Genomic DNA, 57,671 nt, shown 5'->3' on the forward strand with positions numbered 1-57,671 from the left:
CGCCTTTGCCGAAGAGGTCGGGCGGCTTAATCTGGGCAAGGACACTTGCGTCCTGCCAAAACCTTTCAAGGTCGATATCCTCATCGACTGCATCGAAAAGGCAACGCAGCCGGCAACCTGAACACTCAAGGAAGCAGCGCATGTGCACGCATCATAACTTCATCAGAAAAGTAACGCCGAAGACCCGCGGTTGCGAGGAATGTCTGGAGCTTGGCATGACCTGGGTTCATCTGAGGCTATGCCGCGAATGCGGCCATGTGGGCTGCTGTGACCAATCGGAAGGCAAGCATGCGACAGCCCATTTCAGGCACACGCGCCACCCGATCATCGAAGGCTACGATCCGCCGGAAGGCTGGGGATGGTGCTATATCGACGAAGAGATCGTCGATCTGCCCGACCAGACACCGCAGGTCGGCCCGATCCCGCGTTACGTCTGAAAATTTCAAAAGAGAGAGCAGCGGTTCAATGAGCCGCTGCGAGGTATTGATGGATCGCGGCGACGACAACCGATCCCTCACCCACGGCCGATGCCACGCGCTTGACGGAACCGGCCCGCACGTCACCCACGGCAAAAATGCCCGGCTTGCTGGCGGCATAGGGATGCCGTGTCATGTCGTCCGACGACAGACCGGTACAGACGAAGCCTTGCCGGTCGAGTTCCAGGCATCCGTCGAGCCAGTCGGTATTGGGGTCCGCCCCGATCATCACGAACAGGTTGGAGGCATTGCAGCGTGACGTCTCCCCACTCGTGCGATCGATCCAGGTCACGGCTTCCAACCCGTGTTCTCCGGCGAGCTCGGTAATCTCGCATCCCTCGCAAAGGGTGATGTGCGGCGAGCTCTTGATACGTTGCACGAGATAGTCGGACATGGTCGCGGAAATTCTGCTGCGCACCAGCATATGCACGTGACGCGCAGTTCGGGAAAGAAACACCGCCGCCTGCCCTGCCGAATTGCCGCCGCCGACAATGACGACTTCCTGACCCGAGCAAATCTGGCCTTCCATCGCGGTTGCCGCATACTGGATGCCGCGGCCTTCGAACCTTGCATAATCGGGAATATCGAGCTTGCGATAACGCGCGCCGGTCGCAACCACGACAGTCTTCGTGCTGACCGAACGGCCATCGCTCAGGCCCACCGCATAAGGCGAGTTTGAGCAATCGAGTGATGCGGCACTTCGTGACACGCAAAGCCGTGCGCCAAATTTCTGCGCCTGGATATGGGCGCGCCCCGCAAGCGCCAGCCCGGAAATACCGGTCGGGAACCCGAGATAATTCTCGATCTTCGACGACGTGCCGGCCTGGCCGCCCGGCGCCATGGTTTCGATGACCAGTGTCTTCAGCCCTTCCGATGCGGCATAGACCGCCGATGCAAGCCCGGCCGGTCCTGCACCAAGAACCACGACGTCATAAAGCGCATCATCTTCCGGCGGTTCGAAAAGCCCCAGTTCGTCGGCCAGTATCTCATTCGACGGCTGCTTGAGAACGCCGTGATCCGGCGTGATCAGGGCCGGAAGATCATTCGCGCCGATCCCGAACCGCTGCATTACGGAGGGTGCATCCGCATCATTCACGCCCATGATCGTGACGGGATAGAGATTGCGGATGAGGAACCGCTGGACGCCCAACAGATCGCCGCTTTCCCTATGCCCGATGAGAATGCCGCCACCGGTCGCGTGGCGCACGAAACCGGCGCGGCGAAGGATATAGGAGCGGATGATCGTCTCGCCGATATCGGGCTCTCCGGTGATCAGCGCACGGAACCTCTCGTGGCAGACACGGATAACCCGCGAGCCGGCGAGACAAAGACCCGACAGCAGAATGCTGCGGTGGGTGAACATGTTCTGTTCACCGCTGAACTGGCCTCGTTTGTAGCTATAGAGATGATGCCGCCCCTGGATCGGATCGTCGGCGAACATCTGCAATTCACCATCCAGAACCAGAAGGAAATCGATCGAATGATCGCCTCGGCGGAAGACATAGGTATCTTCCGCAACAAGCTGCTCCGTGCCGTAAGGACGGATGCGTTCGATCATCTCGTCGGTCAGTGAAGGAAAGGTCTGGGCCGGGCGTATCCACGGGTCGGTGGGATCGACAGGAAGATCAGGCATGCAAAGCTCCCCGTCACGACATCAACCGATAATCGCGGATTTTATCAACGAAAGGCCGGCATCCGCAATACGGATGCCGGCGAATGGCATGTTACTTGTTGGTGTCGCGCAGTATCTCGAACAGGAACCAGGCGCGCTTTTCGGACTCGTCGATCCAGTTTTCCAAGAGGCTGGCTGTGCCGACATCGTTATGTTCGTCACAAACATCATGCAGTTCGCGCATGCTGGCGATGAGAGCCGCATTGTCTTCACGCAGTTCCGCCAGCATTTCATGCGGGTGGACGAAATCGGCGTCGTTATCCTCAATCCGCTGCTTGCGGGAAATGTCGCCGATCGAGCGCAGCGTGTTGCCGCCGATCTTGCGGACGCGCTCGGCCAGCGGGTCGGTCATCGCCAGCAACTCATCGCCATGGTCGTCCAGCATCAGGTGGAAATCGCGGAAATGCACACCCGACATATGCCAATGGAAATTCTTGGTCTTGAGGTAAAGCGCAAAGACATCGGCGAGCAGCGCGTTGGCACCGCCGGAAATGTCCTTGGTTGCCTCGGCGCCAAGACCTGTCGGGGTCTTGAGATCTGCCGAGCGGCGAGATTTGACGGACTGTTCCATGATCATATCCTTCATTGAGATTTGAATTATGCGGTTCTGAACGACGCCGGCGGATCGCTTGCGGGAAACGTCTCGCGCAACGCCTCGTCGACATCCTCATCGGTCTCGACATGGGCCGCGGGCGCTCTCGCAATGACGAGATCGAGCGGTTCGGGCAGGCTTTCGAGACCGTCACGCAGAACGTCTTCCGCGTCTTGACGCTTGTTCGTCATGTCATGCCTCCAATTTTGCTGCGAACACCCACGCCGCCACTCTGACAAATGAGGTTACGATGTTTGTGTTCCACGGGTGAGACAATATCGCCCTGCCCTGCGCGCGACTTGGACAAAACCATCTGCGCGAGCAGTGCAGCCTGCATTTCGACGGCAACCCAAACGAGCCGGTTGGGTAATTTTGGACAATTCAGGATTATTTCAGAGAAGCATATCATGCAATTCTCCGATAGTCTGTCGCAAGAATGGGGCAATAACGATCAGGCACGAATTGTCGATCAAGGGGATTGGGCTTGCAGGGCGACATGACGAATTGGATGCGGCAATCCGGGAACCGGCCAGGTATGGCAGCCGGCAACAGATATCGCGTAGCTTTCGGTATCGCTTCCGGGCTCGCCATATTCGCCATAGACACGTTCACGACGCTGGCAAGTGCGGTTGCCGTGCTCTACGTGCTTGTGATCGTGCTGGCAGGTGACCTTGGCAGCAAAAAAGCTATTCGCAGAACTTCCACAATCTGCGCAATCCTCACCCTCATAAGCTTCGCCGCTTCACATGCGCATAATCTGGAATCCCAAGCGACATTGCGGCTCCTCTTCAGCCTCGCCGCGAACATCGTGACGACGCTTCTCCTTCTGCGCCGCGTTGGAGACGAGGCAGCCCTTAAGGAGAGCGAGCACCGCTACCGTACGATTTTCGAAACGCTGGCCGTTGCAATCTGGGAGAACGATTTCCGCTTGGTGAAGGCCGAGCTCGAAAAGCTGCGCCAACGTGGAATCGTCGATATACGACCGTATCTCGCAGACAATCACGATTTTGTCGTCAGAATGCGCAAGGCAGTTCGGATCACCGACGTCAACCAGACCGCGCTGAAGCTGATGGACGTTCCCTCCAAGGATGAGTTCTTCCGCACACTCGACGATTTTCTTCCCGACAACGATGGCGGTTTCGCGCATTTTCTCGCGGGCATTTTCGAAGGCCAGACCGAATTCCAGTCGGAAACCACCGTACGCAGACGGGACGGCAGACTGATCCCGATCCTTGTCGCCCTCAGCTTTCCGAAGGACGGTTCCGGCCTCGACCGCATACAGGCCAGCATCGTCGACATGACCGAGCGGCACCAGTTCCAGGAAGCGCTGGAGACGTCGCGGCAGGAACTGGAACAGGCGTCCCGCGCCGCGATGATCGGTGAAATCTCGGCCTCGATTGCGCATGAGGTCAACCAGCCGCTTTCGGCTATCATGACCTTCGTGCAGGCCGGCACCCGCTGGCTGAATCGGCAGCCGCCGGATATCGATGAGGCGAAGCTAGCCCTGCAGGATGCCGTTGCAGCAACCGAACATGCTGCCCAGGTGGTCAAGCGCGTGCGGATGCTGCTTGGCAAGTCGAAATCGGAAAACGCTGAGGTCACGGTCGATGCCGCCATCGCCGATGCGGTGCAGCTGAAGCAGAAGGAACTTGCAGCCGATGGCGTGCTGGTGAACCTGTCGCTGATGGCGCAAGGTGGGACGGTTCGTGGCGACCGGGTTCTCCTGCAGCAGGTTTTCCTGAACGTGATATCCAACGCCATGCATGCGATGGAAACGACAGCCCCTCGCACACTCACGATCCAGAGCCGCCTTGCTGAAGACGGTATCAACATACGTTTTGCCGATAGCGGCGCAGGCCTTGGATCATCGGCGCCGGAAACCCTGTTCAAGCCATTTAATACGACCAAGCCGAACGGCATGGGGCTCGGCCTTGCCATGTGCCGGTCGATCATGATGGCGCATAGCGGCACGATCTCGATCCGAGACCGGACAGACGGACAAGGCGCGATCGTAGAGGTCAGGCTGCCGCTCGCCATGGACGAAGAGGAAGCGGTGCCGCTGACCGCGTGATAACGGCAGCTAGACCTTCGAAGCCGGCAGCTTTGCTACGGCCGCTTTCAGCGCCACGCCGCTGACGCGGGTCTTCATCATGTCTCTGACCAGCGCGGCAATGGCCTCTGCAGCTTCACGGATCGGCAGACCGCCATCGCGGATATTGGAGACGCAGTTGCGGCCGGAATCCGGGTTCCCCGACTTCGGACCATAGGTGATATAGGCCCCGAGACTGTCTGCGGCGGAAAGCCCCGGACGTTCCCCGACAAGCACGATCGTCAGTTTTGCGCCGAGCGCTTCGCCGGCGGGATCGCCGAGCGCGACCCTTGCCTGATTGGCCATCACGATCGGCGCCGCCGAAAGGTTCAAACCCGCAAGCTTCGGCACCAGCGCCTCGATCAGCGGCACGGCATTGAGATCCACCGCACTGGACGACAGGCCGTCGGCCACCACGATCGCCACGTCATAGCCCTTGGCCGTCCCTGCCTGTTTCAGCCGTTCGGTCGATTCCGGAGCGAGCAGCCGCCCGAGATCCGGCCGCCGGACATAGATGCTGCGGTCAGGAGCCATGCTGTCGACGCCGATCACCGCAAGGCCGATGCGGTTGAGGCGATCGATCAGCGAGGCCCGATCAACGCTCGTCCAAACCGCTTCGCGCGCCCGCGCATGATCGAGCAGGAAGGAGAGCTGCGCCTGTGTCGGAAGCCCCGCGCCATGGCGGCCGAGCGAAACGCGCGCATCAGTCATTTCCTTCAGATCCAGCGTCTTGTCGGCAACGGAGGGTTCGATCACCTTTGCCATGTCAGGCTCCGATCAATGCGCTGCTGCGGACATAGTTGGAGAGGGCGGCCGGCTCTCCGATCAGCGCGCCGTCGCGATCCGTCAGCCCGATCTCGGAAAGCCATTGTTCAAACTCCGGTGCCGGCGGCCGTTTCAGCGTCTCGCGGCAATAGACGGCATCGTGATGCGACAGCGACTGGTAGTTCAGCATGATGTCGTCGGCACCGGGAACGGTGATGACGAAATTGACATTGGCCGCGCAGAGCAAAGTCAGCAGCGTATCCATGTCTTCCTGATCGGCATCCGCGTGGTTGGTGTAACAGACGTCGACGCCCATCGGCAGGCCGAGCAGCTTGCCGCAGAAATGGTCCTCGATCCCGGCGCGGATGATCTGCTTGCCGTTGAACAGATATTCCGGGCCGATGAAACCGACGACGGTGTTGACAAGCAGCGGATCGAACTCGCGGGCAACCGCATAGGCGCGCACTTCCATCGTCTGCTGGTCAACGCCGAAATGCGCATCGGCGGAAAGTGCAGCACCCTGCCCCGTCTCGAAATACATCACGTTCGCACCCGGCATGCCGCGCCCCAGCGATCGCCCCGCCTCATGCGCTTCTTTCAACAGTGCAAGGTCGACGCCGAAACCGCGATTGGCCTTTTCCGATCCGGCCACCGACTGGAACACGAGATCGACCGGCGCGCCCTTCTCGATCGCCTGGATCGCCGTCGTCACATGGCCGAGGCAGCAGGTCTGGGTCGGGATCGCAAGCTTTTCACGCAATTCGTCGAGCAGCGAGACGATGCGGATATAGTCATCTGTCGCATCGGTCGCCGGATTGACGCCGATCACGGCATCGCCCGATCCCATCAGCAACCCGTCGATGGCCGACGCGATGATGCCCCGGCTGTCGTCTGTCGGATGGTTCGGCTGATTACGGGTGGAAAGCCGCCCCGCAAGCCCGATCGTGTTGCGGAAACGGGTGACGACGCGGCGTTTGGCGGAAACCGCAATCATGTCCTGCAGCCGCATGATCTTCGAAACGGCCGCAACCATTTCCGGCGTCAGGCCCCAGGTAACGGCTTCGAGCCGGTCATGGGTCGTCTCGGGTTTGAGCAGCCACTCGCGAAACTCGCCGACGGTGAGCGAGGACACTGCGGAAAAGGCTGCCGGCTCATGCCGCGCAGCGATCAGCCGGGAAACCTCGTCATCATCAGACGAGATCAGTTCCTCACCGAGAAACGCCTTCAACGGCAGATCGGCCAGCGTCATCTGCGCCGCCAGTCGCTCGACCGGACCTTCAGCGGCAATGCCCGCCAGCTGGTCACCGGAGCGTTCCGGCGTCGCCTTCGCCAGAAGCGTCTTCAGGTCATCGAAGCGAAAGACAGTCTGCTCGATCGTCGTCTTGTAGGCCATGAAGGTTCAACCCATTGAAAAAGCGCGTGCAGTCAGCCTCCCTGGAAAACACGGCTTCCCCCAAAGCGCTGTCTCCCACTCCGATTAAGCACGACAAACACTTCGCTTTTCAAGGTCAAACTTGATCCATCGCAACGGAGACGTGCTTGACCTCCGGGCGCGGTCCAATATCTACGCCGCATGGATTCTCAAGGCACCCCAGACACGTCCCGTTTCGATATCGCTTCACTGCGGGAAACCATCCGCCGCATAGCCAGGGGCCGCGATACCTGGGCCTTGCGGTGGCAGGCGCTGCTTGCCTTCGTGGATATCTGCATCCTCGCCTTTTTCCTGCTCGGCCCCTATCTACGCGACGGGCCGTCCTATCTGATCATCGACTACATGATCGCCGTCTGGGTGGGGGCCGAACTGGCCGCCCGCTCGCTTGCGGCACCGTCTCTCGGCCGTTTCCTGAAAATGCCGATGACCTGGGTCGACCTTTTCATCCTCGCGACCCTCTTGTTTCCCGACACGCTCTTCAACTTCGCCTTTCTGCGCGTCATGCGGATCTGGGCGATCGGCAGAAGCCCGCTTCTGAAAGAAGTCATGCGACGCTTCGGCTGCCTGCATCTGGAAGACGTGACACGCGCCTGCCTGAATTTCATCGTTTTCCTCTTCATGGTGACGGGCTTCGTCTACACGAGCTTCTTCTACAACCGCCCCGGCGGCGAAGGTTTCGTCGACGCGCTTTATTTCACCGTCGCAACCATCACCACCACCGGCTTCGGCGACATCACGCTTCCCGGCACGCTCGGCAAGCTGACATCCGTATTCACAATGATCATCGGCATTTCGCTGTTTGTGCGGCTGGCGCAGGCGATCATCCGACCGCCCAAGGTGCGCTTCCCCTGCCCCGAATGCGGGCTGCAGCGGCACGATACCGACGCGGTGCATTGCAAGGCCTGCGGCCATCTTCTGAACATTCCCGATGAAGGTGATTGATCGGGTTGACGCGGTTTGATCCGATGGCGTGATGATCATCCTTCCGTGTCGTATATCGACTGGGCCGGGCCTCGAACTGTCGCTAATCTCCCCCGCAGAGTCAGGAGACGGCAATGGCAGAATTTCCATCGAAGGCAAAAGTGGTCATCATCGGTCTGGGCGGCATCGTCGGCGCTTCGATCGCCCACCATCTGGTGGAACGCGGCTGGGACAACATCGTCGGCATCGACAAGTCCGGCATCCCGACCGATATCGGCTCGACCGCCCATGCCTCGGATTTCTGCTACACGACCAGCCACGACTATCTCTCGGTCTGGACCACGCAATATTCGATCGATTTCTACGAGAAGATGGGCCACTACGCCCGCATCGGCGGACTGGAAGTGGCCCGCACCGGCGATGACCTTTGGATGGAGGAGATCAAGCGCAAGCTGACCTCCGCCAAGGCTTTCGGCACCCGCGCCCATTACGTCTCCCCCGCCGAGATCAAGGAAATGTTCCCGCTGATCGAGGAGGATCAGGTCCAGGGCGGCATGTTCGATCCCGATGCTGGCCTCGTCATTCCTCGCAGCCAAACGGTTGCCGGCAAGCTGGTCGATGCCGCCGAAAAGGCCGGCAAGCTGAAGGTGTTCGGCAATACGCCGGCAACCTCGCTGATCGTCGAGAACGGCCGCATCATGGGCGTCGTTACCCATCGCGGCACGATCATGGCCGATCATGTCATCGTCTGCGCCGGCATCTGGGGCCGGCTGATCGCCGAAATGGTGGGAGAGGATTTGCCGGTCATGCCGGTCGATCATCCGCTGACCTTCTTCGGCCCGTTCAACGAGTTTGCCGGCACGGCTAAGGAGATCGGTTATCCGCTGCTGCGCGACCAGGGCAATTCCGCCTATATGCGCGACACCGGCGACCCGAACACGACCGAGGGCGGCCAGATCGAGTGGGGTTATTACGAGACCGACAACCCACGCCTCTGCCATCCGCGCGACATCCTCGAAAAACATGAGGCCCGCCTGTCGCCCTCGCAGCGTGATCTCGACATGGAACAGATCCTGACGCCGCTTGAGCGTGCCATGGAACTGACGCCGATCCTCGGCGAACTAGGCTATAATGAAGGCCATTCCTTCAATGGCCTGCTGCAGGTTTCCGCCGCCGGCGGCCCGTCCTGCGGCGAAAGCCAGAAGGTGCGCGGCCTCTGGTACTGCGTCGCCATCTGGGTCAAGGACGGCCCCGGCTACGGCAAGCTGATCGCCGACTGGATGACCGATGGCCGCACTGAGGTCGACCACAACTCGATCGACTATTCCCGCTTCTACCCGCATCAACTGACCGAAGACTTCATCGAGGGCCGCACCCGCGAGGCCGCGCAAAAGATCTATTTCCCCGCCGTCCACCCGCGCGAACCCTACGCGACCGGCCGCGGCGCCAAGAAGTCTCCTTTCCACGAGCGCGAGAAGGAACTCGGCGGTTACTTCATGGAGCTTGGCGGATGGGAACGGGCCCATGGCTATGCCGCCAACGACCATCTTCTGGAGAAATACGGCAACCGGGTGCCGGTACGCGAGAACGAATGGGACAACCGCCATTTCTGGCGCGTGTCGAACGCCGAGCATCTGGCGATGAGCGAGGATTGCGGCATCGTCAATCTTTCCCATTTCCATATGGTCGACATCGAAGGCCCGGACCATGTCGAGCTGCTGGAATGGCTCTGCGCCGCAAAGATCGGTGGTGACGCCAATATCGGCAAGGGTATCTATACCCACTTCCTCGACGACGAAGGCATGGTGCGCGCCGATTTCACGGTGTTCCGCATGGAGGACAGCTGCCGCCTCGTCAACGGCGCCGATGCCGGCCCGCGCGATTTTCACTACATGAAGCGCATCGCCGAAGACCGCGGCCTTGATGTCACCATTACCGACGTCTCGGAAAAATTCATCACCATCGGCATCTGGGGGCCGAATGCCCGCGATACGCTGAAAAAGGTGGTGGCGGATCCCGCCGGTCTCGACATCGAGAACTTCGCCTTCGCCGCCATCAAGCCGATCGAGATCGCCGGCAAGCCAGTAACCGCCTTCCGCATTTCCTATGTCGGCGAACAGGGCTGGGAACTGCATATGAAATACGAGGACGGCCTCGCCGTCTGGGACGCCCTGCGCGCAACCGGCGTCATGGCCTTCGGCGTCGAGACCTATGCCAATTCCCGCCGCATGGAAAAATCGCTTCGCCTGCAGAACGGCGATCTTCTGACCCAGTACAATCTGATTGAGGCCGATCTCGCACGTCCCAAGGTCAAGGAAGCCGATTTCCGCGGCAAGGCCAAGCACCTGGAATACAAGGCCCGCGCCAATCAGCCGGCCATGCTCTGCACGCTGGTGATGACCGACAACACCGATGCGAGCGGCGTCAAGCGCTACCCGGTGGGCTCGATGCCGGTGATGGATTTGGAGACGGGCAAGACGCTGGTCGACGAACTCGGCCGCATCTCCTACACGACGTCGGTCGCCTATGGCCCAACCATCGGCAAGAACATCGCGCTCGCCTATCTGCCCTGGGATTATTGCCACGTCGGGCGCAAGCTGACCGTGAACTATTTCAACGAGGATTTCCCGGTCGAGGTGGCGGCGGTGGGTTACAAACCGCTTTATGACCCGGAGAATTTGAAGCCTCGGACGTAATTGGACGCTCCCTCATCCCTGTGCTTATCACAGGGATCCAGCCGACGCGCGTCTGCGCGGCGAGAGGAGTCTTTTCAGCTCAAGGACTTGGGCTGGCTGGATTCCTGTGACAAGCACAGGAATGAGGGTTGAGAGAGGCGCGCGGCTCCCCGCCAACCTCAGGCGCTCTGCCGGCGCCCCACCTCGGCACCGCCCGCCAACTCCCCGGCGATCTCCTCCGCAACCTTCTTCGCCTGGTTGCGGATATCCGGCACGGCGGTGATCTCCCAGAATTGCCCCGCGGTCAGCGCGCCGACGGCATAGAGCCTCTGCCGCACGGTTCCATCCGGGCAACAGATACGCGAGCGGGCATCGACGCTGACGCCAAGACCCAGCCTGTCCATGCCGATCACGGATGTCTCCAGCATCTGCTGCAACAGCGGCGAATGGGCGATGCCGGCGCGTTCCATGCCCGTGCAATTGACGATCCAGTCGACGGCTATCTCATGCATCTCGGATGTTCCGCGTTTGCGAAAGCGGATGCCGATACGGCCATCGCTCTCCCTGATCTCGCGAATGAAACCGGCATGCACCGTCACCGTACCGGCGTCGATCAGCGGCTTGAAGCGCGACCAGACCGGTGGGGCCAGCCGGTGCCGGTGGATATTCCACCAAGCGAGCGCATGCCGCATGAAACGGGATCGTTGCGCATCATTCAGTTCCTGCCAGAGATGCTGCGTACGATGCCGCAAGCCGTCCATCAGCCCACGCCAATCAGCTCCTTCGCGCACCTGCGCCCGAAAGCCGGCGAGGATTTCGCTGATCTCGCGGCTTGTCGCAGGCAGCCGGGGTTCGACCGGTTCTGGCTTGATCGTGCTGTGCGGGTGCGGAACGAGCCCACGGCGCGAGATCACATGGATCTTGCCGCGATGTCCGTGGGATCGAAGCGACAGGACCTGATCGACCATCGTCAGTCCGGAGCCCAGAATGCAGATATCGTCATCGGGTTTGACCGAAGAGAGCCAGCCGAGCCGCCATGGGTTCTGCACGATGCGGCGCTGCATCTTTTCCGGAACGAGATCGGACGCGATCGGCATTTCCGCGTTGCCGACACCGAGGCAGAGGGCAACGTGCCTTGCCCGCAGCACCGTGTCATTGTCGAGATGGAATTCGACATCCGCCTCACCGGGCATCATGCAGGCGGTCGCCTTCGCCTTGATGAAATCGACGGCGACGCGATCATCCCGGCGGCGCAGCAGCGAGGCGAGCCTGTCCCTGAGATAAAGCCCGTAATCCCCGCGCGCGGCAAAATAATCACCGACCGGTTTGCGCCCCTTTTCCTTCAGCCAGTTGAGGAAATCGTCAGGTTCATCCGGAAAGGCGCTCATCCGCGCGGCCGGTACATTGAGCCGGTGCAGGTAGAATTCGCTACGATAGGCAGTACCACGACCAAAACCCGGATCATCGCCGATAATGGCAATCGACCGCTCCGGGCCGAGCTGGCGCAGAAGATTGATCGTCAGCGCAATGGCTGAAAAACCGGAACCGACAACAGCGACGTCATAGATCAAGGGCCAACTCCTGCTCTATTTCGGAAAGCCGGTCGCCGTCCCCACGGCGTCCGATATCACTACCAACCTAGTCGGGATTGAACGTCTGTAAAGCCCTCGTTTACGTCAGCCACAGCTGATGCTCGGTTGCATAAACGAAAAAAGCCGCAACATGTTTCCATGCCGCGGCTCCAATTTCGATGCAGTTCGGATCAATTAATCCGGCAGAGCGTAGGCGATCACATAGTCGCCGCGATCGGGCGACTGGCGGGCGCCGCCAGCCGAAATGACGACATACTGCTTGCCGGTCTTCGGCGACTTGTAGGTCATCGGAGTACCCTGGCTGCCAACCGGCATGCGGGCCTTCCAGATTTCCTTGCCCGTGGCCGAGTCGAAGGCACGCAGGTAATAGTCCTGGGTGGCTGCGAAGAACACGAGGCCGCCCTGGGTGGCAAGCGAACCGCCGATGGTCGGCATACCGATCGGCATCGGAATGCCCATCTTGATGCCGAACGGGCCGGTATCCTGCACGGTGCCGAGCGGAACCTGCCACTTGATCTTCTGCGTCTTCATGTCGATGGCGGTGAGCGAGCCGAAAGGCGGCTCCTGGCACGGAATGCCAAGTGCCGACAAGAAACGGTTCTTGTTCACCGCATAGGGCGTGCCCTTCATCGGCACCACGCCCATACCGGTATTGACCGCTTCGCCGCCGTTGGAAACGGCATTGGTCGGTGCTGCTTCCGTCATCTGCACCCAGAGACCCAGGCGCATGTCGTTGAGGAAGATGGTGTTGGTGGTCGGATCGGTGGAGATACCGCCCCAGTTCAGGCCCCCGAGCGAACCCGGGAAGTTGAGGGCCAGATCGGTGCCCGGCGCGGTAAACACGCCGTCATAACGCATGCCCTTGAAGGCGATGCGGCATAGGAGCTGGTCGAACGGGGTTGCACCCCACATGTCGCTTTCGGTCAGAGTCTGGGCGCCGATCTGCGGCATGCCGACCGACATCGGCTGGGTCGGAGAGTATTTTTCGCTCGGAATATTGGCCGGCTTGACCGGAACCTCATCCACCTGCGTCAACGGCTTGCCGGTGGCGCGATCGAGCACGTAGACCTGCCCTGCCTTGGTGCCGAACACCAGAGCCGGAACAGTCGTGCCATCCGCCTTCGAAAAATCGATGAAGGACGGCTGCATCGGCACGTCGAAATCCTGCAGGTCGTTATGAACGGTCTGGTAGACCCATTTTTCACGACCAGTCGTGGCGTCGAGCGCCAGCATGGAGGCACCATACTTGTGGTCGAGATCGCTGCGGGTCTTGCCATAAAGGTCCACCGACGGGCTGCCGACCGGCATGAACACGGTGTTGGAAAGAGCGTCATAGGACATCGCAGCCCAGACGTTTGGCGTCGAGCGCGTATAGGTCTGGCCTTCCGGCGGCAGGCCGGTAATCGCAGGATTGCCCGGATCGAAAGCCCAGCGCAGCTGGCCGGTGATGACGTCGAAACCGCGCATGACGCCGCCCGGCATGTCCACCTGAACGTTGTCGGCGATACGACCGCCAACCACGACGGTGGTGCCTGCAAGCGTCGGCGCAGATGTCAGGACATAGCTCGGATCCGGGGCATCGCCCAGGCCGACCTTAAGGTCGACGCGGCCGTTGGTGCCGAAATCCGGGCAGAATGCGCCGGTATCGGCATCGAGCGCGATCAGCTCGGCCGTGATCGTGTTCATCAGGATACGGCGCTGGCAAAGCGCGCCTTCGGCAACAGTCGCGGCAGTAACCGGCGTAGAGCCGTCAGCCGTCGGCTGTACGAGCGGACGGGTCGCATCGAAATAGGCAAGACCGCGGCAACGCATCCATACGGACGACTTGGCGTTGATCTCGTTCTTCCAGATTTCCTTGCCCGTATCGGCATCGATGGCGATGACGTTGTTATGCGGCGTGCACAGGAACACGCGGTCGCCGACCTGCAGCGGCGTCAGTTGATCTTCCGCGCCGTTGCCGCCGGGGCTGATCGGGGTGTCGCCAGTATTGTAGGTCCAGGCAACCGTCAGGTCCTTGACGTTGTCGCGGGTGATCTGATCGAGCGCGGCAAAGCGCGAGCCGCCAGACGTATTGCCATAGGCTTCCCAGTTCTTCTGTTCCTTGGCCGGATCGACCGGTGTAAGCGCTGCCGGCGTGCCGGAGAAAGCGACGGTCGGGTGCGGCACCATCATGCCGGCGAAACCGGCGACCGCGGCGACGGCCAGAATGGCGGCAACAGCGAAGGACGGCAGATAGGCCGGTGTCTTGCCGGCGGCCTTGCGCAGCAGCGGGAAGCTCAGTGCGATAACCGTTGCCCCCACACCGAAGGCAAGCAGGCGCGAGATCAGCGGCCAGAAATCAAGACCCGCATCCCACAGCGCCCAGAGCACGGTGGCAATTGTGACGAGACCGAACAGCAGCGCGCCGGCAGGCTTGCGAAGAATGACGAGCGCACCGGCGATAACGATTGCAATGCCGGCAAGCAGAAAATACCAGCTGCCGCCGAGCATGACGAGCTTGCCGCCGGCAATGGCAAAAAACAGGCCCGCAAGGGCCAGAACGGCACCGAGCACGAAAAGCCAGGTTTTGGCTATCGCGGACAGGGCGCCCTTTGAGGTTTCCATGTGTGTCTCCAGCTCCAGTTGTGGATTCGACAGTGTCGACAGTCAAAGGCCACAGCAGTGCCGTCAGGAGCGGGGAACAGGATCAAGAACGCACCGTACTTCTGTCGAAGAAACGCAAACGTCAAGCCGAGTGATAGGCAATCGGCGGGTCGGAGGCGTCCCTTTCGAGGACTTCGAGGTCACTTGCCACGCCCTCCCCGCGCGCCAGCGGCAGGCATGCATGCCCGCATCTGCGGTATAACGCCGCCTGCGGCAAAATGGCAAGAAAATGTATGTACTATTCCGTACATAATCTGTTCAACGATTTCGAACGATCTTCAACGTGTTGATATCAGGCGAATTTTGCGCTCGATTGGGGATGAGCCTCACAAGTGGAAGCCTGCAAATATCCGGCCATCCCGGTATCCACTACGGACGCTCGATGACGTAGAAGCTGCGCAGGGTCCGTGCCTCCCTCTTCACGATACGGAGCGGCCCGCCTGTTGCGACCAGAGCGTTGAGTTCTCTCAGCACCAGCGCATGCGCAACCCCGAGAAGCCGGGCAAAGGAGCGACTGTCGAGGGCGATCCCCACTTCGGCGGCAACGATGAGCGCGGCTTGCAGCGATGTCAGCCGCGGATCCTTCGCCTGAAGCTCCGTGACAAGCGAGAGAAACCGCTCGGGCTGGTCGCGATCCTCGTTCACGCCGCCTCGCGTCTGCGGAACGACACCATGATCGACTTAGAGGTCGGCGTGTCGCTTTCCTCTCCGGCACTGCCCAGCGGCACGAGCACGTTCAGCTCGGGATAATAACCGGCAATGCTGCCGCGCGGGATGTCGTAGGGCACGAAGCGGAAATCCTGAGCGACACGGGAGATCCCGTCATCGTAGTCGGTCACGACATCCATCCGGTCACCGGCTTCAGCGCCGATATCCTTCAGGTCTTCGGGATGAATGAAGATCACCTGGCGCTCGCCGTATACACCGCGATAGCGGTCATCGAGACCGTAAACGGTGGTATTGTACTGGTCATGCGAACGGAAGGTCTGCAAGGCGAAACGCCCGCCGCCCTTGCGGGCACGCTGGTGCACCGTCTCCTGCGGCAGCGCGACGGCAGAAAAAGACGCCTTGCCCGCCGGCGTGCTCCATTCGCGATGGGACGCCGTATTGCGCAGATGAAAACCTCGCGGCTTGCGGACACGGGCATTGAAATTCTCGAAGCCCGGAATGGTTGCTCCGATATGATCGCGGATGAGATCGTAATCGTCGGCAAGCGCGGCCCATCGCACGACATCCGTGCCGACTGTCGCTTCGGCAATGCCGGCGATGATGCCGACTTCGGACAGAAGATGCGGTGAGGCGGGACGATTGATGCCGGCTGAGCCATGCACCATGCTCATCGAATCCTCGACAGTGACGAGCTGCGAATTGCCGAGCGAATTGAGATCCATCTCGGTACGGCCAAGGCAGGGCAGGATGTAAGAAACTTCGCCCGGCATCAGATGCGAATGGTTCGGCTTCGTGGCGATATTGACCGTGAGCTTCATCCTTCGCATCGCAGTCTCGACCAGCGCGCTATCGGGCGTCGCACGGGCGAAATTGCCGCCAAGCCCGATAAAGGCCTGTGCGGAACCATCCAGCATCGCACCGATCGCAGCCAGCACGTTATGCCCATCGGCACGCGGCGCGCGGAAACCGAAATGTTTTTCCAGCGCATCGAGAAACGCGGCAGGCGGTTTTTCGTTGATGCCGACCGTGCGGTCCCCCTGCACGTTGGAATGGCCACGCACAGGGCACAGGCCCGCACCCGGCTTGCCGATATTGCCGCGCAGGAACATGAAATTCGAGATTTCGCGGATCGTCGCAACGGAATGCAGGTGCTGCGTAACCCCCATTGCCCAGGTGCAGATCACCTTCTCGGCACGCATGTAAACGGCGGCAGCCCGTTCGATCTCGTCACGGCTCAGGCCCGATTGGTCCTCGATTTCGGCCCAGCTCGTTGCATCGACAGCGGACCTGTAATCGGTAAGGCCAACGCAATGCTCGCTGAGGAATTCATGGTCGAGAACGGATGGCAAGCCGGCAGCAATCGCTGCATCCTCTGCCGCAAACACGGCCTTGGCCATGCCGCGTACCGCCGCCATGTCACCGCCGAGACGCGGCTGGTAATACTGGCTGGCGATCTCCGTCGAGCCGCCGCGCAGCATCTCGATCTTGTCCTGCGGGTCTGAAAAACGCTCCAGCCCCTTTTCGCGAACCGGATTGAACACGACAACATCGGCGCCACGCATGGCGGCACGGCGCAAGTCGCCCAGCATGCGCGGATGATTGGTGCCGGGATTCTGGCCGATGACGAAAATCGCATCCGCCTTTTCGAAATCCTCAAGCAGCACCGTGCCCTTGCCGACGCCGATCGCCTGTTTCAACGCGACACCGCTCGCCTCGTGGCACATGTTCGAGCAATCGGGAAAATTGTTGGTGCCATAGACGCGCACGAACAGCTGGTAGAGATAGGCCGCCTCATTGCTGGCGCGACCGGACGTGTAGAACTCCGCCCGGTCAGGACTGTCGAGGCCCTTGAGAATGCCGCCGATTTCGGCAAAGGCATCCTCCCAGGCGACGGGAAGATACCGGTCGCTCGCCGCGTCATAGCGCATGGGATGGCTGAGACGACCGTTTAGCTCCAGCTCGTAGTCGCTCAGCTTGCGCAGTTCAGAGACAGTATTGGCCGCGAAGAATGCAGGTGTGGCGCGCTTTTCCGTCGCCTCCCAGGAAACGGCTTTCACCCCGTTTTCACAGAACTCAAAGGACGATCCATGTTCGGGATCACCCCAGGCGCAACCCGGACAATCGAAGCCATCCGGCTGGTTTGCCTTCAACATGGTGCGGGCACCAGTGAGCGGTGATCCACTTTCAAGCAGCCGTTTGCCGCAGCTCTTCAACGCACCCCAACCGCCAGCGGCCGAGGACTTCTTACCAATAAACGATCCAGTCATGACAGGTGCTATTGACGATCGTCAAAAGCACTTCAAGCCGACTGTTCGTATGACTCGATAGACAAAGCCTATCAACTCTCCTCGTCACCGCACCCGTGGAATGGTACAGGCCTCTCCACCACCGAAAATGCGCGAGCGGCTGAGAAACCGCTTTTCCCTGCCGTTATCGAGCGAAAACATACCGCCCCTGCCCGGCACGACATCAATGATTAACTGCGTGTGTTTCCACGCCTCGAACTGGCTGCCGCTGATATAGACCGGCACGCCGCCGATCTCACCCAGCTTCACGTCATGGTCACCGATAATGAAATCATCCGCCGGGTAACACATCGGCGATGACCCGTCGCAGCAGCCGCCGGACTGGTGGAAAAGAATTTCCGGGTAGTCCTGTCTTATCTCGGTGATGAGATCGAGCGCCGCATCGGTGGCGGTGACGCGCGGCTCCCCGTTGACATGGGTATTCATGGTCTCTCCTCCCAAAGAGCTTTTGATGCTCAGGTGATGAGCTGAATGAAGTCTATCACGATCGCCATGAAAACACCCGAGACAGTCATCGCCAGGCCGCAGAGAAACACTTTGCTTGCCTTGTCATATACCCGCCGCTGCAGTGAATCGTGCCGCAGAAAGATCACGAGAGAACTCCCCTGCGTGATGATCCCGGCGGAGAGCAGAAGCATCGTCGGCAGGTCGACAAGGGTCCATGGGATCGGATTTTGAGCCCATTGGCTGAGAAATGTCAGCGAGAACGAAAGAATGATCCCGACAACGGTCAGCGTGCCGTTGCGGAAAAGCATCTCGACCAGCGGTTCGTTTTCATTCGACATCGCGGAATATCTCGACTGCCGGATTCTGACTGCCTATCGAATGATCCTTTCGCGAGAATTTCAAGGCCGGTTGATAGGCACGAGAGCCGGGCAGGAGCTCCTGCCCGGCTCTGGCTTGGATCAGAAGAAGCCGAGTTTCTTCGGGCTGTAGCTCACAAGCATGTTCTTGGTCTGCTGATAGTGGTCCAGCATCATCTTGTGCGTCTCGCGACCGATGCCGGACTGCTTGTAGCCGCCGAAAGCCGCATGAGCCGGATAGGCGTGATAGCAATTGGTCCAGACGCGGCCGGCCTGGATCTCGCGGCCGAAGCGATAGGCGCGGTTGCCGTCACGCGTCCAGACCCCGGCACCAAGACCGTAAAGCGTGTCGTTGGCGATCGAGAGCGCCTCGTCCTCATCCTTGAACGTGGTGACCGAAACCACCGGTCCGAAGATTTCCTCCTGGAACACACGCATCTTGTTGTGGCCCTTGAAGATCGTCGGCTTGATGTAATAGCCGTTCGCCAGCTCTCCGCCGAGATCGTTGCGATCGCCGCCGGTCAACACTTCGGCACCTTCCTGCTTGCCGATATCGAGATAGGAGAGGATCTTCTCCATCTGCTCGCTGGATGCCTGCGCACCTATCATCGTGGCGCTGTCGAGCGGGTTACCCTGCACGATCGCTTCCACCCGCTTGACGGCTCGTTCCATGAAGCGGTCGTAGATGCTCTCATGGACCAGCGCGCGGCTCGGGCATGTGCAGACCTCACCCTGGTTGAGCGCGAACATCGCGAACCCTTCCAGCGCCTTGTCGAGGAAGTCGTCGTCTTCGTTCGCCACATCGGCGAAGAAGATGTTCGGCGACTTGCCGCCGAGTTCCAGCGTCACCGGAATGAGGTTCTGGCTGGCATATTGCATGATAAGCCGGCCTGTCGTCGTCTCGCCGGTAAAGGCGATCTTGGCGATGCGCGGGCTCGATGCCAGCGGCTTGCCGGCTTCGAGGCCAAAACCGTTGACGATGTTGAGCACGCCCGGAGGCAGGAGATCGCCGATGATTTCCGCCCAGACCAGCAGCGAGGCCGGCGTCTGTTCGGCCGGCTTGATGACGACGCAATTGCCGGCGGCAAGCGCAGGCGCCAGCTTCCAGGCGGCCATCAGGATCGGAAAATTCCACGGAATGATCTGGCCGACGACGCCGAGCGGCTCATGGAAATGATAGGCGACGGTATCGTTGTCGATCTGGCCGATCGAACCTTCCTGCGCGCGAATGCAGGAAGCGAAATAGCGGAAATGGTCGATGGCGAGCGGAATGTCGGCCGCCATGGTTTCGCGGATCGGCTTGCCGTTGTCCCAGGTTTCGGCCTGGGCCAGCACTTCCAGCTTGTCCTCCATCCGCTGGGCGATCTTCATCAGGATGTTGGAACGCTCGGCCGGTGCAGTGCGGCCCCACTTGTCCTTTGCGGCATGCGCGGCATCGAGCGCGGCGTTGATGTCCTTCTCGTCCGAACGCGGAATTTCACACAACTTGCCGCCGGTGACCGGCGTGATGTTGTCGAAATACTTGCCGCCGATCGGCTCCCTCCACTCGCCGCCGATATAGTTGCCGTATTTCAGCTTGAACGGCGATTCGACGATTTTCTGGTGCAGCATGTCATCCTCCCATGATGAGCTGGCTTCCCGGTTCGGGACCGGGCTGGAAGGAAATCTGCGTCGTCCCAGTCTTGACGAAAAGCAGGCTGCGACCATATGGCGGCGCACACTGTCGCACCCTTGCGACAGTGGAACGCCGCAAACCATGCGGCACCGCAACAGAATTCGATTTACCTCAGTGGAGACCGAAACGGTTCATCTTGCGGTGAAGCGTTGCCCGGCTCATGCCGAGCGCAATAGCCGCCTGCGAGACATTGCCGTTGGCGCGCGACAGGGCGCGCATCAACGCCGCCCGTTCCGCTTCGACCAGATCCTGGCGATCGCCTGCCCGGTTCTCATCGAGAGCATCCGCAGCCGGGATGCCGGCGGCGATACGGCTGTCGTCCAGCGCAAGAGCCAAGCGCGCCGCACGCGTCGCGCCGATGACCAGATCGTTGCGATCGACCGCAAGAAGTGCCGCCGCCGCATGTGCGGCCTGCGGCACCATCAGGAAACGGGCGCCAGGAAAGGCGGATCGGAACAGGTTAAGTTCAATCCTGAGCGCCGCATCGCGCACCGTTTGGGAAAGAATCGAGAGCATCATTTCATTGACGTCGTCCCGACATGTGGAAATATCGAGCGCCGCCGCCACTTCACCGCGATGATCGCGGATAGGTGCGGTAGTGCAGCTCAATCCCGTATTGGACGAAAAGAAATGCTGGTCGCGAAAGATCGAAACCGCTCGTTCGTCCGCCAGTGCCGTACCGATACCGTTGGTTCCGATACTCGCCTCGGTCCAGATCGCCGCCGTCCAAAGGCCGAGATCGTGGAAGTCCCGGTCATCCCCCGCCGTGCCGCGCCGTTCCAGCGCGACACCGTTTCGGTCGGTCAGCAACAGACAGCAGCCCGACCTGCCGACGGTCGAAAACAGCTTGTCCATTTCCTCGCGCGCCTCGACGATCAGACGCTCCGAAGCCTGCCGCGTCTGGCGGAATTCGCTCTCTGTAAGGCGTTCGGGTGCGCGTTCCTGCTCGGGCGCAAGATGGTGCATAACCATGCAGCGCCGCCACGAAGCAACGACAGGTGAGCTTGCGGCAGCGGACTGGGCCGAGGCGTAGACCTCGTCCGCATGCAGGGAAACGGGATGCATGGGCTCCTCCCGGGCCAATTCTTGCATCAAGTTTCGCTAAAAAGCCGGTGCTTTGCAATCGTCAAGCAGACGCCCCACGAACTATTTATCGAAATACCACAGGCGGCCTCAAGGCGGGCCAATCACGCAGCCTCTCGCGTCAACGGCTCGCATCTGGCAAAAGGCGCAAAGGCATGCCGTACGCGCAGGATCGTTTCCGGTTCGGCATCCACCAGTGGCAAGCGGACTTCAGCCGGTGACTGATGGAGGAAGAACTGCGCCTCCTTCAGCGCGGCAACGTCATCCCCACCAACAGCCGCCGAAGAGACGGACATGGCCTGCAGCAGAGAATGGCAGCCGCTACCACGCTCCGCCATGGCCACCATGGTCTGCACCGGAGATGGGATGATATTGGCCAACGCCGACAAAGCGCCGTGCCCACCCAAATCCAGGAATTCCATCAGCTTCCTGTCATCTCTCGAAAGATGCATGAACCGGTCCCTGAGCGATGCCGGCAAGGCTGCGAAATGTTCGAGACGCCCGGCGCCATGGCATATGCCGACGACAGGATCGATTTCGGCAAGCGCATCCACCAGCGCCGAGCCGTAGTCCTTTGCCGTGCGCCCCGGATCGTCATCCACAATAACCGGGATACCGACTGCAGCAGTGATTTCACGAAAATGATTGATCACTCCCTTGAGCGTCGGTTTCGAATAATACGGCACCGTCACCAGCAAGGCATCGGCACCGAGTTCTTCGGCGCGGCGGCATCGCTCCACGGTCTTTGCCGTGCAGTTTGTGCCGGTCGCAGCTATCACGCTCAGATGTGGCCGGCCGTGCGAAACAGCGGTTTTCAGCAGGCTCTGGTGTTCATCCGAGCCGAGCACCGGCCCCTCGCCGATAACGTCGCAAACAACAATTCCATCCACTTCGGCGATGATCTGCCGATCGATCGCCGCTTCGAATTCCGAAAGATCGATCCGGCCATCGTTGAAGGGGCTCAAAAGGGGTGTGTAAGTTTGACGCCTTGCACGAAGTAAGGGTGTCATGGTTTGGCTCCTGTTTTACAGAAACCAACATCGCTCCTGCCGCATAGGATTTCGATATGTGGGGCGAGACTATGACATCAAAGTCTTATATGCATCCATTTGCCTTGACCGCGGCGATGCACCATATTCCGCGCCAGACATATACATCGAACGACACCTTGGCCCTGCGCCTGGAGACTTTATGACCGCATCGCATGCCGCCGCTTCCGATACCACTTCGGAAACCCGCAAATTTCTTGTGCTGCTGCTAGGGTCGATCGGGGTCGTATATGGCGACATCGGCACGAGCCCGCTTTATGCATTCCGCGAGGCGTTGCGCCCGTTTGCGGCCAACGGTATTCGTGACGAGCACGTAATAGGCCTGATCTCGCTGATGGTCTGGACACTGACCATCATAGTAACGTTCAAATACGTTCTGTTTCTTCTGCGTGCAGACAATGACGGTGAAGGCGGCACGCTTTCGCTCCTGGCGCTTCTGATGAAGAAGACCGGAAGCTACATGCCGGTGCTCTTCTTTGCCGGCCTGATCGGTTCGGCGCTGTTCATCGGCGATGCAATGATTACCCCGGCGCTCTCTGTCATGTCGGCGCTCGAAGGCATGAAGCTTATCACGCCTGCTTTCTCCGGTTACGTCCTGCCACTCTCCGCTGCCATCATGATCTGTCTGTTCATGGTCCAGTCCAAGGGCACCGCGGCCGTCATGAAATTCTTCGGGCCGATCACCGTCGTGTGGTTCCTTGCCATGGCCTGGGGCGGCCTCATCCATATCGGTGACGACTGGACGATCCTGCAGGCCCTCAACCCGATCAACGCTCTCTGGTTCATCACCCATGCTGGCTGGGCCGGACTGATCGTGCTCGGCGCCGTATTCCTGACCGTCACCGGTGCCGAAGCGCTTTATGCGGACCTCGGGCATTTCGGCAGGAAGCCGATCAGCGTCGCCTGGTTCATCCTCGTCTTCCCGGCGCTTGGCCTGAACTATCTCGGCCAGGGCGCGCTCGTGCTTGCCGATCCAACGAAGATTTCCAATCCGTTCTATCTGCTTTATCCCGATTGGGCGCTGTTGCCGATGGTGATTCTTGCCACAATGGCGACGATCATCGCCAGCCAGGCGGTCATTACCGGGGCCTTTTCGCTGGCACGCCAGGCCGTCCATCTCGGCTTCCTGCCGCGCCTCGCGATCAAGTTCACCTCCGAAACCAATACCGGGCAGATCTATGTGCCCGCCGTCAACATGGTTCTCTGCATCGGCGTTCTGGTATTGATCTTCTCCTTCGGAGATTCGGAATCGCTTGCCACCGCCTATGGCATCTCGGTCACCGGCGCGATGGTGGTCACGACGCTGATGTCCTTCCAGTTCCTGCGCGCCGTATGGGGTTACAAGGCCATAACGGCTGCGATCATTCTCGGGCCGCTTTTCGTCATCGAGGCGATATTCCTCGCCGCCAACCTTCTCAAGGTACATGACGGCGGCTGGGTGCCGGTCATGCTGGCGCTGGTCATAATGCTGACCATGTGGACATGGACGAAGGGATCGAAATACCTGAAGGAAAAGACGGCCAAGAACGACATTCCGCTGGAAACCTTCATCACCTCGATTGAAAGCTCCATCGAGCGGGAAACCGCCAGCGCACCTGTGACCGTGCCCGGAACCGCGGTCTTCCTGACCAGCGTGCCAGATCGCACCCCCGCCGTTCTGTTGCACAATCTGAAGCACAACCACGTCCTGCACGAACAGAACGTTATCCTGACCATCTGGACCCAGGACAAGCCCTATGTGCCGCAGGAGGAACGTGTCGAGATGACAAGACTGTCGAAGCGCTTCATCCGCCTCGACATCACATTCGGCTACATGGATGAGCCCAACGTCGCCAAGGCTCTGACCGTCTGCAAGAAAAAGGGCTTCAAGTTTGAAATCATGCAGACCTCTTTCTATCTCGGCCGCCGCAATCTGATCGAAACGCCGAATACCGGCCTGCCGCGCTGGCAGGAAAAGCTCTATATCATGCTCGCCGATTTCGGCATCGATCCTTCAGCCTATTTCAAGCTGCCGCCGAACCGCGTGGTGGAACTGGGTGAGCAGGTCGCGATTTAAAGCAATTCCAGCAAAAGTGGACACCGGTTTACGGCCGGAATTGCCTTTAAACAAAGAGATAGAGCGCCATGACCGTCGTCGCCTCCTATGTATACACGAACGGAAAGCGCGGGCGTCCTCTCCCGATAGACGAACCGTGCCCGGCGCTGACTGGTGACGAATTCGCCTGGATCGGACTGCACGAGCCGACCGAAGACGAGCTGAAAACGCTCGCCAGAACCTACGGCCTACACGAACTGGCGGTCGAGGATGCGCTGCATGCCCATCAGATCCCCAAGGTGGAAGCCTATGGCGAACAGCTCTTCGTTGTTGCCAAGACCGCACATCTGGAAGGCGACAAGATCTGCTACGGTGAGACCGCGATCTTTGTCGGGCGCCACCACATCATTACCGTGCGGCACGGCTCGTTGCGCAATCATATCGGCGTCCGCGCCCAGCTCGAAGCCTCCCCCCGCCTCCTGGCGCAAGGCCCGGATTATGTCCTGCACGGCATTCTCGACTTTATCGTCGACGGCTATCTGCCGACTGTTCAGACGATCGAGGACCGGGTTCTGGAAATGGAACAGAGGATGCTCGCCAACTTCCTCGAACGTGACCAGATCCGCCGTCTGTTCAGACTGAGGCGCCAGCTGATCCTGTTCGGCCGCATTCTCGGCCCGATGTCGGAACTGGTGGGCAAGCTGGTCAATCTCGACCTGCCCTGCCTCGACAAGCATGCCAAACCCTATTTTCGCGATGTGCTGGATCACACCAGACGGGTGGAAAGCATGGTCGGCGGCTTGCGCGAAGTCATCACCTCGGTCTTCGAGGCCTCGAACCTTCTGGAACAGCAGCGCCAGGGCGTCATCACCAGGCAGCTCGCCTCATGGGCTGCAATTCTGGCCGTACCGACCGCCGTCGCCGGTATTTACGGCATGAACTTCGAGAACATGCCGGAGCTGAAGACCGAATACGGCTATTTCGTCGTGCTCGGTGCAATCTCCATACTCTGCGGTCTGCTTTATTATCGCTTCAAGAAGGTCGGCTGGCTTTAACCTCGGATCAATCCGGCGCGGCCAGACGATAGCCGACGCCGGTCTCCGTCAGGATATATCGCGGCTGGTCGGGCGTGGCCTCGATCTTCTGCCTGAGCTGGCGCACATAGACGCGCAGATATTGCACGTCGGTCAACCCATCCCAGACATGCTCCAGCAGGAACCGGTGGGTCAGCACCTTGCCGGCATGCTGGACGAGAATGCGCAGGATGTCGTATTCCTTCGGCGACAGCTTCACGTCGCGGCCTGCCACCTTAACGATCCGCTTGACCAGATCGACCGACAGCTCACCGGTCTGGAAAACCGGCTTTTCGCCCTGCGCTTGCAGCCGGTGGCGAAGCGCCACGCGGATGCGCGCGCCGAGCTCGCTCATCCCGAAGGGTTTCGTCACATAGTCGTCGGCCCCAAGTTCCAGCGCCTTGACGATGCCCGCCTCGTCGGTGCGGCTCGACAGGATGACGATCGGCAGCGTCATTCCCTCGCCGCGCCATTTTGCCAGGAGATCGTGGCCGGACATATCGGGAAGGCCGAGATCGAGGATGATAAGATCCGGCTTGTCGCTGACCGCCAGCTCCATGGCCACCTTCGCATTCATCGCCTCGCTTACGGCATAGGCCTGCGCGCTCAAACCCACGCGCAACAGCTTGCGGATCGGCGGCTCGTCATCAACGATCAGAATGCGCACGGCGTTTTCAGTCATTTTCGTCTCCCAAGATCGGCACGTCCACGGGAACCGGCATCCTGATGGTAAAGATCGCACCCGAACGGTCGGACCGGTTATGCGCCTGGATCGTGCCGCCCATCGCTTCGACGAAACCGCGGCAGATGGCAAGCCCGAGCCCGGTTCCCGCCCTCACCTGATCGCTTTTGCGCACCCGATAGAAACTGTCGAAGATCCGCTCCAGGTCCTCCGGCGGCACGCCGGGTCCTTCGTCCATCACGGAGAGGAGGACGGCATTGCCATCCTTCTGTCCCCTGATCTCGATCACCGTGCCCTCCGGCGCATATTTGGCGGCGTTGTCGATCAGGTTGAACAGGACCTGTTCGAACAGCACGGGATCGACTTTCAGCATCGGCAGATCGGCCGGAATGCCGACTTCCACCGTGTGGCCCGATGCGATCTTCGCCGCCCGGCCAAGCGCCGTGCCCACCATGTCACCGGCGAAATGCAGGGCGTAGTTCGGCTGCATTGCGCCGGAACCGAGCCGCGTCATGTCAAGCAGGTTGACGATAAAGCGGTTGAGCCGCTCGGATTCATCGATGACGGTCGACAAAAGCTCCGCCCGCGTTTCTTCCGGCAATTGCGGTCCCAGATCCTTCAACATGTCGGCCGAACCCATGATCGCCGCAAGCGGTGTCTTCAGGTCATGGCTGATCGAGGTGAGAAGCGCTGTGCGCAGCCGGTCGGTTTCTGCCGCAAGCCTTGCCTTGTCGACATCCGACACCAATTGCACCCGCTCGATCGCGAGAGCCGCCTGATCTGCCAGCGCATCGAACAGCCGCTGCTGTTCGGGCGTAAGAAGCGGCCCCTGCCTGTCATTGTCGAGACCTATGACGCCGACCGCCTCACGACCGGTTCGAAGCGGCAGGTAAAGGCGCTTGGCGCCGGGCAGCGTATCGGCGGCGCGGCCGGCGGGGCGATTGTGCTCCCAGGCCCATCTGGCGGCAGCGATATCGGCATCGACCAGCGTATCGTCTGGCGGATAGCCTGCTTTCACCGCGATCGTTCCATTCTCCGGCAAGAGGATGACAACCCTTACCTTCAACATCGAGGCGATCTGGAAGGCGGTAACCCACAGCACATCGTCCAGCGTACCGGTGCTCGCAAGCTTCTTGGAGAAGAGATAGAGATCTTCCGTCGTCCGCGCCCTTTGACGGGCAGAAACCGCTTGCCGCTGCACCGCCGCCGTGAGGTTGGAGGCGACGACCGCCACGCCGAGATAGAAGAGCAGCGCGATCACGCTTTCCGGATCGCGGATCGTGAATGTGTAGCGCGGTTCGAGAAAGAAGAAGTTGAAGGCAACGGCCCCGAGAAGCGAGGCAAACAATCCCGGCCCCAGCCCGCCCCGGACCGCCGAAGCAAGAACCGCCATCAGGAAGACCAGCGCCAGATTACGCACGTCGAATGTCTGGTCGAGCGCAACGCCTGCGGCGATTGCCAGCGCAACGAAGACCGTGCTTTGCAGATAGTGTTTTACCCGGAAAGGTCTTGGCGCCTGCGCGACCTTCACACCGCGGTCTGCCTCACCATCCTTCTGATCACCGGAAATCACATGGACGCTGATATGACCGGCATGGCGGATCAGGTCATGAGTGACGGAGGCTTGCCAGAACTGCAGCCAGCGCGGTTTTGCGGGCCGGCCGACAACGATATGGGTGAAATTGTTGGCATTGGCGTAGGCGATGATTTCGCGTGACGGAGAACGCCCCGGCAGCGTCACAGCCTCTGCCCCGAGCTGCTGCGCCAGCCGCATGTTGGCCGCCAACCGGTCCTTGTCCTCCTCCGAAAGCGCGGCATCCTGCGGGGTGTCTAGGTGCAATACTACCCAGGGCGCTCTAAGCCGATCCGCCTGCCTTCGGGCATAACGCACCAGGCTTGCTCCGTTGCGGCCATGATCCAGGCAGACGAGCAGTCTGTCGCCCGCCGCCCACGGGCCGGAAATCGCATTCGCCTGCATGTGGTTGAGCAATTGCTCGTCGACGCGCTGGGCGGTACGCCGCAAAGCCAGTTCGCGCAGCGCCGTCAGGTTGCCCGGCGAAAAGTAGTTCTCGATCGCCCGACGCGCCGTCTTCGGCATATAGACCTTGCCGTCGTTGAGACGCTTGATCAGGTCGTCGGGGGTGATGTCGATGATCTCGACATCATCGGCCCGGTCGATGATCAGGTCCGGCACCGTTTCGCGCACCCGGATGCGGGTGATCTGCGCCACGACATCATTGAGGCTCTCGACATGCTGGATATTGAGGGTCGAATAGACGTCGATGCCCTGCGCCAGCAGTTCCTGCACATCCATGTAACGTTTCGGATGGCGGCTGCCGCTCGCATTCGTATGTGCCAGTTCATCCACCAGAACCAGCGCTGGACGGCGGGCGAGGATGGCATCGAGATCCATTTCCTCGAGGTTCTGGCCGCGATAATCGATCTGTCTGCGGCCAACGATCTCGAACCCTTCGGTGAGCGCCTCGGTTTCCTTGCGGCCATGGGTCTCCACCACGCCGATCACCACATCGACCCCGTCTGCCTGCGCGGCACGGCCGGACATCAGCATTTCATAGGTCTTGCCGACGCCGGGGGCGGCCCCGAGAAAGATCTTCAGCCGCCCACGCCCCTCCCGCTCCGCCGCGCGCAAAAGCGCATCCGGTGAAGGGCGGGTCTCGGTGTCTCGGCCGTTCCCAGGATTGGCGTCGGGCATGATTTACCTGTTCAAGGACTAATGGCGTCTGCCCCTCACCCGGCCTCCGCTGCGCTCGGCCATCCTCTCCCCGCAAGCGGGGCGAGGAGAAGCGGAGAGCTTGCGGCTTGTCTCCTTCTTCGCGTATCGACGGGGAGAAGGTGCCGGCAGGCGGATGAGGGGCAAATGCCTGCATTCGCTACGTCTTAGAGCCATCCAGCGCCATGTTCAACGCCAGCACATTGACCACCGGTTCGCCGAGGAAGCCGAGTTCACGGCCCTCGACATGTGCATCGACCAGAGCTTTCACCTTGGCCTCATCCATAGCCCGTGCCTTGGCGACACGCGCCACCTGGAAATAGGCAGCTTCCGGCGAGATATGCGGATCAAGCCCGCTGCCCGATGCCGTGACGAGATCGATCGGCACCTCGACATCCGGATTGGAGGCTTTGGCGGCCTCGTAATCGGCCGTCACCCGGTCGATCAGTTTCTGGCTGGTCGGGCCGAGGTTGGAGCCGGAGGATGAAGCCGCATTGTAACCGTCACCGGCAGCCGAAGGGCGGCCGTGGAAATACTGCTCGCCGGTGAACGACTGGCCGATCAGCGCAGACCCGATTACCTGGCCATCCTTTTCGATCAGGCTGCCATTCGCCTGCGACGGAAACACCGCCTGCGCGATACCGGTCATGGCGAAGGGATAGATCAGGCCGGTAATGGCCGTGGTGGCGACGATCATGACGATGGCCGGACGAAGTTGTTTCAACATTATCGTGTTTCCTTAAGCGAGGCCGAGCGCGGTGATGACCACGTCGATCGCCTTGATGCCGATGAACGGGACGACGATGCCGCCGAGGCCGTAGATCAGAAGATTGCGGGACAGAAGCGCACCAGCGCCGACGGCGCGGTATTTGACGCCCTTGAGCGACAGCGGGATCAGCGCGATGATGATCAGCGCATTGAAGATGATCGCTGACAGGATGGCACTCTGCGGCGTGGCGAGCCCCATGATGTTCAGCACGCCGAGCTGCGGATAGAAGGCCAGGAACATCGCCGGGATGATGGCGAAATATTTGGCGATGTCATTGGCGATCGAAAACGTCGTCAGTGCCCCGCGGGTCATCAGCAACTGCTTGCCGATCTCGACTATTTCGATGAGCTTCGTCGGGTCGCTGTCGAGATCGACCATGTTGCCGGCTTCGCGGGCCGCCACCGTGCCGGTATTCATCGCCACACCGACATCGGCCTGGGCCAGCGCCGGAGCATCGTTGGTGCCGTCGCCGCACATGGCGACGAGCTTGCCCTTGGCCTGTTCTTCCCGAATGAGCGACAGCTTGTTCTCCGGCGTCGCCTGGGCGAGAAAGTCGTCGACGCCCGCTTCGGCAGCGATGGCTGCGGCCGTCATCGGGTTGTCGCCGGTAATCATCACCGTACGGATACCCATCTTTCTGAGCTCGGCAAACCGATCGCGAATACCGCCCTTGACGATGTCCTTAAGGTGGATGACGCCAAGAAGCTTTCCGTCGCGGGCAACCGCAAGCGGCGTACCGCCGGCCTTGGCGATCTCTTCGGCGATTGACTGCAACTCGCGCACCGTCTGCGACTGCGGGCTGGCGGCGAGAGCCGTGTTACCCGCAACCGGCAACGTGCCGCCGCTAACATGGGCGAGCACCGCTTCGACCGCCCCCTTGCGGATCTGGCTGCCGTCGAGATCGACGCCGCTCATCCGTGTCTGGGCGGTAAACGGCACGAAGGTCGCCTTCAGGCTTGCCATATCGCGGCCGCGGATCGCATATTTCTCCTTGGCCAGCACGACGATCGAACGGCCCTCCGGCGTTTCGTCGGCAAGCGAGGCGAGCTGTGCCGCATCGGCAAGCTCCTGTTCCGAGACGCCGCGGACCGGACGGAATTCGGTTGCCTGACGGTTGCCGAGCGTGATCGTGCCAGTCTTGTCGAGCAGAAGCGTATCGACGTCGCCTGCCGCTTCCACGGCACGGCCGGACATGGCCAGCACGTTGAAGCGGACGAGACGATCCATGCCGGCAATGCCGATCGCCGACAGAAGCGCACCGATCGTCGTCGGGATCAGTGTGACGAACAGAGCGACCAGTACAATGACCGGAATGGAGCCACCGGCATAGGACGCAAAGCTCGGGATCGTTGCGGTAGCCAGCACGAAGATCAGCGTCATCCCGGCAAGCAGGATATTGAGCGCGATCTCGTTCGGCGTCTTCCGGTGCTGGGCGCCTTCGACGAGCGAGATCATCCGGTCGATGAAGGTCGAACCGGCAGCGGCCGTAATCCGTACCCGGATGACATCGGAGAGAACCTGTGTGCCGCCGGTGACGGCCGAACGGTCGCCGCCCGATTCACGGATGACCGGAGCGCTTTCGCCGGTAATCGCCGCCTCGTTGACGGAAGCAACGCCTTCGATCACCTCGCCATCGGAGGGAATGATATCGCCGGCCTCGACCAGCACGATATCACCCACCTTGAGCGAGGTACCGGCAACCATTTTATAATCGCGGCCATTGCCGCTGGTGAGAAGCTTGGCCTGGGTTTCGGTCCGCGCCTTGCGCAAACTGTCCGCCTGCGCCTTGCCGCGGCCTTCCGCCACTGCCTCGGCGAAATTGGCGAATAGCACGGTAAACCAGAGCCAGAGATTGAGCTGGAAGGAAAAGCCGAGATTGTCGCCGCCGACGATAAGATCGCGCAGGAAGAGAACGGTCGTCAGGACCGACACCGTGGCCACGACGAACATGACCGGGTTCTTGGCAAGCGTGCGCGGATTAAGCTTGGTGAAAGCGGCGCCGATCGCGGGAATGAGAATGCGGCTATCGAGGATAGACGCGGATTTTGCCTGGCTCATGAAGAGGCTCCAGCTTTGATGAGGCGACCTGTGGCCCTGACAGATCAGGGCCACACAGTCAGCCGCGGAGGATTTCGACGACGCAGACGACGGCGAGAATGGCCGCCATCATTGCGAGAATGGCATTGGAACCGCACCATCTCTGGCGCTCCCGGGAATTGCCCTGGACGTTCCCCTTGCCCCGCATCGGCGAGGCAAGGTCTGATTGTCTGCGAAGGGCGTGACGAATGCTCATGTCGGATCTCCTTAGAACGCCTGGCCGGCGATCATCGCCAGATGTTCGACGATCGGACCGAGTGCCAAAGCGGGGAAGAAGGTCAGGCCGCCGACGATCAGGATCGTGCCGACGAGAAGGCCGACGAACAGCCCGCCATCGGTGGGGAAAGTGCCGACAGAAGCCGGAACCGTCTTCTTGGCGATCAGCGAGCCGGCAATCGCAAGCGCCGGGATGATCACCAGGAACCGCCCCATCAGCATGCCGAGGCCAAGCGTGATGTTGTACCAGGGCGTATTGGCCGTCAGGCCGCCGAATGCCGAACCGTTATTGGCTGCGGCAGACGTATAGGCGTAGATGATTTCCGAGAACCCGTGCGGGCCGCCGGTGCCGACCGATGCCACCGCCGAGGGCATGACGCTCGAGATCGCGGTAAACACCAGCATGGCGAGCGGCAGGCAGAGAATGGCGAGTACGGCCATCTTCATCTCCTTCGCCTCGATCTTCTTGCCGAGATATTCCGGCGTGCGACCGACCATCAGGCCTGCCACGAAAATGGCGATGATGATGAAGAGAACGATGCCGTAGAAACCCGCGCCGACACCGCCGACGATGACTTCGCCGAGCTGCATGTTGATGAGCGGAATGAGGCCGCCGAGTGCCGTGAATGAACCATGCATGGCGTTGACCGCCCCGCAGGATGCGGCTGTGGTGATGACGGCAAACAGCGAGGACATGACGATGCCGAAGCGGACTTCCTTGCCTTCCATGTTGCCGCCGGAAAGGCCCATCGCATGCATGATCGGGTTACCCGAAGCTTCCGCCCAATAGACAACGGTGACGCCGATGATGAACAGGATGCCCATTGCGCCGAGGATCGCCCAGCCCTGGCGCTGGTTGCCGACCATGCGTCCGAAGACATTGGTGAACGCAGCGCCGATCGCAAAGATCGACAGCATCTGGATCATGTTCGAGATGTTGTCGGGATTTTCGAACGGATGTGCCGAATTGGCATTGAAGAAACCGCCGCCATTGGTGCCGAGCATCTTGATGGCGAGCTGCGAGGCGACGGGGCCGACAGCGATCGTCTGTTTTACGCCCTCAAGCGTGGTGGCCTCGATGTAAGGACCGAACGTCTGCGGCACGCCAAGCCAGACATAGACGAGCGTCAGCACGATGCAGATCGGCAGCAGGATGTAGAGGACGGCGCGGGTCATATCGACCCAGAAATTGCCGATCGCTTTTCCCGAGGCGCGCGAAAAGGCGCGGATCAGACCGATGGCGATCGCCATGCCGGTTGCGGCGGAAACGAAGTTCTGCACGGCCAAGCCCGCCATCTGGCTGAGATAGGACATGGTGCTTTCGCCGCCATAGCTTTGCCAATTGGTGTTGGCGACAAAGCTGATCGCTGTGTTGAAGGAGAGGTCAGGCCCGACAGCGGGCATGCCGGCCGGATTGAGCGGCAGCACGTCCTGCAGGCGCAGGAGAAAATAGAGAACCAGCGTGCCGGCGAGATTGAACATCAGCAGCGCGAACGCATAGGTCGTCCAGTGATGCTCTTCGCGTTCACTGGTGCCGGCCAGCGTATAAAGTCCCCGTTCGATCGGAACAAGAACCGGTGAAAGCAATGTGCGTTCGCCGGAGAACACCCGCGTCATATAGGCGCCGAGCGGTTTGACGAGCACGATCAGGATCCCGCAGAAGACGAGGATCTGTAACCATCCATTGAGGGTCATGTGAGGAAACTTTCAGTTCCCGAAGGCTTCGTCAGAAGCGTTCGGGGCGGATGAGAGCATAGGTGAGGTAAAGTGTGAGAATGACGGTGACCGCACCGCCGAGCACGTAGTCGAGTATCATCGCGCTCTCCCCTTCAAAGCCTGTCGCAGGCACGGGTGTAGGCGAAGCACAGGCCGAAGAAGACGACCGCCGTGCCGATTAAGATGAGGTCCAGCATGATCCGGGTTCCTTTGAACTGATCGAGACCAGACAAGCGGAATGGCGCCGTCCGGAAAGACGGCACCTCATGAGTGTCTGGCAGGGAGAGGATCTTTCGATCTCCCGGGACCGAATATGGCGCCGGAGCGCATAGGGGTTCGAGACGGACGGGAGAGCAAAGATATAGGAATTTTATAGGAGTTTTTCGGGGCACCGGAGCATGAGTTGCCGCGGGAACCGCCTCGCCGTTTCGCGTTTGCCCCTTACCATCCCCCTCTCCGGTCTACGGGGAGAGGGCGATGGCAGGCGGATAAAGGGTATCGCCGCGAACGTGCGAAGCCACTCAGAACAAAACTATTTCGATCACACCAGCGACCGCGACAACAGCAAGCATCACGGCCATTATGCCAAGGATGGCATCCGAGCCGCGCAACTGCCCGGCACCGGCCAAACACAGCATCTGGCTACGAGGATAGATATGCCCCCGTAGATATCCGAACATGTGAAACATGACACGTCGCTCACGCCCGGCCCGCAACACGGCTGGCCGCAGACAGCCCGCGCGCATCAAAAGCTTCGCCCTGCGTCAGCGTCACATGCTCCGGCAGGCACCAGACGGCGCCGGGAATGTGGTCACTTTCGAACATGGCGAAATGCACCGCCGAAGCGCGATCGGTGAAAAGCCCGCCGACCTTGCCTTGCGCGTCACTGACGATCCAGCGGCCACTCTTGTCACGACCGACAGTGAAACGGATACCTGTCGCGGGAGGCTCCCGGTCGTTCATTGAAAACTTGCCCATATCATTTCTCCTCATCCGACCATCACCGCGAGTGCCGCAATAGCGCAGAAACCGACGCCCAGGACGCCGATAAGGCGCAGGGCGATCGCAAGGCTCATGCCGGCAGCAGCGCCACCGGCGCGGCATGTGTCCGGATAAGCATGTGCCAGGCGGCGGCGCTGTGCCTCGGCCTCAGTAAGGTGGAGAAGATGGATACTGCCCAGACGACCATACATGGGTCACTCCTTGTCGATCGAAGTTCCGCGTCAAAGCGTGCGGAACGGACACCGAATGCGGTGCCTGATCGAAAGGTAGCGACTGCCTCATAGGCATTCGATTGGTGTGGAGACACGAAGAAATAGGGAAGTCATAAAGCCGCCGCGACCGGATCGGACCGGCGCGGCGGGCAAATTGGAAGGCTCAGGCGTAGCGCGAGACGGCGAGATCGGTCGCGTCGATTTCCGGCTTCTTGCCGCTGACGATGGAACTGATGACCTTGGCCGAGCCGCAGCTCATCGTCCAGCCGAGCGTGCCATGGCCTGTATTGAGGAACAGGCCCTTGACCTTGGTCGCGCCGATCACCGGCGTACCATCCGGCGTCATCGGGCGCAGGCCGGACCAGAAATCCGCCTTGGAAACATCGCCACCCGGAAAGAGATCGGTGACGGAATGTTCCAGCGTCGCGCGCCTTTTCTGTCCGAGGTCGTTGGTATAGCCGGAAATTTCCGCCATGCCGCCGACGCGGATACGGTCGCCAAGCCGTGTGATGGCGATCTTGTAGGTCTCGTCCATCACCGTCGATTCAGGCGCACGCGAAGCATCGACGATCGGGATTGTCAGGGAATAGCCCTTGACCGGGTAGACCGGCAGCTTGATGCCGAACTGCTTGACCAGCATCGGCGAATAGCTGCCGAGCGCCACGACGACGGCATCACCGCGCAGCGTCTCGCGATCGGTCACAACACCCTTGATGGCGCCACCTTCGACATCGAGGGCCTTGATATTGGTGCCGTAGACGAATTTCACCCCCATAGCAGCCGCTTTCAGCGCCAGCGCATTGGTGAACTTGAAACAGTCGCCCGTCTCGTCCTTCGGCGTCAGAAGTCCGCCGACCATCTTCTGTCGCACATGTTTCAGCGCCGGTTCGACGCGGATGCAGCCGTCAGGATCGAGCACTTCGTAGGGAACTCCGTCCGCTGCCAGCGCCTTGACGTCCTTCGCCGACGCATCAAGCTGCTGCTGGGTGCGGAAGAGCTGAAGGGTACCCTGCATGCGTTCATCGTAGGCGATGCCGGTTTCATCACGGACTTCAGCAAGGGAGATACGCGCATAATCGGCGATCCGAAGCATGCGGCTCTTGTTGATCGCGTAACGCTCGGACGTGCAGTTCATCAGCATCTGAGTCATCCAGGAGAGCATGGCTGCATCCATCTTCGGGCGCAGGATCAGCGGAGCATGCTGCATGAACAGCCATTTCATCGCCTTCAGCGGGATACCGGGCGCCGCCCAGGGGGAGCAGTAACCGAAGGAAACCTCACCTGCATTGGCAAAGCTGGTTTCTAGCGCCGGACCTTCCTGCCGGTCGATGACCGTTACCTCATGGCCGGCCTTAGCCAGTTGATAGGCGGATGTAACGCCGACAACGCCGGCTCCGAGAACGATGACTTTCATGGAATTCCCCGTTTTTTATCTGATAAATGGCTAAAGATATTGGCGCTCGTAGCGCTGGCCGAGGCTGGTCAGCACCTCATAGGAAATCGTTCCGGCTGCCTGCGCAAGATCGTCCAGCGTCTGGTGAGACCCGATCATCTCGACAAGGCTGCCGAGTGTTACTGCACCCACTGGCAGGCTGCTGATATCAACGGTCATGCTGTCCATCGAAACGCGGCCGATGATCGGCAGGCGCTGATCACCGAAATAGACCGCACCCCGATCACTGAGGCTGCGCGGCAAACCGTCGGCGTAACCGGCAGCAATCGTCGCGAGCCGCATTTCATGCGGTGCCACGAACGTAGCCCCGTAACCGACCTTTGTTCCGGCAGGTATGGTTCGCGTCTGGATCACCGCAATCTTCAGGCCAACGACGGTTTCCATCGGATTTGTCTGCGACGCCGTCGGATTGCCGCCGTAAAGCGCAATGCCAGGACGCGCCATATTGCCGTGATAGCTTTGCCCGAGAAAAATGCCGTTGGAGTTGGCAAAGCAGACAGGCAGGCCGGGAAATTCGTGGGCGATCCGCTGCATCTCCGCCTGCTGCTGATCATTCTGCTCACTCTCCGCTTCATCGGCAGAAGCGAGATGGCTCATGATGAAGCGGATATCGACCAGCTCGTGATCGGCAAGTTCCGATTTCAGTTGTACCTGTTCGGTCGGCGAAAACCCGAGCCGCGACATGCCAGTGTCGAATTGCAGGGCGGCGGGCAGACGCTTGCCCAGCCCATGCGCGGCAGCAGACCAGCGCCGCAACTGGTCAAGTGAGTTCAGCACCGGAACGACACCTGCTGCTGCGCAGGCCAGTTCATTGCCCGGCTGCAGGCCATTGAGGACGTAAAGAACAGCGTCATCGGGAAGCACAGGCTTCAAGGCTGCGACTTCCAAAAAATGCGCAACGAAAAAGTCTCGGCATCCGGCATTGTAAAGCGCTTCCGTAACCGGACGGGCGCCGAGCCCGTAGGCGTCGGCCTTGACGACGGCAGCCGCTTTCGCCGGCGCAAGCGCCTCGGCAAGCTTCAGATAATTCCGGCTGATCGCACCAAGATCGATAGTCAAATATCCGCAGGCCGCAGCGGCAATTTCCTGCGCCGCCGGCATGCTCATTCGCTCGTTCATTCACGCCCCTCTTTTTAAGACGAGCATAATGAAATGATCGTTGAATTTCCTGCGGATCGGTGGCAGGAAATTTCTCAGTTGCAAATTCCTTGAAACTATCTTCGACGTTTTGGAATAATCTTCATGGCCACCATGGACCAGATCGACCGTAACCTTCTGCGCCTGCTGCGGCTCAATGCCCGCATGAGCAATGCAGCCCTGGCTGCGGAAGTCGGCCTCTCGCCCTCCGCCTGTCTTCGTCGCATCCGGCTGCTGGAGGAAGCAGGCGTCATCCGCGGCTATACGGCACTCGTAGATAACGATCAGAACGGCATCGCCGTCATCATTAACATCACGCTGGAAAGGCAGACGGAAGAATATCTCAACCGCTTCGAGGCGGCCGTTCGCAAATATCCGGAAATACGGGAATGTTTTCTGATGACTGGCGGCTCCGACTATCTGTTGCGTGTCGAAGTCGCCAATGCCGGCGAGTTCGAGCGCATCCACAAGGAGATCCTGTCGGCACTTCCGGGCGTGCTGCGTATTCATTCCAGCTTTTCGATCCGCAACGTGCTGATGACCCGGAGTCGGAAAAGCCGCTGATCTGCGCCCAAACGCGAAAACGCCGCCCGTGCTATGCACGAACGGCGTTTCGATTATCGAGCATCAGGCGCTAAAAGCGCCCGACCGATCAGGGCTGCTTGCCGATATAGGCGAGGATGCCGCCATCGACGTACAGAACGTGACCGTTGACGAAGTCGGATGCCGACGAAGCGAGGAAGACGGCCGGTCCCTTCAGGTCCTGCGTCGTGCCCCAACGGTTTGCCGGCGTCTTGGCCAGGATGAAGGAGTTGAACGGATGGCCCGGTTCGCGCAGCGGCGCGGTCTGCGGGGTTTCGATATAGCCCGGGCCGATACCGTTGCACTGAATGTTCTGCGAACCGTATTCGGAAGCGATGTTGCGGGTCAGCATCTTCAGGCCGCCCTTGGCAGCTGCGTAAGCCGAAACGGTCTCGCGGCCGAGTTCGCTCATCATCGAGCAGATGTTGATGATCTTGCCGCCACCGCGCTTGATCATGCCCGGAATGACGGCCTTGGCGAGAATGAACGGAGCGGTCAAGTCGATATCGATGACCTGACGGAAGTCCTTGACGTCCATTTCATGCATCGGCACGCGCTTGATGATACCGGCATTGTTGACGAGGATATCGACCGAACCGAGGTCCTTTTCGATCTCGGCGATCATCTTCTGCACGCCCGGCTCATCGGTCACGTCGCAGATGTAACCCTTGGCATCGATGCCGGCAGCCTTGTAGGCCTCAAGGCCCTTGGCAAGGAAATCTTCGTTGATGTCGTTGAAGGCGATCGTGGCGCCGGCTTCAGCGAGCGCGCTGGCCAGTGCGAAACCGATACCGTAGGAAGCACCGGTAACCAGCGCGACCTTGCCCTTGAGCGAAAAGCTATCTGCGTAACTCAATATCTTAAATCCTTGTCTATATTGAAAGAAATCGGAGCGGCATATACTCGCCGCTCCGGAGTAGACCGACTTAGCGCAGGTCGCTGATGGCGATATGGTCCATGTCGTCGAAGGTCAGGTTTTCGCCGCACATTGCCCAGATGAAAGTGTAGTTGGCAGTACCGCAACCGGCGTGGATTGACCACGACGGAGAAATGACGGCCTGATCGTTCTGCACGAGGATGTGACGGGTCTCGTCGCCTTCACCCATCATGTGGAAGACCGCCTGATTTTCGGCGATGTTGAAGTAGTAGTAGATTTCCGAGCGGCGTTCATGGGTATGAGCCGGCATCGTGTTCCAGACATTGCCCGGATCGAGTTCGGTCAGGCCCATCGAAAGCTGGCAGGTTTCCAGAACGTCCGGGTGGATGAACTGGTTGATGACGCGCTTGTTGGCCGTAGAATTGTCGCCAACCGGCTTCTTCTGTGCATCAGCGATCGACAGGAAGGTCGTCTTGCAGACCTTATGGGCCGGAGCGGAGATCATGTAGAACTTGGCCGGGTTGGCCTTGTCCTTGCTCTTGAAAACAACCGACTTGTGGCCCTTGGTGACATAGAGGCAATCCTTGAAGGCGAGATTGTAGGTCTCACCATCGACCTCGACGGAACCTTCGCCGCCAAGGTTGAAGATGCCGAGTTCGCGGCGTTCCAGCACGTAGTTCGTGCCGAAGTTCTTCATGCAGTCGATGCCCTTGTCGAGCGGAACGGCTTCATTGACCGGCTTGCAGCCGAACACGACCATACGGTCGACGTGGCTGTAAGTGGCGACGATCTCGTCATCGGCGAAAACCTTTTCGATCAGGAACTCAGCGCGTGTTTCCTCGGTCGTGTAGCGCTTGAAGTCCTTCTGGTTGGCCGAATAGCGGATGTCCATGATATTACTCCTCTAAGTATGATGGGATATGTACGGTGCAGGTCTATCAGGCCAGAAGCTTGATGACGACCTTGCGCACCTTACCAGGCGCCTCGGCGGCACAGCCGGGACGATGAATGTCGGTGGGATAGAACACGGCATATGCGCCGGCTCCGAGAAGAAGATCGGTTTCGTCGGTGACCTTGGAGTAGAACTTGACGTCCTTGCTCTCGAAGAGGTCTTCCTCGACTGTGTAATCGGCAGCAAGCGGTGCATAACCGATGACTTCGCGACCGCTGAAGACGAACTGGATGTCGATGTAGCGGGCGTGGGATTCCGGACGCTTCTCTGCCTTGGGGGCGGTGTCGTAGTCCTGGATCAGGGCGAAGATGGTATCGCCTTCGATATCGACACGTCCGGCGGGCAATGCAGCGATATCCGTTTCGGCCAGGAACTTGAGGCCTTTCTGGATGTTCACGGGGAGAGTTGCGGCGTCTCGGTCGAGCGTGGCGAGATTGCTGAGATACATGACGTTATTCCTTAAATGAACTGGATGGGGCCAGTGGCAAAGCACTGGCCCCGCTCAGAGCTTAATGGGCAACCTTTAGCTCGTCACCAGCCTCCGGCGCATCGGCCGCGGCGGTTTCGACAACACCGCCCCGCTTCTTCATGTACTTGGCGTACATTCCGGTCAGGATCGGAACCAGGATAGCGGTGGTCAGGCATGCTGCAGCGACCAGCGAAGTAGCGGCGGCGGCGGCAGGCTTAAACTGCGGAGCCATTTCAGCGATGATCATCGGGTTGGCGACGGCAGCGCCGGCAGCCGACGAAGCTGCGAGACCGGCAGTACCATTACCGCCACCGATGAACTTGTCGGCAAGCATCAGCGGGATACCGGTGACGACGATGACGATGACGCCGAGCAGGATACCGCCAAGACCGGTCTGAGCGATGACGTGCAGGTCGATGCCGTTACCCAGAGCAAAACCGAAGAACGGGATCAGGGTGGTGACGCCGCCCTTGAAGAAGGCGCGCAGGTCCTTGTCGAGGTTGCCGAGGATGAAGCCGATCAGGAAGGGCAAGACGGCGCCGACGAACAGATGCGGTTCGAAGGTTGCAACGCCTGCTGCACCGAGGATCAGCATCGAGACCAGCGGACCCGATTCAATCGACATCAGGACGAAGGCACCCGATTCTTCCTTGGTGCCGTATTGCTGCATGATCGCGGCGTAGAGACCACCGTTGGTCATGTCCATTGCGGCGCAGATGGCCAGAGCCGAGAAGCCCATGAACAGGCCCGACTGCACGCCTTCGAGCGGCAGGAACTGGGCTGCGATGTAGGTGGCGCCCCAGGCGACGAGCGTCTTGACGACGACGAGGTTACCCGACTTGCGCAGAACCGTACCGGTTGCGCGAAGGTCGATAGAGGTACCCATGCAGAAGAACCATACGGCCAGGATCGGCACGGTGCCGGCGATCAAACCATTGGTAAACGAACCGAAATAGCTACCGGCCCAGGGGAAGAAAGTCTTGCAAAGTGCGCCCAGAATGAGCGGCACGAGCATTAGTCCGCCGGGGACTTTATCAATTGCCTTTTTAATATTCATTTTTGTATTCCTCCTTAATAATGAGTTCGCTATTCCGCCGCGGTGATTAAATTGCCGCGGCTGGCGATCTCAGTTTCGAAGACGTCGGGTGTGGCGTCTTTCGGTATGATTGCACCATGGTGCTGTACGACCGCGCCTGCGACGACGTGGGCACGACGTGCTGCCTCCGCGGGTTCAATACCAAGGTTGCGGCCTAGAATATAGGTTGCTGAAAAACTGTCGCCGGCAGCAGTAGTGTCGACAACTTTCTCGACTTTGGTGGCTGGTACGGTTTCGACCTTACCGCCATGGATGAGCGTTGCAACGCCCGGCCCGTCCTTGATCACTACTTCCAGCTGCGGCATTTTTGCAAAATATTCAATGCCTGCTTCCATGGTCTGGGTAACCCCAAACACTTCGAGCTCCTCGATGGTTACGAGAACGCGGGTAGAAAATGCAATGACGCGTTCATAGGCCGCACGTGCATTTTCGATACCGCCCCAAAGCAGCGGACGATAGTTGCCATCGAAATCGACGGCGATACCGGCACGTGCAAGTTCTTCCAGCTTCACGAGCAGACGCTCGCGGCTTTCCGGTTTCAACACGGCCAGACTGATGCCGGAGATGTAGACGCTCGTAAATCCTTCGAGTGCGGCAAGAAGTTCATCAGAACCTTCACCCTGGAAAGTTTCACGGGCGGCAGCCTCACCGCGCCAATAAAAGAAGCGACGCTCGCCGGTAGGGTCCGTCTTGATAAAATAAAGACCGGGCCGCTGGCCCTTTCTGCGCAACACGAAATGATCGTCGACACCCTGGGAATTCCAGAACGCCGCCATGTCTTCGCTGAAAGGATCATCACCGATGGCGGTTATGTATGAGACGAATGATCCCAGACCCGCACCCAACCGCGCCATGTAGGCAGCGGTGTTGAAAGTATCACCTCCGAAAGCTTGCGTAATCGAGCCGTCCGGCTTGCGTTGCAATTCGACCATGCATTCGCCGATCGAAGCTACGCGTATTTCCAGTGGCATTTTGCCTCCCTTCCGCCCCCAAGGCGTGACGCTGTCCTGTAAAACTGGGGCGTGGATTAAGATTTCGTCCAGCGCTGGGCCGGACCATATTCACACTCATCAATTCCTACGTTGATCGGGATCAAACTTTGATGTCCACTACATTGGTAAGTTGCAGATGGAAGCCGCGGTCCTCTCAGGCTCTGTCTTAATGGGACCACGGTTGGGAGGGCGCTTCACCAAATGCCGAAAGGCAAAGAAAGAGGAAGAAGACTAATGGGCATCCTTTCCCAAACAATCGTCCCCGCCGACGCTTGGGCCGGTTTTAAGGGCGACAAGTGGCGCGACGCCGTTGACGTCCGCGACTTCATCCAGAACAACTACAAGCCCTACGAGGCAGACGGCGCATTTCTTGCCGGCCCAACGCCACGCACCTTGAAGGTCTGGGAAACACTCGGAGTGCTCCTCGCTGAGGAACGCAAGAAGGGTGTTCTCGACGTATCGGCCGATCGCGCCTCGACGATCACTGCACATGATGCAGGTTATATCGCCAAGGACATCGAGTTGATCGTTGGCCTGCAGACAGACGCGCCGCTGAAGCGTGCGATCATGCCGAATGGCGGTCTGCGCATGGTGGAAAACGGTCTCGAAGCCTTCGGTTTCGAACTTGATCCGTCCGTACACGAGATCTGGACGAAATATCGCAAGAGCCATAACCAGGGCATCTTCGACGTCTACAGCCCTGAAATCCTCGCCGCCCGCAAGTCCGGCGTCATCACCGGCCTGCCGGACGCCTACGGCCGCGGCCGTATCATCGGCGACTATCGCCGCGTAGCCCTCTACGGCACGGACGCACTGCGCGCCTTCCGCCTGAAGGACTTCCGCGCAATCGAGAACGAAGTCTTCAACGACGACGTCATGCGTCTGCGTGAAGAAATGTCGGAACAGTACCGCGCTCTCGACGAACTGAAGGAAATGGCCGCCAAGTATGGCTACGACATTTCCAAGCCGGCCACCAATGCCCGCGAAGCCATTCAGTGGACCTACTTCGCATACCTGGCAGCCGTGAAGGAACAGAACGGTGCGGCAATGTCGCTCGGCCGTGTCTCGACCTTCCTCGACATCTACATCCAGCGCGATATCGACGCAGGCGTCCTGACCGAAGAACAGGCTCAGGAACTGATCGACGACATGATCATCAAGCTCCGGATCGTCCGCTTCCTGCGCACGCCAGAGTATGACCAGCTGTTCTCGGGCGATCCGACCTGGGTTACGGAATCGATCGGTGGCGTCGGCGAAGATGGCCGTCCGCTGGTCACCAAGTCGAGCTTCCGCTTCCTGCACACGCTCTACAACCTCGGCCCGGCTCCGGAACCGAACCTGACCGTGCTGTGGAGCACCAAGCTGCCGGAAGGCTTCAAGAACTTCTGCGCCAAGGTGTCTGCCGATACCAGCGCCATCCAGTACGAGAACGACGACCTGATGCGGCCCAAGTGGGGTGACGATTACGGCATTGCATGCTGCGTCTCCGCCATGCGCATCGGCAAGCAAATGCAGTTCTTCGGTGCCCGCTCCAACCTCGCAAAGGCCCTGCTCTATGCGATCAATGGCGGCGTCGACGAAAAGAGCGGCGCAGTCGTTGCCAAGGGCTTCGAGCCGATCACGGCTGACGTGCTCGACTACGACGAAGTCATGGCAAAGTTCGACAAGATGATGGACTGGTTGGCCAAGACCTACGTCAAGGCTCTCAACACCGTCCACTACATGCACGACAAGTACGCTTACGAGCGTATCGAAATGGCGCTGCACGACCGCGACATTCTGCGCACCATGGCTTGCGGCATCGCCGGCCTGTCGGTCGCAGCGGACTCGCTGTCGGCAATCAAGCATGCCAAGGTCAAGGTCATCCGCAACGAGGCAGGTCTGGCCGTCGATTACAAGATCGAAGGCACCTACCCTGCTTACGGCAACAACGACGACAGCGTTGACTCCATCGCCGTCTGGTTGACCGAAACCTTCATGAAGAAGATTGCGGCACAGCCCTACTTCTATCGTAACTCGATGCCGACCCAGTCGGTGCTGACGATCACCTCCAACGTGGTCTACGGCAAGAAGACGGGCAACACGCCGGACGGTCGCCGTGCAGGCGAACCCTTCGCACCGGGTGCAAACCCGATGAACGGTCGTGATACCAAGGGCTTCGTCGCAGCCGGCGCATCGGTTGCCAAGATCCCCTACGATGCCGCCCTCGACGGTATCTCCTGGACGGCTTCGGCAACGCCAGACTCGCTCGGTCGCACCGGCGAGGAACGTGCAAAGAACCTGGCAAATTGCCTTGATGCCTACACGGCAGCAGGTGGCTTCCATGTCAACGTCAACGTCTTCAACCGTGACACGCTTGTCCATGCAATGGAACATCCGGAACTGTATCCGCAGTTGACGGTTCGCGTGTCGGGATATGCGGTCAATTTCGTCAAGCTGACCCGTGAACAGCAGCTCGACGTCATCTCGCGCACATTCCATTCAAAGATGTAACGTTTAGGCGTTAGGCTGGGCGCATATGGAACCCATATGCGCCCACGCTGTTAACCCGAAATCTATCTACAGATACGAGTTGCCCCATGGACATTCTACGAGCGATCACCCGCCCGCCGAAGGCGCATGCCCCCGCAGGCACCCACTCTTCGACGGACTTCGGCTACCTGCATTCGGTAGAAAGTGGTGCAGCCGTTGATGGGCCGGGAATGCGTTTCGTCTTCTTCATGGCCGGCTGCCTGTTCCGCTGTGTTTATTGCCACAATCCGGATACCTGGAAACTGCATAATGGCCGCAAGATCACTCTCGATGACGCCCTGGCCGAAGTAAAGCCTTACGCAGGCTTCCTGCGGATGGCAGGTGGCGTGACCATATCTGGCGGCGAACCGCTGATGCAGGCGCCGTTCGTCGGCGAGATGTTCAAGCACTTCAAGAGCGAACTCGGCCTTCATACAGCACTCGATACACAAGGCTATCTTCACGCCTCGGTAGACGACGAGTGGTTTGATAATGTCGACCTCGTCCTTCTCGATATCAAGCACAGTGACCCCGAGGTCTATCAGCGCCTCACTGCACAACCACTGCAACCGACGCTCGACTTCGCCCACCGCCTTCAGCGGCTGCAGAAGAAGATGTGGCTGCGATATGTGCTGGTTCCCGGCTGGACCGACGGACATGACGACATCGCAAGGCTCGCCGATTTCGTTGCGAACCTCGGCTCGATTGTAGAGCGCGTCGAAGTTCTACCCTTCCACCAGATGGGTACGCAGAAATGGGCGCAGCTTGGAATGGATTATCCGCTCGCAGGAGCTCCGACGCCAACGCCGGAATCCACAGCTGAAGCAAGATCAATATTCGCGGAACGCGGGCTGACGGTCTTTTAGGACACGCAAGCATCGGGAAAGCGTTCCCAATCACGTAAATGACAAGGAATACCAATATGATCGATATTCGCTCGCTCGTTCTCGTTGTGAACTGCGGCAGTTCTTCCGTTAAATTCGGCGTGTTCTCGGGTACCAACCGCGAGCCGCTTCTTTCGGCTCTGGCAGAAAACCTCGGACAGCCGGAAAGCCGGCTTGTCGTCAAGGAAAAGGGCGAAAAGACCGAAATGTCGCTCGATGGCGGAAGCCACGACGTTGCCCTGCAGAAGCTTCTCGGTATCCTCGATCAGAAGGGCTGGCTGAGTTCGATTGTTGCTGTTGGCCACCGCATGGTTCACGGCGGCGAACGCTTCTCTGCTTCCACCCTCATCACCGATGAAATCCTGCGCGAGATGGATGCGCTTTCCAATCTCGCTCCGCTGCATAATCCGGCAAACATCCTCGGCGTCCGGACGGCCATCGCAGCGCTGCCCAATGTTCCGCATGCGGCAGTCTTCGATACGGCCTTCCACACCACCATGCCGCAGGCTGCCTTTACCTACGCCGTCCCGCAGGATTGCTACCGCAATCTCGGCGTTCGCCGGTACGGCTTCCACGGCACCAGCCACCGTTTCGTCGCAGCGGAAGCAGTCGAGCTTCTTGGCCTCGACCCCAACGATCATGGCCTGGTTATCGCCCATCTCGGCAATGGTGCCTCGGCAACCGCCGTCCTGAACGGCAAGAGCGTCGACACGTCGATGGGCTTTACTCCGCTTGAAGGCCTTGTCATGGGTACCCGCTCCGGCGACATCGATCCGGGCGCACTTTTCCACATCGCCCGCGAGGACGGCCTGACGATCGACGAACTCGACACGCTGCTCAACCGCAAGAGCGGTCTGCTCGGCCTGTCCGGCCTGTCCAACGATTGCCGCACGCTGGAGAATGCCGAAAAGGAAGGCCATGAAGGCGCCAAGCTGGCTCTCGAGGTCTTCGTCCATCGCCTGGCCCGTTACATCGGTGGCCTCGCAACCTCGCTCCACCGCCTGGATGCAGTCATCTTCACCGGCGGCATCGGCGAGAACTCGGCAACCATGCGCCAGCGGACGATCGATCGCCTTTCGGTTCTCGGTCTCAAGCTTGATGCAGAGGCCAATGGCCAGATGTTCGGCGGACGTTGCGGCGTCATCACCGCGAAGGACAGCAAGGTAGCCGCAGCCGCCATCGCCACCAACGAGGAATGGATGATTTCCCACGATACGCTGGAGGCCGTCGCAGCGTCGACCGCCGCGTAACACTTTTCGCAGATCGCTCTATTTCAACCAATTCATAATGACCGCGAACATACAGAAGGATAATTCTAAATGTGCGCACGTATAATTTTCCTTGCTGCGGCAGCACAGGACGTCGGCCTGACCTCGCTCTCGCTTGGTTTGGTACGGGCACTGCAGCGAGACGGCATGAAGGTCGCCTTCGTCAAGCCGATCGCCCAGCCACGGTCTGAAAGCCGCGTCCAGAAGAAGGGTATCGACACGTCGAGCCACTTCGCCCGCACCCTGTGCATGACCAACTCGCCGGATCCGATCCCGTTTGAACGTGCTGAAGAGCAGATCCGCAAGGGTGACCTCGCAGCTCTGCTTGAAGACGTAGCAACAATGACGGAAGCCCTGCGCGCCGATCATGACGTGGTTGTCGTCGAAGGCCTGATCCCGCTCGCCAGCGCGCAGATCGCGCTTCGCCTCAACGTCGAAATCGTCCGCAGCCTTGGCGCTGACGTCATTCCGGTCCTGAGCGGCGTCGACTACGAGCCGAAATTCATCGCCGAAACAGTCGCCTTGATCCATCGCCAGTATGCGCGTGAGGGAAATTCGCCGCTTCTCGGCCTGATGATCAACAAGATGAAGGTAGCTGCGGATCGCGAAAAACTGAAGGAAGCCCTCGCTCCCTTCGGTCTCGCCTCGTCGACCATCCTGGGCGCGATCCCCTACGAGCCGAACCTCAACACCCCGCGCCTGTCCGATCTCGTCTCGTCGCTGGATCTCAGCGTCGTGCAGGGTTCCAAGCTCGATGCTGTGCGTGTCCGCGAGATCGTCGTCGGTGCACGCTCGGTCGAGAAGATGATCGACCGCCTGCGCCCCGAAACCCTCGTCGTCATGCCCGGCGACCGCAGTGATATCGCGCTTGCCTCGGCGCTGGCCCACAGCCGCGGCGTACCGCTTGCCGGCCTGCTTCTGACCTGCGGCGCACCGCTCGCAACCCCGGTCGCAGACCTGATGGCTTCGGTCGGCTCCAACATCCTGCCGATCCTGTCCACCCCCGATGACACCTATGCCACCGCCTCGCGCCTGGCCCATCTGAGCTACCATGTCAGCCAGGATGACAGCCAGCACATGGAAAAGGTCATCGATTTCGTCGCCGAACATATCGACACGACATCGCTGCGCGACCGCATCGGCACCTCGACCGAAGCACGCCTGTCGCCGCCGCGCTTCCGCAATCATCTGATCGAGGGCGCACGCCGCGCCAACAAGCGCATCGTGCTGCCCGAGGGTGAAGAACCCCGCACGCTGCAGGCCGCAGTCATCTGCCACCAGAAGGGCATTGCCCGCTGCGTCCTGCTCGGCCGCCCCGATGCCATCCAGATGATCGCCAAGGCCAAGGACATCGAACTGCCGGCCGATCTGGAAATCCTCGACCCGCAGGCCGTGCGCGCCAACTATGTCGACGCCATGGTCGAGTTGCGCAAGTCCAAGGGCATGACGCCTCCCCAGGCAATGGCCCAGCTGGAAGACACCGTCGTTCTCGGCACGATGATGCTTGCCGTCGGTGAAGTCGATGGTCTGGTCTCGGGTGCGGTCCATACCACCGCCAGCACGGTGCGCCCTGCCCTGCAGCTGATCAAGACGGAGCCGGGCCAGAGCATCGTCTCCTCGGTCTTCTTCATGCTGATGCCCGATCAGGTCCTGGTCTATGGCGACTGCGCCATCAACCCGAACCCGACGGCCGACCAGCTGGCGGAAATCGCCGTCCAGTCTTCCGACACGGCAAAGGCCTTCGGCATCGATCCGCGTGTGGCGATGATCTCCTATTCGACCGGCACGTCGGGTACCGGCGGTGATGTCGACAAGGTGCGCGAGGCAACCGAGCTTGCCAGGCAGCGCAAGCCCGATCTGCTGATCGATGGCCCGATCCAGTACGATGCGGCAAGCGTCGAAAGCGTCGGCCGCTCCAAGGCGCCCGACAGCCCGGTCGCCGGTCGCGCCAATGTCTTCGTCTTCCCGGACTTGAACACCGGCAACACCACCTACAAGGCCGTCCAGCGCTCCGCCGATGTCGTCTCGGTCGGCCCGATGCTGCAGGGCCTGCGCAAGCCGGTCAACGACCTGTCGCGCGGCGCCCTCGTCGACGACATCGTCTTCACCATCGCGCTAACAGCTATCCAGGCCGACCAGCAGACGGCGGGTGAAGCTGGTTCTGAGCCGGCACGGAAGGATGCGGTGAGCGCATGAACATTGCACAACAGGACCCGGAGAGTCGGGACAAGATGACTTCGGCCTTCTTTAGAGGGCCGGAGGCTGGAGGCTCGCTGACACCCGACGCGATTGCCGTCGCGGCAGAGGAAATGGGCGTCAAGAAAGCCAGCTATGACACGCTGACCCTGCTGGGTCTGGCGGTTCTCGCAGGCGCCTTCATCGGACTTGGCGCGATGTTCGCCACGACAACGGTTGCCGGGGCGGACGGGATGCTGTCCTACGGTCTCACCCGGCTTCTCGCCGGGCTGAGCTTCTCGCTCGGGCTGATCCTCGTGCTGATCGGCGGCGCGCAGCTGTTCACCGGCGACATGCTGATGGTCATGGCCTGGGCAAGCCGCCGCATTGCCACCACACGCATGGTCCACATCTGGGTCTTCGTCTGGTTCGGCAATCTGATAGGCGCCCTCGTCATCGCCGGCCTCGTATTCCTTTCGGGCCAGTACACGTTCGGCGGCAACGCAATCGGTGTCGCGGCACTGCACTACGCCGAAGCCAAGTCTGCCCTTCCGGTCGTCGAAGCCTTCTCGCTCGGTATTCTCTGCAACATACTGGTCTGCCTGGCCGTATGGCTTTCATTGGCCGGGCGCACGGTTGCGGACAGGATCCTTGCGATCGTCTTCCCGGTTACGGCCTTCGTTGCAGCAGGGTTCGAACACTGCGTCGCCAACATGTACTATCTCGGCCTCGGCCTGATGATCCGTTACGGCGCACCGGAAAGCTTCTGGACCGCCATCGGCCATGCGCCCGCCGAAATCCCGCTGAGTGGTGTCCTTACCAATCTGGCCGTCGTAACGGCTGGTAACTGGGTCGGCGGCGCTCTCCTCGTTGGTGGCGTCTACTGGTTCATCTACCGTCGTCCGGGCAAGCCCCACCACTGACTACCAATACCCGTGGCGCTGTTACACCCGCTCCAGCGCCACGGAGATACCCTGCCCGACCCCGACACACATGGTCGCAAGCGCGTAGCGCCCTCCGCGCCGGGAAAGCTCAAGCGCAGCCGTTCCCGAAATCCTTGCCCCAGACATGCCGAGCGGATGGCCGAGCGCAATCGCCCCGCCATTCGGGTTGATATAGTCGGCATCCTCCGCCAGCCCAAGCTCGCGCAGCACCGCAAGGCCTTGCGAAGCAAATGCCTCGTTCAACTCAATGACATCGAAGTCCTGAGCCGAAAGCTTCAGCATCGCACAGAGCTTTTGTGTTGCCGGCACCGGCCCGATGCCCATGACACGCGGCGCGACGCCGGCAGCTGCTCCACCTATGATGCGGGCAATCGGGGTCAGATCGTATTTCTTCGCAGCAGATTCCGAGGCAATGATCATCGCAGCTGCACCGTCATTGACGCCCGAGGCATTGCCCGCCGTCACGGTCCCGCCAACCTGTTTGAACGGAGTCGCCAGCCTGGCCAGTGCCTCGATCGTCGTCGCCCGTGGATGTTCATCTTTCGAAACGACCAATGCATCGCCCTTGCGCTGCGGAATGACAACCGGCGTGATCTCGGCGTCAAGACGGCCATTCTCCTGCGCGGCCGCAGCCTTCAACTGGCTGCGAAGCGCAAACGCATCCTGATCCTCGCGGGAGATGCCGTACGCCTCTGCGACATTCTCAGCTGTCTCCGGCATGGAATCGATGCCGTATTGCTTTTTCATCAACGGGTTGACGAAGCGCCAGCCGATCGTCGTGTCGTGGATTTCGGCATTGCGGGAAAAGGCGCTCTCGGCCTTGGGCAGAACGAACGGAGCACGGCTCATGCTCTCCACGCCGCCTGCAATCATCAATTCCGCCTCGCCCGCCTTGATCGCACGGGCAGCCGCAATCACCGCATCCATGCCCGAACCGCAAAGCCGGTTCATCGTCGTGCCCGGGACGGAAACCGGCAAGCCCGCGAGAAGCGAGGCCATACGGGCGACATTGCGATTGTCTTCCCCCGCCTGGTTGGCGCAGCCATAGATCACGTCGTCGACGGTGCTCCAGTCAACGGCAGCATGGCGCCCCATCAGCGTCCTGATCGGGATGGCGGCCAGATCATCTGTCCGCACGGATGCAAGCGTTCCGCCGAAACGGCCGATCGGAGTGCGGACATAATCGCAGATGAAGGCATCAGGCATAGCGCGGCTCCCGTGAATTCAGGAGCCGCAGCCAACACTACCACTGAAGAAATTACAAGCTTCAAATAAATTGCGATCAACAGGATGGCCGCTGTTTTGCAACTCAGAATCATCAACGGTACGGTCTCGCCAGAAAGCCCGACGCGAACATCACAGTCTTGTGGATCACGAGATATCTTGAGATTCAAACGGACCGATGCGGGAAACAACGGGCCTGCATCTCCACCCATGAGACGATAATGAATTAATTATCTTTCCGAACTAAATATTGAAATCGTAATTCTTTCGCCCTTTCGGCAGGGTTTCGACACACGCGGCATGTCGGCTGCTCATGCAGCAGGAAACGTTGCCCGTTACGGAAATACGAGGGGCAAAAATGACTGGCGCAACTGATCTCCGAAGCATTCTTTCGCGACCTGTTTTCTGGATCTTCGCTGCTTTTGTCCCGCTGATACTGCTGCTCATCATACCGACCGTGGCTCCGATCGGGCCGATGTACTGGGATACCTACCTCTATCTCGATGCGGCACAACGAATTTGGATGGGCCAGATCCCGAGCGTCGACTTCTCGACGCCCGTCGGGCCGATGCCCTATTATCTCTTCGCCGGCGGCTTGAAGCTTTTTCCAAATGCACAACCGCTTCTTCTGGCACAATGGTGCATATTACCGGTGGCAACGCCGCTTCTCGCGCTTGTGCTCACCGAGCTTTCCAAACGCAATCCGGCCCATGCTTTCGCGCTGCTTGTCCCCTTTCTTGTCTTTGCCACCTTCCCTTCCAATGTGGCCGCTTATCATCCGCTTCCGACCCTGGATGGCTTTGGCATCTACAATCGTCACGGCGTCATCTTTCTCTACGTCCTGACCAGCGGCCTCGTTTTCCTCAAGGACGGTCGCCGTATGGCGATCCTGGTCGCAGCAACCATGCTGGCCTTGTTTTTGACCAAGGTGACCGGTTTTCTGGTTGGCGGGCTTTTCTGCCTGCTGGCGCTTATTTCCGGCCGAATTTCGCTGCGTTACAGCATCGTTTCCGTCTTGCTCTTCGTTATCCCGCTCGGCATCACCGAACTGACCAGCGGTTTCGTCTCGGGTTATATACGCGACATCATCGAGCTCGCCGGGATGAATGAGGATTCGTTCCTACCCCGCTTCCTGACCGTCGCATCACTGAAGCTGGATGTGCTTCTGCCAGCGGGTTTTCTGGCACCGCTGCTGATCTGGCTGGACTGGACCCGCACCGACAGGAATATCCGCTTTTTCGATCATAGTTTCTGGTGGTTTTCGGTCGTCATCGCAGGCGGCGCAATTTACGAGACACAGAATACCGGCAGCCAGGAATTCATCTTCATATGGCCAGTCCTGCTGATGATATTCGAGCGCATCAGGCTTATCGACCAGGGACCGAAGATGGCCTTCCTCGCGCTGGCCGCGTTCTGCGTCATCCCTACCTTCACCAAGGTTGCGCATAAAACGCTGCGCGCCGTGGTCGTGGCACCAACCTATCAGCGGCTGGATCTTCCGGACGTGAAAAACCTGGCACAGGTATCTCAGCGACGAGAGATCATTGATCGCGCCGAATATCTGGAACCGCATTATGAGAACTTTGCCTCTGCCTATGCGGACCTGTCGGCACACGGACAGCTGCCGAGCTGGCAATATTATTCGGAACTCGATTTCCAGCTCTATTGGATCATCTCGGCCAACAGTCTGGTAGAATCGCTGAAGGCATTCGAGGCCAAGAACAATATCCGGCTGGAAAGCCTGATGAACCTCGACTTCACCAATCCCTTTCCATGGCTACTGGATCGTGATGCGACCAGGCACATCCAGATCGGCGCAGATCCTCATCGCACCGTTCCTCCACTGACGGATAAAGCCATCCAGTCGATCCGGGAGACGGCAGCGGTTCTGCGCCCGAAATGCCCGCTGACCACCGGACGCCGCATGCTTTTTGCCCATTACGAAGAAGCGCTGAAAGATCGCCAGGTTGTCGAAGTTCATCCCTGCTGGGATATTCTGCTGCGACCCGACATCCTTGCCGGAAAACAATAAAGGCCGGGCACAAGTCCCAGCCTCCTAGTTCTCTCGACAAGATCCGCTTACTTCACCTGTGCCGCGACGAAATCCTTGACGATACGGACGATGCCGCGGGACATGACCTCGTCGAATGCCGTGATGAAATCATCCACATGGCTCCTCTCGCAGATGAGCGGCGGCTCCAGGCGGATGACATTGCGGTTGTATTCGGTAAACGCAACCAGCACACCGTGATCGCGCAGCAGATGGCTTCCGATAAAGCCCGGCAGCGACCCCTTCAGCTTGTCGTCGAGCATGGCGACGACCGGGCGCAGCACGAGCGGCATGGTTTTCGACAGATCGTGGAATTCGATGCCGATCATCATGCCCTGACCGCGCACCTCCTTCAGAAGCGACGGGTAACGGACCTGAAGCTCCTTCAGGCGGGAGAGCAGGTAATCGCCCGTGTTCGCCGAATTGTCGATCAGGTGCTCGTCGTAAAGCACGTTCATCGCCTCGATGGAGGTGACACAGGCTTCGCCGATACCGCCAAAGGTTGCCATGGCATGGATCATCGCCGTCTTCGGCGTGCCATAGGCCTTCATGTGGACGTCGCGCTTGGCAATCATTGCGCCCATGGCCGACTTGCCGCCGCCGAGCGATTTGGCAAGAGCGGTCACGTCCGGCACGACACCGTGATGTTCGAATGCGTAGAACTTGCCGGTACGGCCGAAACCGCACTGCACTTCGTCGGCAACCCAGAGCACGCCATACTTGTCGCAAAGCTCACGCAGGCGCTGCCAGAAGGCGGTCTCGGCCTGGATGATGCCGCCACCGCCCTGCACCGTTTCCAGCACGATGACGCCAATCTCCGGATCGGTGCGGAAGGCAATCTCGATCGCATCGATATCACCGAACGGAACCTTGACCGTATTGTCGACAAGCTTGAATTCGCCGCGATAAAGCGAACCGTCGGTGACCGAAAGAACACCCTTGGTCTTTCCATGAAAGGAGTTTTCCGCATAGACGATCTTCGGCCGCTTCGGACCGGCGGCTCGTTCGGCCACCTTGATCGCCGCTTCCATCGCTTCCGAACCGGAAGAACCGAGGAACACCATATCGAGTTCGCCCGGCGAGCAGGCGGCAAGGTTATGCGCCAGCGCCGTTGCATATTGCGACATGAAGGCGATGGCAATTTCCTGACGGTTCTCGTCCTGGAACTTGCGGCGCGCATCGAGAATGCGGGGATGGTTGTGGCCCAGCGCCAGTGAGCCGAAACCACCGAAGAAATCGAGGATCTTGCGACCGTTCTGGTCGTAATAATACATGCCCTCGGCACGCTCGATCTTCACCTTGTGAAAGCCGAGCAGCTTCATGAAGTGAAGCTGGCCGGGATTGAGGTGACGGGTGAAGAGATCGGTCATCTTCGCCACGTCAAGCGCCTTGGCTTCTTCGACGGACAGAAGCGCAGGCTTGGCGACCGGTTCGCGAGCAGAATCGGCAGAAATGTCGATCATCACTTCGTCATTGTGATTGTTGAGGCTGATTGCATTGGCCATCGTAATTTCCTCTCAAGCTGCCTTGGCGTGGGCGACATTGTCCTGCGAACCGCCGGCAAGTCCCCTGCGATATTCGGAATAGGCGGCGATCAGCATGTCCTCGTCGCGATATTGCGGCACCCAGCCGAGTTCGCGCTCACCCTTGGATACGTCGAGAACGCACATCTCGTCGGCGATCAGATACTGTTCCGGATCCATGATCGGCATGTTGATCAGGTCGAACAGATCAAGTGTCCGCTTCACCGCCCATGCGGGCGTCGGCAGAAGGATCGACTTCGAACCGGCATGCTTGACGAGATCGCCCAGCAGTTTCCTGACCGGCGGCGGATTGAGCGAGCCGAGGTTGTAGACTTCGTTCGGCACACCGGCATTAAATGCAGAATGAGCGGCCGACGCGCAGTCGAATACCGAAATAAACTGGTACGGGTTCTTGCCCGAGCCGATCATCGGCACCGGCAGATTGTTATCGATCAGCTTGAACAGCTTGGACAGGATACCGAGGCGGCCGGGACCGATGATCAGGCGCGGGCGAAACAGCGAGATGTTCATCCCACGCTGACGCCATTCGACCGCCAGTTCCTCGGTCTTCAGCTTGGAAAGCCCGTATTCGCCGAGCGGCGCGACGGGATGTTCCTCCGTCTGCGGCCAGACATAGGTGTGGCCATAGACCATGTCCGTGGTGAAATGCACGAGCGACGCAGCACCTGCCTGATCCATCGCCTTGATGATGTTCTCGGTGCCGTAATAATTGACCGGGAAGAAGAAGTCGTGCCGCTTGGCGCGTACCTGCAGGGGCGACAGCATCTTGGCGGAGAGATTGTAGACCATGTCGTCGGCCCGGATGCCGACCCTGGCGATCGAGGCGGGATCGGTCACATCAACATTCTCGAAGCGGATGTCGCCATAATGCGGCAGATCGCTCTTTGCGATATCGGCAACGATGACCTCATGGCCCTCAGCCTGCAGTCTCGGTGCAAGGTGGCGCCCTACGAAACCGTCACCGCCGAAAATGATATGTCTCATGATTTTGATCCCCGTCGTTCTGTCGGTTCTGATTTTGAATTGGTCAGGAATTGACGCGTTCGATGGACGCCGTCTGGTCCGGAACTTCCTTGTGCCCGCTCTGCGCGATCAGCACCGTGCCGACGCAAATGAAGGCAATGCCGGCGATTTTCATCGCGCCGAGTTCTTCCTTGAAAAGCAGCCATGCCAGAACCGCCACCGCGACATAGGCAAGGCTGAGGAACGGATAGGCGAAGGACAGATCGACCTTGCTCAGCACATAAAGATGTGACGCCATCGAGATGACGAAGGTCGTGAGCCCGAAGAAGACCCAGGGGTTGAAGACGATCTGGAACACCCGCTGGATGATCGTGTCCGCCGAAAAGCTGATCGGCCCCAGTGACAGCATGCCCTGTTTCAGAAGCAGTTGCGCCGCCGCATTGGTCAGCACCGTGAAGAGGATGAAAGGAATATATTTCATGATTGTCCTCGTGGGTGATCCGTGGCAAGCGCCGTGCGGCGCCAGAAATCAGAGCAGAAGCTTTCGTCCCGGAGCTTTTCAAGCTGTGGCCATTCCGGAAAACCGGCCTTGAACACCTCGGCGCTCATGCGGCTGTCCTTGTAGGGATTGACCCGCCCGCCGGCATCGAGCGTCATCCGGTCCAGAAGCATCAGCAGCTTGAGCGTCGATTGGCCGTGGTTCGGAAAATCCATCGTCAACGTGTAGCCGGGACGCGGAAACGACATGAAACCGGGAGAAGCGACATCCCCGAAGCGCTTCAAGACGGTCAGGAAAGACGACAATCCGGCCTTGCGGCTCGCTTCGAGCATGGCCGGGATGACCGAGCGACCGGCCTCGAACGGAATGAGGCTCTGATGCTGATAGAGACCACTCGGCCCATAAAGCCGGTTCCAGTCCCCGACACCGTCGAGCGGATAGAAGAACTTGCCATAACCTGCCAGATGCGGCGCGGACTTGAGCCTGTTCACATTGAAATAGGCCGTGTTGAACAGCCCGAGGCTGACCCTGTTCAGCGCCGAAAATGGCAGCTCGAACGGAACGCTGAGCTTCGCCTTCACCCCTTCAGTGCGAAAATTGCCGTTCTGCGCGTGATTGCCGGTAATCAGCACGCCACGGCCGGCTGATGTGCCGGATGCCAGCTGATCCAGCCAGGCAACGGAATATTCGTTTTCCTTGTCGGCATCTGCTGCAAGATCGAAATACCCGTCCAGACTGGAAAAGACAGTCACTTTTTCATCTATGTCGAGCGAGCCGACCTTCATCAGCTTCAGCCGTGCAGACAGGATAAGACCGGTCAGCCCGAGGCCTCCGATCGTCGCCGAAAAAAGTTCGGCATTTTCGCTGGCGCTGCAATGATAGGTATGGCCATCGGACCGTAGCAGTTCGAAGCTTTCGACATGGCAACCGAACGTGCCGCGCAGATGGTGGTTCTTGCCGTGAACGTCATTGGCAATTGACCCGCCGAGCGTGACGAAGCGAGTGCCGGGCGTCACGGGCAGGAAAAAACCATGGGGAGCGATATGGTCGATCAGTTCTTCCAGCGATATGCCGGC

At 59.9% G+C, this 57,671-nt stretch carries 49 protein-coding genes (2 of these 49 running past the window's edge); 14 read left to right on the top strand and 35 right to left on the bottom strand.

Annotated elements, in window-relative coordinates; genetic code table 11:
• Both HNQ72_RS07665 and HNQ72_RS07670 read left to right on the top strand, forming a co-directional pair.
• Positions 1 to 121: the final stretch of a response regulator transcription factor gene (locus HNQ72_RS07665; protein ID WP_183991036.1), read on the top strand. The gene continues 248 nt to the left of window position 1, outside the view; only the last 121 of its 369 coding nucleotides appear in the window; the start codon falls outside the window, past its left edge; it ends in the stop codon at positions 119 to 121.
• 19 nt (positions 122 to 140) lie between these two features.
• Positions 141 to 437: a UBP-type zinc finger domain-containing protein gene (locus tag HNQ72_RS07670; RefSeq protein ID WP_183991038.1), complete on the top strand. Its 297-nt coding sequence runs from the start codon at positions 141 to 143 to the stop codon at positions 435 to 437.
• Between the two features lie 25 nt (positions 438 to 462).
• Here the strand turns inward: HNQ72_RS07670 and HNQ72_RS07675 are convergent, their stop codons facing one another.
• The 3 genes from HNQ72_RS07675 to HNQ72_RS07685 all read right to left on the bottom strand — a co-directional run bounded on the left by HNQ72_RS07675 (position 463) and on the right by HNQ72_RS07685 (position 2,931).
• The gene (locus HNQ72_RS07675) at positions 463 to 2,109 is read right to left on the bottom strand and encodes an FAD-dependent oxidoreductase (RefSeq protein ID WP_183991040.1); all 1,647 of its coding nucleotides are present in this window, start codon (positions 2,107 to 2,109) and stop codon (positions 463 to 465) included.
• A gap of 91 nt (positions 2,110 to 2,200) precedes the next feature.
• Complete coding sequence (locus HNQ72_RS07680) at positions 2,201 to 2,719, bottom strand: Dps family protein (protein WP_183991042.1); 519 nt, start codon at positions 2,717 to 2,719, stop codon at positions 2,201 to 2,203.
• A gap of 26 nt (positions 2,720 to 2,745) precedes the next feature.
• Positions 2,746 to 2,931 (bottom strand): hypothetical protein, encoded by a 186-nt coding sequence (locus HNQ72_RS07685; protein ID WP_183991044.1) that lies wholly within the window; start codon positions 2,929 to 2,931, stop codon positions 2,746 to 2,748.
• A 344-nt stretch (positions 2,932 to 3,275) separates the two neighbouring features.
• Here HNQ72_RS07685 and HNQ72_RS07690 point away from each other — a divergent pair, with 344 nt between their 5' ends.
• On the top strand, positions 3,276 to 4,811 hold the full coding sequence (locus HNQ72_RS07690) for a sensor histidine kinase (RefSeq protein ID WP_183991046.1): 1,536 nt from the start codon (positions 3,276 to 3,278) through the stop codon (positions 4,809 to 4,811).
• A 9-nt stretch (positions 4,812 to 4,820) separates the two neighbouring features.
• On the opposite strand, the gene eutC is transcribed toward HNQ72_RS07690, so the two are convergent.
• Both eutC and HNQ72_RS07700 read right to left on the bottom strand, forming a co-directional pair.
• Entirely contained in the window at positions 4,821 to 5,594 is a 774-nt protein-coding gene (gene eutC, locus HNQ72_RS07695; protein ID WP_183991048.1) for an ethanolamine ammonia-lyase subunit EutC, read from the bottom strand.
• Position 5,595: 1 nt separating this feature from the next.
• A complete protein-coding gene (locus HNQ72_RS07700) occupies positions 5,596 to 6,987 on the bottom strand; it encodes an ethanolamine ammonia-lyase subunit EutB (RefSeq protein WP_183991050.1) in 1,392 nt (463 codons plus the stop codon).
• Positions 6,988 to 7,167: 180 nt separating this feature from the next.
• Here HNQ72_RS07700 and HNQ72_RS07705 point away from each other — a divergent pair, with 180 nt between their 5' ends.
• Together HNQ72_RS07705 and HNQ72_RS07710 are read left to right on the top strand one after the other, a co-directional pair.
• The gene (locus tag HNQ72_RS07705; RefSeq protein ID WP_183991052.1) at positions 7,168 to 7,968 is read left to right on the top strand and encodes a potassium channel family protein; all 801 of its coding nucleotides are present in this window, start codon (positions 7,168 to 7,170) and stop codon (positions 7,966 to 7,968) included.
• A gap of 113 nt (positions 7,969 to 8,081) precedes the next feature.
• Positions 8,082 to 10,643 (top strand): GcvT family protein, encoded by a 2,562-nt coding sequence (locus HNQ72_RS07710; protein WP_183991054.1) that lies wholly within the window; start codon positions 8,082 to 8,084, stop codon positions 10,641 to 10,643.
• A gap of 158 nt (positions 10,644 to 10,801) precedes the next feature.
• Here the strand turns inward: HNQ72_RS07710 and HNQ72_RS07715 are convergent, their stop codons facing one another.
• From HNQ72_RS07715 to HNQ72_RS07755, 9 genes are all read right to left on the bottom strand, one after another.
• Positions 10,802 to 12,193 (bottom strand): FAD/NAD(P)-binding protein, encoded by a 1,392-nt coding sequence (locus HNQ72_RS07715; RefSeq protein WP_183991056.1) that lies wholly within the window; start codon positions 12,191 to 12,193, stop codon positions 10,802 to 10,804.
• 195 nt (positions 12,194 to 12,388) lie between these two features.
• On the bottom strand, positions 12,389 to 14,818 hold the full coding sequence (locus HNQ72_RS07720) for a glucose/quinate/shikimate family membrane-bound PQQ-dependent dehydrogenase (RefSeq protein ID WP_183991058.1): 2,430 nt from the start codon (positions 14,816 to 14,818) through the stop codon (positions 12,389 to 12,391).
• 408 nt (positions 14,819 to 15,226) lie between these two features.
• Complete coding sequence (locus tag HNQ72_RS07725; RefSeq protein ID WP_183991060.1) at positions 15,227 to 15,502, bottom strand: hypothetical protein; 276 nt, start codon at positions 15,500 to 15,502, stop codon at positions 15,227 to 15,229.
• Positions 15,499 to 17,793, bottom strand: a complete 2,295-nt coding sequence (locus HNQ72_RS07730) for an FdhF/YdeP family oxidoreductase (protein ID WP_183991062.1) — start codon at positions 17,791 to 17,793, stop codon at positions 15,499 to 15,501. The genes HNQ72_RS07725 and HNQ72_RS07730 overlap by 4 nt, the downstream gene beginning before the upstream one ends.
• Positions 17,794 to 17,877: 84 nt before the next feature.
• Positions 17,878 to 18,258, bottom strand: a complete 381-nt coding sequence (locus HNQ72_RS07735; protein WP_183991064.1) for a DUF779 domain-containing protein — start codon at positions 18,256 to 18,258, stop codon at positions 17,878 to 17,880.
• A gap of 29 nt (positions 18,259 to 18,287) precedes the next feature.
• Positions 18,288 to 18,617, bottom strand: coding sequence for a hypothetical protein (locus HNQ72_RS07740; protein WP_183991065.1), 330 nt, complete (start codon positions 18,615 to 18,617; stop codon positions 18,288 to 18,290).
• Between the two features lie 120 nt (positions 18,618 to 18,737).
• Positions 18,738 to 20,246, bottom strand: a complete 1,509-nt coding sequence (gene adh, locus HNQ72_RS07745; RefSeq protein WP_183991067.1) for an aldehyde dehydrogenase — start codon at positions 20,244 to 20,246, stop codon at positions 18,738 to 18,740.
• A 175-nt stretch (positions 20,247 to 20,421) separates the two neighbouring features.
• On the bottom strand, positions 20,422 to 21,375 hold the full coding sequence (locus tag HNQ72_RS07750) for a helix-turn-helix domain-containing protein (protein WP_183991069.1): 954 nt from the start codon (positions 21,373 to 21,375) through the stop codon (positions 20,422 to 20,424).
• A 122-nt stretch (positions 21,376 to 21,497) separates the two neighbouring features.
• Positions 21,498 to 22,403, bottom strand: coding sequence for a dihydrodipicolinate synthase family protein (locus HNQ72_RS07755; RefSeq protein ID WP_183991071.1), 906 nt, complete (start codon positions 22,401 to 22,403; stop codon positions 21,498 to 21,500).
• A gap of 181 nt (positions 22,404 to 22,584) precedes the next feature.
• Here HNQ72_RS07755 and HNQ72_RS07760 point away from each other — a divergent pair, with 181 nt between their 5' ends.
• Together HNQ72_RS07760 and HNQ72_RS07765 are read left to right on the top strand one after the other, a co-directional pair.
• Positions 22,585 to 24,498 carry a potassium transporter Kup gene (locus HNQ72_RS07760; RefSeq protein WP_183991073.1) on the top strand — a complete coding sequence of 638 codons (1,914 nt, stop codon included), beginning with the start codon at positions 22,585 to 22,587 and terminating at the stop codon, positions 24,496 to 24,498.
• Positions 24,499 to 24,566: 68 nt separating this feature from the next.
• Positions 24,567 to 25,532 (top strand): magnesium and cobalt transport protein CorA, encoded by a 966-nt coding sequence (locus tag HNQ72_RS07765; RefSeq protein ID WP_183991075.1) that lies wholly within the window; start codon positions 24,567 to 24,569, stop codon positions 25,530 to 25,532.
• 7 nt (positions 25,533 to 25,539) lie between these two features.
• On the opposite strand, the gene HNQ72_RS07770 is transcribed toward HNQ72_RS07765, so the two are convergent.
• From HNQ72_RS07770 to alr, 11 genes are all read right to left on the bottom strand, one after another.
• Positions 25,540 to 26,232: a response regulator transcription factor gene (locus HNQ72_RS07770; protein ID WP_183820861.1), complete on the bottom strand. Its 693-nt coding sequence runs from the start codon at positions 26,230 to 26,232 to the stop codon at positions 25,540 to 25,542.
• Positions 26,225 to 28,945: a sensor histidine kinase gene (locus tag HNQ72_RS07775; RefSeq protein WP_183991076.1), complete on the bottom strand. Its 2,721-nt coding sequence runs from the start codon at positions 28,943 to 28,945 to the stop codon at positions 26,225 to 26,227. The genes HNQ72_RS07770 and HNQ72_RS07775 overlap by 8 nt, the downstream gene beginning before the upstream one ends.
• 178 nt (positions 28,946 to 29,123) lie before the next feature.
• Entirely contained in the window at positions 29,124 to 29,690 is a 567-nt protein-coding gene (gene kdpC, locus HNQ72_RS07780) for a potassium-transporting ATPase subunit KdpC (protein ID WP_183991078.1), read from the bottom strand.
• Between the two features lie 12 nt (positions 29,691 to 29,702).
• Entirely contained in the window at positions 29,703 to 31,790 is a 2,088-nt protein-coding gene (kdpB, locus tag HNQ72_RS07785) for a potassium-transporting ATPase subunit KdpB (RefSeq protein WP_183991080.1), read from the bottom strand.
• Between the two features lie 58 nt (positions 31,791 to 31,848).
• On the bottom strand, positions 31,849 to 32,025 hold the full coding sequence (locus HNQ72_RS07790) for a hypothetical protein (protein ID WP_183991082.1): 177 nt from the start codon (positions 32,023 to 32,025) through the stop codon (positions 31,849 to 31,851).
• An 11-nt stretch (positions 32,026 to 32,036) separates the two neighbouring features.
• Positions 32,037 to 33,740 (bottom strand): potassium-transporting ATPase subunit KdpA, encoded by a 1,704-nt coding sequence (kdpA, locus tag HNQ72_RS07795; protein WP_183991084.1) that lies wholly within the window; start codon positions 33,738 to 33,740, stop codon positions 32,037 to 32,039.
• 31 nt (positions 33,741 to 33,771) lie between these two features.
• Positions 33,772 to 33,861 (bottom strand): K(+)-transporting ATPase subunit F, encoded by a 90-nt coding sequence (locus HNQ72_RS07800; RefSeq protein WP_183991086.1) that lies wholly within the window; start codon positions 33,859 to 33,861, stop codon positions 33,772 to 33,774.
• Between the two features lie 599 nt (positions 33,862 to 34,460).
• Positions 34,461 to 34,739, bottom strand: a complete 279-nt coding sequence (locus HNQ72_RS07805; protein ID WP_183991088.1) for a hypothetical protein — start codon at positions 34,737 to 34,739, stop codon at positions 34,461 to 34,463.
• A gap of 11 nt (positions 34,740 to 34,750) precedes the next feature.
• Positions 34,751 to 34,954 carry a hypothetical protein gene (locus HNQ72_RS07810; RefSeq protein WP_183991090.1) on the bottom strand — a complete coding sequence of 68 codons (204 nt, stop codon included), beginning with the start codon at positions 34,952 to 34,954 and terminating at the stop codon, positions 34,751 to 34,753.
• Positions 34,955 to 35,138: 184 nt separating this feature from the next.
• Positions 35,139 to 36,389, bottom strand: coding sequence for a D-amino acid dehydrogenase (locus HNQ72_RS07815; RefSeq protein WP_183991092.1), 1,251 nt, complete (start codon positions 36,387 to 36,389; stop codon positions 35,139 to 35,141).
• A 30-nt stretch (positions 36,390 to 36,419) separates the two neighbouring features.
• Positions 36,420 to 37,547: an alanine racemase gene (gene alr / locus HNQ72_RS07820; protein WP_183991094.1), complete on the bottom strand. Its 1,128-nt coding sequence runs from the start codon at positions 37,545 to 37,547 to the stop codon at positions 36,420 to 36,422.
• Between the two features lie 123 nt (positions 37,548 to 37,670).
• Here alr and HNQ72_RS07825 point away from each other — a divergent pair, with 123 nt between their 5' ends.
• Positions 37,671 to 38,129, top strand: coding sequence for an Lrp/AsnC family transcriptional regulator (locus HNQ72_RS07825; RefSeq protein WP_148143000.1), 459 nt, complete (start codon positions 37,671 to 37,673; stop codon positions 38,127 to 38,129).
• A gap of 88 nt (positions 38,130 to 38,217) precedes the next feature.
• On the opposite strand, the gene HNQ72_RS07830 is transcribed toward HNQ72_RS07825, so the two are convergent.
• The 5 genes from HNQ72_RS07830 to HNQ72_RS07850 form a co-directional block, all read right to left on the bottom strand.
• Entirely contained in the window at positions 38,218 to 39,003 is a 786-nt protein-coding gene (locus HNQ72_RS07830; RefSeq protein ID WP_210297833.1) for a gluconate 5-dehydrogenase, read from the bottom strand.
• Positions 39,004 to 39,073: 70 nt separating this feature from the next.
• Positions 39,074 to 39,916: a 5-dehydro-4-deoxy-D-glucuronate isomerase gene (kduI, locus tag HNQ72_RS07835; protein WP_183991096.1), complete on the bottom strand. Its 843-nt coding sequence runs from the start codon at positions 39,914 to 39,916 to the stop codon at positions 39,074 to 39,076.
• A gap of 46 nt (positions 39,917 to 39,962) precedes the next feature.
• Positions 39,963 to 40,424: a NanQ anomerase/TabA/YiaL family protein gene (locus HNQ72_RS07840; protein ID WP_183991099.1), complete on the bottom strand. Its 462-nt coding sequence runs from the start codon at positions 40,422 to 40,424 to the stop codon at positions 39,963 to 39,965.
• A gap of 61 nt (positions 40,425 to 40,485) precedes the next feature.
• Complete coding sequence (kdgT, locus tag HNQ72_RS07845) at positions 40,486 to 41,502, bottom strand: 2-keto-3-deoxygluconate transporter (RefSeq protein WP_183991101.1); 1,017 nt, start codon at positions 41,500 to 41,502, stop codon at positions 40,486 to 40,488.
• 29 nt (positions 41,503 to 41,531) lie between these two features.
• On the bottom strand, positions 41,532 to 42,512 hold the full coding sequence (locus HNQ72_RS07850; RefSeq protein WP_183991103.1) for a sugar kinase: 981 nt from the start codon (positions 42,510 to 42,512) through the stop codon (positions 41,532 to 41,534).
• Positions 42,513 to 42,767: 255 nt separating this feature from the next.
• On the opposite strand from HNQ72_RS07850, the gene pflB reads away from it, so the two are divergent.
• The 5 genes from pflB (at position 42,768) to HNQ72_RS07875 (ending at position 50,294) form a co-directional block, all read left to right on the top strand.
• Positions 42,768 to 45,026, top strand: coding sequence for a formate C-acetyltransferase (pflB, locus tag HNQ72_RS07855; protein ID WP_183991105.1), 2,259 nt, complete (start codon positions 42,768 to 42,770; stop codon positions 45,024 to 45,026).
• A gap of 86 nt (positions 45,027 to 45,112) precedes the next feature.
• Positions 45,113 to 45,910: a pyruvate formate-lyase-activating protein gene (gene pflA / locus HNQ72_RS07860; RefSeq protein WP_183991107.1), complete on the top strand. Its 798-nt coding sequence runs from the start codon at positions 45,113 to 45,115 to the stop codon at positions 45,908 to 45,910.
• Positions 45,911 to 45,966: 56 nt separating this feature from the next.
• Positions 45,967 to 47,178 carry an acetate/propionate family kinase gene (locus tag HNQ72_RS07865; RefSeq protein ID WP_183991109.1) on the top strand — a complete coding sequence of 404 codons (1,212 nt, stop codon included), beginning with the start codon at positions 45,967 to 45,969 and terminating at the stop codon, positions 47,176 to 47,178.
• A 69-nt stretch (positions 47,179 to 47,247) separates the two neighbouring features.
• On the top strand, positions 47,248 to 49,392 hold the full coding sequence (gene pta / locus HNQ72_RS07870) for a phosphate acetyltransferase (RefSeq protein WP_183991111.1): 2,145 nt from the start codon (positions 47,248 to 47,250) through the stop codon (positions 49,390 to 49,392).
• Positions 49,389 to 50,294: a formate/nitrite transporter family protein gene (locus tag HNQ72_RS07875; protein WP_244654327.1), complete on the top strand. Its 906-nt coding sequence runs from the start codon at positions 49,389 to 49,391 to the stop codon at positions 50,292 to 50,294. The genes pta and HNQ72_RS07875 overlap by 4 nt, the downstream gene beginning before the upstream one ends.
• Positions 50,295 to 50,315: 21 nt before the next feature.
• Here HNQ72_RS07875 and pcaF read toward each other — a convergent pair whose 3' ends face one another.
• Positions 50,316 to 51,521 (bottom strand): 3-oxoadipyl-CoA thiolase, encoded by a 1,206-nt coding sequence (gene pcaF / locus HNQ72_RS07880; protein ID WP_183991113.1) that lies wholly within the window; start codon positions 51,519 to 51,521, stop codon positions 50,316 to 50,318.
• A 376-nt stretch (positions 51,522 to 51,897) separates the two neighbouring features.
• On the opposite strand from pcaF, the gene HNQ72_RS07885 reads away from it, so the two are divergent.
• The gene (locus HNQ72_RS07885) at positions 51,898 to 53,571 is read left to right on the top strand and encodes a hypothetical protein (protein WP_210319501.1); all 1,674 of its coding nucleotides are present in this window, start codon (positions 51,898 to 51,900) and stop codon (positions 53,569 to 53,571) included.
• 47 nt (positions 53,572 to 53,618) lie between these two features.
• Here the strand turns inward: HNQ72_RS07885 and HNQ72_RS07890 are convergent, their stop codons facing one another.
• The 4 genes in view from HNQ72_RS07890 to HNQ72_RS07905 are tightly spaced (at most 54 nt apart) and all read right to left on the bottom strand, a layout consistent with a single transcriptional unit that may run on beyond the window.
• Positions 53,619 to 55,052, bottom strand: a complete 1,434-nt coding sequence (locus HNQ72_RS07890; protein ID WP_183991423.1) for an aspartate aminotransferase family protein — start codon at positions 55,050 to 55,052, stop codon at positions 53,619 to 53,621.
• Positions 55,053 to 55,106: 54 nt separating this feature from the next.
• The gene (locus HNQ72_RS07895) at positions 55,107 to 56,117 is read right to left on the bottom strand and encodes an NAD-dependent epimerase/dehydratase family protein (RefSeq protein ID WP_183991115.1); all 1,011 of its coding nucleotides are present in this window, start codon (positions 56,115 to 56,117) and stop codon (positions 55,107 to 55,109) included.
• Between the two features lie 43 nt (positions 56,118 to 56,160).
• Positions 56,161 to 56,577, bottom strand: a complete 417-nt coding sequence (locus HNQ72_RS07900; RefSeq protein WP_183991117.1) for an EamA family transporter — start codon at positions 56,575 to 56,577, stop codon at positions 56,161 to 56,163.
• Positions 56,574 to 57,671, bottom strand: partial view of an FAD-binding oxidoreductase gene (locus HNQ72_RS07905; protein WP_183991119.1) — the 3' portion only. The gene runs 240 nt beyond the window's last position; only the last 1,098 of its 1,338 coding nucleotides appear in the window; its start codon lies beyond the right edge, outside the window; the stop codon is at positions 56,574 to 56,576. Before HNQ72_RS07905 ends, HNQ72_RS07900 begins: the two co-directional genes overlap by 4 nt.

The sequence above is a fragment of the Aliirhizobium wenxiniae genome (assembly GCF_014201355.1).
Taxonomy (GTDB): domain Bacteria; phylum Pseudomonadota; class Alphaproteobacteria; order Rhizobiales; family Rhizobiaceae; genus Neorhizobium; species Neorhizobium wenxiniae.

Excerpts from the sequence above, each read along its gene's own strand:
- HNQ72_RS07900 (WP_183991117.1), bottom strand. The coding sequence starts at position 56,577 with ATGAAATATATTCCTTTCATCCTCTTCACGGTGCTGACCAATGCGGCG.
- HNQ72_RS07755 (WP_183991071.1), bottom strand. The coding sequence starts at position 22,403 with ATGACACCCTTACTTCGTGCAAGGCGTCAAACTTACACACCCCTTTTG.
- HNQ72_RS07705 (WP_183991052.1), top strand. The coding sequence starts at position 7,168 with ATGGATTCTCAAGGCACCCCAGACACGTCCCGTTTCGATATCGCTTCA.
- HNQ72_RS07840 (WP_183991099.1), bottom strand. The coding sequence starts at position 40,424 with ATGTATCTCAGCAATCTCGCCACGCTCGACCGAGACGCCGCAACTCTC.
- HNQ72_RS07750 (WP_183991069.1), bottom strand. The coding sequence starts at position 21,375 with ATGCATCCCGTTTCCCTGCATGCGGACGAGGTCTACGCCTCGGCCCAG.
- HNQ72_RS07865 (WP_183991109.1), top strand. The coding sequence starts at position 45,967 with ATGATCGATATTCGCTCGCTCGTTCTCGTTGTGAACTGCGGCAGTTCT.
- HNQ72_RS07700 (WP_183991050.1), bottom strand. The coding sequence starts at position 6,987 with ATGGCCTACAAGACGACGATCGAGCAGACTGTCTTTCGCTTCGATGAC.
- HNQ72_RS07815 (WP_183991092.1), bottom strand. The coding sequence starts at position 36,389 with ATGAAAGTCATCGTTCTCGGAGCCGGCGTTGTCGGCGTTACATCCGCC.
- HNQ72_RS07690 (WP_183991046.1), top strand. The coding sequence starts at position 3,276 with ATGGCAGCCGGCAACAGATATCGCGTAGCTTTCGGTATCGCTTCCGGG.
- pta (WP_183991111.1), top strand. The coding sequence starts at position 47,248 with ATGTGCGCACGTATAATTTTCCTTGCTGCGGCAGCACAGGACGTCGGC.
- adh (WP_183991067.1), bottom strand. The coding sequence starts at position 20,246 with ATGCTGCACCAGAAAATCGTCGAATCGCCGTTCAAGCTGAAATACGGC.
- HNQ72_RS07890 (WP_183991423.1), bottom strand. The coding sequence starts at position 55,052 with ATGATCGACATTTCTGCCGATTCTGCTCGCGAACCGGTCGCCAAGCCT.
- HNQ72_RS07875 (WP_244654327.1), top strand. The coding sequence starts at position 49,389 with ATGAACATTGCACAACAGGACCCGGAGAGTCGGGACAAGATGACTTCG.
- kdpB (WP_183991080.1), bottom strand. The coding sequence starts at position 31,790 with ATGAGCCAGGCAAAATCCGCGTCTATCCTCGATAGCCGCATTCTCATT.
- pflB (WP_183991105.1), top strand. The coding sequence starts at position 42,768 with ATGGGCATCCTTTCCCAAACAATCGTCCCCGCCGACGCTTGGGCCGGT.
- HNQ72_RS07740 (WP_183991065.1), bottom strand. The coding sequence starts at position 18,617 with ATGTCGAATGAAAACGAACCGCTGGTCGAGATGCTTTTCCGCAACGGC.
- HNQ72_RS07805 (WP_183991088.1), bottom strand. The coding sequence starts at position 34,739 with ATGGGCAAGTTTTCAATGAACGACCGGGAGCCTCCCGCGACAGGTATC.
- HNQ72_RS07810 (WP_183991090.1), bottom strand. The coding sequence starts at position 34,954 with ATGTATGGTCGTCTGGGCAGTATCCATCTTCTCCACCTTACTGAGGCC.
- eutC (WP_183991048.1), bottom strand. The coding sequence starts at position 5,594 with ATGGCAAAGGTGATCGAACCCTCCGTTGCCGACAAGACGCTGGATCTG.
- HNQ72_RS07680 (WP_183991042.1), bottom strand. The coding sequence starts at position 2,719 with ATGGAACAGTCCGTCAAATCTCGCCGCTCGGCAGATCTCAAGACCCCG.
- HNQ72_RS07885 (WP_210319501.1), top strand. The coding sequence starts at position 51,898 with ATGACTGGCGCAACTGATCTCCGAAGCATTCTTTCGCGACCTGTTTTC.
- HNQ72_RS07790 (WP_183991082.1), bottom strand. The coding sequence starts at position 32,025 with ATGAGCATTCGTCACGCCCTTCGCAGACAATCAGACCTTGCCTCGCCG.
- HNQ72_RS07770 (WP_183820861.1), bottom strand. The coding sequence starts at position 26,232 with ATGACTGAAAACGCCGTGCGCATTCTGATCGTTGATGACGAGCCGCCG.
- pcaF (WP_183991113.1), bottom strand. The coding sequence starts at position 51,521 with ATGCCTGATGCCTTCATCTGCGATTATGTCCGCACTCCGATCGGCCGT.
- HNQ72_RS07685 (WP_183991044.1), bottom strand. The coding sequence starts at position 2,931 with ATGACGAACAAGCGTCAAGACGCGGAAGACGTTCTGCGTGACGGTCTC.
- kdgT (WP_183991101.1), bottom strand. The coding sequence starts at position 41,502 with ATGAATATTAAAAAGGCAATTGATAAAGTCCCCGGCGGACTAATGCTC.
- HNQ72_RS07670 (WP_183991038.1), top strand. The coding sequence starts at position 141 with ATGTGCACGCATCATAACTTCATCAGAAAAGTAACGCCGAAGACCCGC.
- kduI (WP_183991096.1), bottom strand. The coding sequence starts at position 39,916 with ATGGACATCCGCTATTCGGCCAACCAGAAGGACTTCAAGCGCTACACG.
- kdpA (WP_183991084.1), bottom strand. The coding sequence starts at position 33,740 with ATGACCCTCAATGGATGGTTACAGATCCTCGTCTTCTGCGGGATCCTG.
- kdpC (WP_183991078.1), bottom strand. The coding sequence starts at position 29,690 with ATGTTGAAACAACTTCGTCCGGCCATCGTCATGATCGTCGCCACCACG.
- HNQ72_RS07825 (WP_148143000.1), top strand. The coding sequence starts at position 37,671 with ATGGCCACCATGGACCAGATCGACCGTAACCTTCTGCGCCTGCTGCGG.
- HNQ72_RS07765 (WP_183991075.1), top strand. The coding sequence starts at position 24,567 with ATGACCGTCGTCGCCTCCTATGTATACACGAACGGAAAGCGCGGGCGT.
- pflA (WP_183991107.1), top strand. The coding sequence starts at position 45,113 with ATGGACATTCTACGAGCGATCACCCGCCCGCCGAAGGCGCATGCCCCC.
- HNQ72_RS07800 (WP_183991086.1), bottom strand. The coding sequence starts at position 33,861 with ATGATACTCGACTACGTGCTCGGCGGTGCGGTCACCGTCATTCTCACA.
- HNQ72_RS07775 (WP_183991076.1), bottom strand. The coding sequence starts at position 28,945 with ATGCCCGACGCCAATCCTGGGAACGGCCGAGACACCGAGACCCGCCCT.
- HNQ72_RS07735 (WP_183991064.1), bottom strand. The coding sequence starts at position 18,258 with ATGAATACCCATGTCAACGGGGAGCCGCGCGTCACCGCCACCGATGCG.
- HNQ72_RS07710 (WP_183991054.1), top strand. The coding sequence starts at position 8,082 with ATGGCAGAATTTCCATCGAAGGCAAAAGTGGTCATCATCGGTCTGGGC.
- HNQ72_RS07720 (WP_183991058.1), bottom strand. The coding sequence starts at position 14,818 with ATGGAAACCTCAAAGGGCGCCCTGTCCGCGATAGCCAAAACCTGGCTT.
- alr (WP_183991094.1), bottom strand. The coding sequence starts at position 37,547 with ATGAACGAGCGAATGAGCATGCCGGCGGCGCAGGAAATTGCCGCTGCG.
- HNQ72_RS07675 (WP_183991040.1), bottom strand. The coding sequence starts at position 2,109 with ATGCCTGATCTTCCTGTCGATCCCACCGACCCGTGGATACGCCCGGCC.
- HNQ72_RS07730 (WP_183991062.1), bottom strand. The coding sequence starts at position 17,793 with ATGACTGGATCGTTTATTGGTAAGAAGTCCTCGGCCGCTGGCGGTTGG.
- HNQ72_RS07895 (WP_183991115.1), bottom strand. The coding sequence starts at position 56,117 with ATGAGACATATCATTTTCGGCGGTGACGGTTTCGTAGGGCGCCACCTT.
- HNQ72_RS07760 (WP_183991073.1), top strand. The coding sequence starts at position 22,585 with ATGACCGCATCGCATGCCGCCGCTTCCGATACCACTTCGGAAACCCGC.
- HNQ72_RS07850 (WP_183991103.1), bottom strand. The coding sequence starts at position 42,512 with ATGCCACTGGAAATACGCGTAGCTTCGATCGGCGAATGCATGGTCGAA.